Origin of the sequence: Paraburkholderia caffeinilytica (assembly GCF_046030355.1) — a bacterium.
In the GTDB taxonomy this organism is placed as follows: domain Bacteria; phylum Pseudomonadota; class Gammaproteobacteria; order Burkholderiales; family Burkholderiaceae; genus Paraburkholderia; species Paraburkholderia caffeinilytica_B.
Window position 1 is genome coordinate 114,543 of record NZ_JAQQCQ010000012.1, and the last position, 56,663, is coordinate 171,205.

A 56,663-nucleotide genomic window follows, 5' to 3' on the forward strand; every position below is an offset into this window, starting at 1 on the left:
TCGCCGAGCATCGCCGCGAAGTCACGGCTCTTCACCCCGGCGCACACCACGATCCGCTCGAAAGCAAACCGTTGCGACTCACCGTCCAGATTGACCATCAACGAGAATTGCCCCTCGGCCGGCTGCTCGATCGACGTAATCTCCGCGTCATAGTGAAACGCCACACCGTGTCGCTCGCAAGCCTGCGCCAACCCGCGGGTGAACTTGTGAATATCGCCGGTGGAATCGGACGGCGTAAAAAATCCACCGAAAAAATCGCCGTGCAGCGTGGGCTCGATCGCATGCAATTCGCTGGATGTCACCGGATTCCGTTCCAGTCCACCTTCGCGCAGCAATTCATTCACCTTGCTGGCCGCATCGAATTCCTTGCGCGTCTTGTAGATATGCAAAATGCCGCGCTGCTCCAGATCGAAGTCGATCCCTTCGCGCTCGGCGACCGCAAACAGATGCTCGCGCGCTGCAATCGCGAGCCGCACCGTTTCGACGGTGTTCGCGCGATAGTGCGGAATCTGCCGCAAAAATTCGCCCATCCACGAATACTTGTGCCACGTGGGCATGGGATTGAGCAGCAGCGGGGCGTCGCGCGTGAGCATCCAGCGCAGGCCCTTCAGCACGGTGGCCGCACTGTTCCAGACTTCGGCGTTGCTGGCGGACAACTGGCCGCCGTTAGCGAACGAGGTCTCCATCGCCGCATAGCGATGACGTTCGAACACGGTGACGTGGTGGCCGCATTGTGCGAGGGCGTGAGCAGTCGTAACGCCGGTAATGCCGGCGCCGATAATGGCGATTCGTGACATGACATGGTCCAGAGTAGTTGAGCATCACCGGTGTCGATTTCGTGTCGAAACCGGCGTCGATGCCCCATCTGTCCATGTACCTGAGAGTTTCTTCCCGTGAGCCTGCGCGCGGTGCAGGCGGCAGGCAGGGAATCCCCTTCGGTGGGCGCGCACGGCGCCGCTCTCCAGATGTTCCAGCTGCGCGGTCCTTTTGCCTGAGAGTTTCCGGGGCGGTTGCTCCGTCGGCGTCGTCACAATGCTTTTGACGATCTCTCCCGCGCTGCATTGCAGAACGGCATGACAATACCGGGCAAAAATCTTCGCCGCAAGTGTTTCCTGTTATGCAATGCGTCATCGGCACGCTACGGGGCCCTGTGCGGCGGCGCGTTCGACCCCTTGCGCGATCAAAGTGTTTCTAGCGCCTACCCGGGCTTTTTATGTGGGATTGAAGGGCTGAAGCGGCCACATCGGCTATATTTGGCGGCGCTGCCTGCCTTAAATTTCCCCACAGGAGAACGCCGTGCCCACCGCCACAACGCTGCTCGCTTTTGCCCTGGTTTCGCTCGGTATGGTGCTCACGCCCGGTCCGAACATGATCTATCTGATCTCGCGATCGCTCTGCCAGGGGCGGCGCGCAGGGCTGGTGTCGCTCGGCGGTGTCGCGCTCGGCTACGTGTTCTACATGTTTTGCGCGGCGTTCGGCATCACGGCGTTGCTGTTGACGGTGCCCTATGCGTACGACGCATTGCGTTTCGGCGGTGCGCTTTATCTGCTGTATCTGGCATGGCAAGCGATCAAGCCGGGTGGCCGCTCGCCGTTCCAGGTGCGTGACCTGCCGCACGACAGCCGCCGCAAACTGTTCACCATGGGCCTCGTCACGAACCTCGCCAATCCGAAGATCGCGGTGATGTATCTGTCGCTGCTGCCGCAATTCATTTCACCGGCGCACGGCAGCGTGCTCACGCAGTCGATCGCGCTGGGCTGCGTGCAGATCGTCATCGCCGTCACGATCAATGCGCTGATTGCGAGCATGGCGGGGTCGATCGCCACGTTTCTCGCCGGGCGGCCCGTGTGGCTGCTGCTGCAACGCTGGCTGATGGGCACCGTGCTCGCCGGTCTGGCCGTGCGCATTGCGCTCGATTCACGCCGTTAAATCGCGCATTACAGACTCGCCTGAGTCTGTGCCAAGTTTGCTCGCCGTTGTGTATCGGTGTCAGTATTGGCCGCCGTGCATGTGCATCACGGGTGGCCTGCTCGCGTCACGCCCGTAGCATCTTGTACATGATGGTGGTCGAATCAAGCCGCTCCTCCAGCGTGTCGCGACAAAACTGCGGGATCACCCCGGCCGTCTGGTAACCCAGCGCGGCGTAGAGCGGCTCGGCTTTGTCGCCGGTGCGCGTATCGAGCGTCAGCAGGCTGCGCTGCAACTGATGCGCACGATGTTCCAGTTCCGTCATCAGCGCTTTGGCGATACCCTGCCGGCGGAACGCGGGGTGGACCAGCAGCTTGCGCACCTCGGCACGATGGCGCTGATTCGGCATGGTGTCGTAGTCCAGTTGCACGGTGCCGGCGATCGACTCGCCATGGCGAGCGACCAACAGCACCAGCGCGCCCGCGTGCAATGACGGCAGCACTTTGCCGCTCCAGAACGCCTCACTCTCTTCGCCGCTATACGGCAGGACGAATCCGACGCTCGCGCCGTCATGGACGCAGGCCCGCAGCAGCGCGCCGAGTTCGGATAGATGGCGAACGAGATCGTCGGCGGAAAAGGGGGTGAGGGTGGTCGCGCTCATGGTGCCTCGGACTCAGACGATGAAGAGAAGGTAGCGCGCCGCGCTATGCGCGGGCGTGACGAAAGCACTGGGGCCGAATAGCTGGTAGCGCAGGCAGTCGCCGGGCTGCAGATCGTGGCTTCGGCCGTCGACGGTGATCTGCAGTTGTCCTTCGAGCAGAATCAGATGATGTTCGAGGCCGGCTCTCGGCGATGCGTCGTAGGTGATGCGTGCGCCGGCATCGAGTTCGCATTCCAGCGCCTCGCCGCTCAGCGCCTGGGCCGGTGGCGACACCGAGCGGCGCCGGAAGCCGACGCTCGCGTCGATCCAGACCGGCTGTGCCGCACGCGGCACCAGCGGCGCGAAATCTTCTTCGACCATATGCATGAGGCGCGACATCGGCAGGCCGTAGGCGACGCAGAGCTTGCCCAGCACGCTCGCCGTGGGGCTGACGGCCGCGTTCTCGAGGCGCGAGAGCGTAGCGCGGCTGACGTTGCTCAGCTTTGCAAGATCGTCCAGCGACCAGTTGCGCTCGGCGCGCAAACCTCGCAGGCGTTGCGCGATACGGCGGTCGATGGCGTTGTCGTCAGAGTGTGGTGTTTCCATATTCGGGAAATTATCTCGAATATGGGAATGCGTCAACGAAACAAAAATGCGTCGACGCGGAGGCGGACGCCTTCGACACGCGTTCCGCCGCGGCGGAGATTCATACACCGCGAGCGGCCGGGCCGTTTATCATAGTGGCCACAAACTAAAACCTGCCGCCCGGCTGTGCAACGGTAAGGCACACCATTCACGAGACCTGGCGGCGCATGCCGCGACATCTTCTATGAACTCCACTTCCGACGCTGTTTCCCGTCCTTCCATCCGCGCCTTGACCTTGCTTGAAGGGCGCGTGCTCGGCGTGCTCGTCGAAAAGCAGCACACCGTCCCGGACAGTTATCCGCTTTCGCTGAACGCACTGACCTTGGGTTGCAATCAGAAGACCGGCCGCGCCCCCGTGATGAATGCGACCGAAGCCGAAGTGCTGACCGCCGTCGACGGATTGAAGCGCTTGAGTCTGGTGATGGAAGGCAGCAGCAGCCGCGTGCCGCGCTTCGAGCACAACATGAATCGGGTGCTGGGGTTGCCGAGCCAGTCGACCGCGTTGTTGACCACGTTGTTGCTGCGCGGCCCGCAAACCGCAGCCGAGTTACGCCTGAACAGCGCGCGTCTGCATGGATTTGCCGACATCTCGTCGGTCGAGGCGTTTCTCGACGAACTGGCCGCCAACGATCCGCCGCGGGTGGCGAAGCTGGCCCGCACGCCGGGCGAGCGCGAAAATCGCTGGACGCATCTGCTATGCGGCGAAGTCAGCGCAAGCGATCTTGCGCAGCCAGGCGGAGACGACGAGGTCGTGCCTTTGTCGGCGTTCGAGGCAGTCAAAGCTGAACAGAAGCGGCTTGCCGACGAAGTGAGCCGGCTTCAGGCCGTGGTGCGGCGCATGGCTGCGGAGTTGGGAATCGACGTTGAAGAACTGGGTACGGGCGATTGAAACGTGAGTGGCTGGCGGTTTCTCGCACGCTGCGAGCGCGCGAGAAACCAGAAACTAGAACTTGTAGTTCACCGAAGCGAGCGTATTGAGCTCGAATCTTTTTTCGGTAATCGGGCTATTCGCCGCGTCGTGTTCCAGTCGCCCGAACGTCGCGGAAACCGACCCGTTCCAGTGCTTCGAAAAATCGTAAGTCACCATGGCGTTCATGTGGACATCCCGCACGCCTGCGCTGGTGCCATACGTGGGCAATCCTGACGCCGCACTCTGCTGTCCGGACACGCCGAAGAACGTCTGCGTATACGTCCCGTTCGCCCACGTGAAGCCCGGGCCTACCGAGAACAACCAGCCGCCCACCGGCGCGGACGCCACGAAATCCGTGCTGACCGTCGTTCCCTGATGATGCCCGGCGATATCCTGGTACAACGCCACCGACCCGGTAAACGCCCACCACGTGTAGTCAGCGAAGAGCTTCAGTTTCGGCCCGCCATTCACATTGCCAAGTCCATGCAGCCGTGGGTCGTCGGACTCCTTGCGCATCTGGAAATCGAAACTCAATGCAGCGCCTACGTGATACGCAGGACCGCGCAGCACGTTGACGCCGAGCACGTCTGGGCCTTGCGAGAAAATCCGGTCGTCGTATGAAATGTCCAGCGCAGGGAACGGGAATACGCTCAACTGGCGGGACCCCGGGTATTTGGGCGTAATTACGACGCCAGGGCCCACGCCGATTTTCCATTTGCTGTCGGCGGCCGCACCGGTGCTCGCGTCCGGCGTCGCGTTCGGACTGGCATCGTCCGCGTAGGCGACGTCCGTGAGGCAAAAACCGAGCGCGGCGGCGAGCAGCAGCGACATGCGGGCGGGTTTGCGGAACCTGAGCGTGGTAAGCTGCGAAGCCCGCGTGAGTGTGCCGAACCTCGGCGCGGTATCGCCCGTCATGCACGCTCCTTGCCGAGCGCCGCGAGTTGCCTGAGGCGCCGCGCCAGAGCCTTCGAGACAACCTGTTGTTTGCCGTCGTCGCCGCTATGGACGGCTTCGCTCTCGCGCAGGAATAGGGCGGTTTCGCGCGCGACGATTTCGCGCTCGTTGTCCGACGTAATCATGTGATACGAATCATCCAGCCAGATTGTGCGTAAGAAAGCCGCGCCGATATTCGCGGCCACAAAGCGGGCATTGCGGGGGCTCGACGTCTCATCGTCGATCGCATGGACGATCAGGCAATCGGTCTTGATGTCGCGTACCTGCGCGCGCACGCTCGCGGCAAGGCGGCTCGCCTGGTGCAAAGCAGGCAGCGAGATCGTCGACGGACCGACTTCACTGAAGTCGCTGCGTTGCATCGCGCGGGCGATCTTGGCTCGCAGCGCTTCGTTGCGCAGGCCGAACGGCGCTTCCTCGCGGTAGCGCCAGCGTTTGCGCATCGGCGTGAAGTACGCCCAGTTGAGCAGGAAGCGATACCAAGGGATCGCCCAGCCGTCGTAGGAGAGCGTTAGCGACAACAACACGAGCGACTGCGCCTGGGGCCGGCGATGCGCCAGCGCCAAGGCCAAGGCCGCGCCGATCGACAACCCGCAGATCGAGACACGGGCAAAGCGCGCGGCCAGCGCGTCGTACTCGCGCACGGCGGCCTCGAGCCACACTTCCATCGCCGCTTCTTGCGAGCCTGCGCTGTAGCCCGGCAGGACCGGCGCGCAGGTGGTGAAGCCTTCGGCATTCAGATAGCGGGCGAGAAACCGTAATTCGAGCGGCGAACTCGACAGGCCGTGCAACATCAGCACGGCATGATCGTCGCCGGCCAGGAAGAGACTGGTGGGTTGGCTCATGGCTCAGTCTCCGATCCGCAGCACGAGAAATTCGCCTGCATGGGTGGTGAACCGTTCGCAAACGCACTCGGTCAGCCTCGACGGGCCATCGCCGATTTTCAGGTGCACGCGATGATTGCCGGGCCACAGTGCCTTGCTGAGCCGCTGGATGTCGTCGGGATCGACATCGGCAAAGCGCGGACCCGGTGCAATTTCATTGGGCAGACGTGGCAGCACGCCGTGCGGCTTGACGTCGTCCGCCGGTTGCAGCGCGTTGCGCTCGAGCGCCTGAATGAAAATGAAGGTCTTGTGGTGATGCGACAGATGGCGCAACAGCCGGTGCGTTTCGTCGACGGCGCGGCGTGCCAGCATGCGTTCGTTGTCGTGACGCAGCAGCATTTCATAGCGCGACTGCGCGACCGAGGCGATCAGTTCCGCGCGAAACTGCGCGCGGCGCAGGCGTTCGATCAGAATGATGATGAGCAGCGTCACCAACGGATAGGAGACCAGCAGGACGATGTCGGCGCGATCGAATACGGCGATGTCGGCGTAGGGCGGGACGAACAGATAATCGGCAATACCCAGCCCGAGCACCATGACTGTAAGCGCCGGCGCCAGCCCGCAGAAATACTCGACCAGGGCCGCCGCGATACAGAACGCGGTGCCCGGCATGATCGGTCCCAGCAGCGGATGGAGCGACATGCGTACGCCGCTGGCGATTGCCAATGCGGCGGCCGCGGTGAGCCAGGCGCGTGTTCCCCGTGGTGCCCAACGACGGGCGTTTTGGACTTCCATGATATTTTTTTAGGGAGCGATTGCGCTTCCCGATTGAGTGTGGCATTGCGCCATAAAGCGCAGGCCGGACGATACCATAATCGGGCGCGCGCAAAGACGCGGAAAGACGTAAATGCCGGAAGGCCGGGCGGCCCCGCATGCTTTGATACCGATAGCCGACGGGGGCGCGTGAAACAGGGCCTGGCGTGCGGGCACGTCAGGCGAGTGGCGGCCGTTCAGGCGTCGCGACTTCGGCGTGGCTCGGCGGAGAGGGTCCGCTGGGTGCGATAGAAGATGCGCGGCGGCACATTCGGCGAATCCTCGGCGAGCCGGTCGAGTTCATCGCGGATCGCGGTGAGATAGTGGCCGTCGCGTGCATCGGCGTCACCGGCGAAGATCGCTTCCAGCCTGCGCCGCACCGCGCCATAGCGCGCCCCCGCCGCGCGATGCTTTTCGGCCCGCTCCGCGTATCTGAAGAAAGTTTGCAGCGCGGCGGAGACCGCGGCGGTAACGCTCACGAAGCCCACAAAGATTCTGAGCGCCGGCGAGACGGCAGTCGAACTCAATGACGCAAACACCGCCGTGCCCACAAAGGCCGTCAATGCGGTAACCAGCCAACCCACGCTGCGGTCCCGCGTCGACAGCAAATCGGCCATATCGTAATGGCTCATCTGGGATTCACGCGCGCGCCGGATCCACTTCAGCAGAAGCTGGTCTTCGTCGACCGGAGGCTCGTACGCGGTCAGGTTCTTCAGGTCGTTCATCTGGGCTGTCCCGTGTCGCAATCTCGTGCTGCAATCCCGTACCGCAAGCGTGGTGCATGCGCCTGGCGATACTGTGCCACATGACTGCAACGCGTTGAAAGCCGCGGACCGCGCCCGGATCAACCGGGCAGCCGACGTACCCGTGGAATCACGCCGTGGAGACTTCCGGATTCCGCGCCACGCCGAACCTTTCGTTATGCGCATTCCCGTTCAGATAGAAGTCGCCGATCGCGGCTTCGCGGATGATCGCCGGATTGTGCGATGCCAGCACGCGTGCATTGCGCCAGTAGCGATCGAAGCGGCGTGTCTCGCTGGTCGCCGATGCGCCGCCCACTTCGAACAGCAAGGTCGCTGCCTGCAGGGTGTGTTCGATGACGATTTGCTGCGCCTGGAAAGTCTGGATGTCGAGGCGCACGTAGGTCTGTTCGTCGGTACGGCCTGCCTGCCGCGCGACTGACACATCGTCGATCGCACTGGCCAGCGCGGCGCTGATGCTCTGCGCCGAGTAAGCAAGACTCGCGAGCCGGCCGACGACACGATGGACCAAGGGATTGTCGCGGGGGCTCGATTCACCCGGAATGCCGAAGGTTCTCGTTTTACCTTGCGTAAACGCCACCGCATCGCGCAGCGCCGCGCGGCTGATACCCGCCAGGTTGGCGACATGCAGGGCCTGATAGTACGCGGTGAGCAGGCTGTTACGGCGTGGTTCGGAGGCGTTGTAGCGGCGGTACAGATTATCGAGCGAAACCGGTACGTGCTCGAAGCGCGCCGTGCCGCTGCCGGTCAGACGCTGTCCGAAACCATCCCAATCGTCGATGCGGGCGAGGCCTGGCGTGTCGGTCTTGACCAGTACGCGGACGTCACTCTCGCCGTCGTGCGCTGTGACGTCGACCCAGTCGGCGTAGAGCGTGCCGGTAGTGTAGTACTTCTCGCCGTCGAGATGCCACGCGCCGTCGGTTTGTGTGAGACGGACGCTGTTATTGGTGACGCCAGTGCGTTCGGAAACCGCGCCGCCGATGATCTGACCTTGTGCAATACGCGTGAACCATCGGTCGCGCAGCGTTTCATCGCCGTTTTCCAGCAGCGATTCGATAAATCCGCCATGTACGCGCAGGATTTGCGGAAGGTTCGAATCGGCTTCGCCGAGACGCGTGACCAGGGCGAAGAACGCTTTCAGCGTGATGCCTTCGCCACCGTAGCGCTTTGGCACGCGCAGTCTGGTGTATCCGGCTTCGCGCAGCCACTCCACCGGCGCGTAGGCCAGTTCCCGATTCTGTTCGCGTTCCACGGCGCCTTCGGCGATGCGGGCAAATACTGGGGCGAAACGCTGGGTGAGTTCGTCTTCACCGAACGGTTCTGCTGCGTCTGCGGTGGTTTGGGTTGTTCGGTTAGGGATTGGATGCGATTCAGATGCTGGCATGAGTTCTCCGAAGCGGGGCGGGCGCCGGGCGCAATCTGAGAACGGTACGGGAGCGCCAGAGCGCTAGCAACCAAGTATTTGGTCGATTCTTAGCAGGCGTAGTGAAATGGCACAACCAGACCTTTACCTCATTCCACTACCGGCCCGCCGGCGCCCCAGTCCCCGCACTGCGAGCAAACACAAAATCATCACGGTAAGCGATAAAACCGTGGTCATCGTCCCAAGCGCGTAAATCACAGGCGTCGTCACCGACGTGGTAAGGCCCTGCAATTCGAGTGGCAAGGTATTCTGATCTCCAATTGCCTGCGAGGTGCGCGCGATCTCATCCCATGAAAGCGTGAATCCGAACATCGCGACGCCGACCACCGAAGGTCCGATGATCGGCAAAACAACATGCCGGAAGCTCTGCCACGGCGTGGCGCCCAGGTCCCGCGACGCCTCTTCATAAGCAGGATTGAAACGGTTGAAAACTGCGAACATGACAAGCAGACCGAACGGCAGCGTCCACGTCAGATGCGCGCCGAGCGCCGACGTGAACAAGCCCATCGACGTCGTATAGGTATCGGAAAAGGACGGATATCCCCACGCGGACGCGAGATACTTCACACCGTTGTCGAGCAACCGGAACGTCAGTCCGATGCCCAGCGAAACGATAATGGACGGCATGATCAGACTGGCAATCGATACATAAAAGACAGCCGTATCCCCGCGAAACCGCCGGCGAAAAGCCAATCCGGCCGCCACGGAGAACAGCACCGTCAACGCGGTCACCACCAGCGCGAGCCGCACCGATCGCCCAAAAGCGGCCCAGATATCGACGTCGCCGACGCCGTCGCGCAGCACGGCGAACCAATGCAACGACACGCCTCGCATCGGAAACGTCAGGCCGCCCTCGGGTCCCTGAAACGAAAGAATGAAAATCGTAATGACGGGCCCATACAGGAACAGCACGAACAAACCGAACAGCAGCGCGAGCCAGTAGAAGCTGGCCGGCCGACGCTCCCGGTGTTTGACACGAATACGCGGCATGTTCACAGCTCCTTGCGGATATCGACCACCCGCGTCAAACCCCACACGATCATCAACACCACGGCCAGCAGAATGATCGCGTTGGCTGCCGCCGCGGGAAATTGCAGGTAGCCGGTCTGCACCTGAATGATCTTGCCGACCGACGCGATCTGCTGGCCGCCCATCACGCCGACGGTCAGGAAATCGCCCATGACGATCGTGATCACGAAGATCGAGCCGATCACGATGCCGGTCTTCGACAGCGGCAGCACCACGTCGCGAATCACTTGCCAGCCGCTCGCGCCGGCATCGCGCGCCGCTTCGAGCAATGAGCGGTCGATACGCATCATTGCGTTGAAAATCGGCACGATCATGAAGAAGGTATAGAGATGCACGAACGCCAGCACGACCGAGAAGTTCGAATACAGCAGCCATTCGAGCGGTTGATCGATCAGATGCGCGCCCAGCAGCGCCTGATTGACGAGTCCGTTACGGCCGAGCAACGGCATCCACGAGATCATGCGGATCACGTTCGAGGTCCAGAACGGAATCGTGCAGACGAGGAACAGGATCGTCTGCATGCTCGTCGTGCGCACGTGGAACGCGAGGAAGTAGGCGATCGAAAAACCCAGCAGCAAGGTGACGGCCCATACGATCGCGCAGAACTTGAGCGTCGACCCGTACGTCTTGAAGGTCACGCAGACGTCCGTCATCGACGAACAGCCATTGAAAATCGCCACGTAGTTTTTCAGCGTGAAAGCCGGGATGATCTGGTATTCGTTGAAGTCCCAGAAACTGACGATCAACGTGATGAGCAGCGGCACGATGAAAAAAAGCAGGAACGTGAGCGAAAGCGGTGTCGCCTGCAACCAGGCCGGCGCGCGCCGGTGCTTGACGGGTTCATCCTGCGCGTGAGAGGGAAGGTCGATCGTTGCCATGGTTGGATATCGGTGGAAGCAACTGCGCGACGCCGCGAACGGCCGCGTCATCGGAGAACGGCCGGCCTGTTATGCACCGGCAGCCAGGCATGCGATTTATCCGCTCAAGCCGCGATGAACTCGTTCCATTTCTGAACCATGTAGATGTTTTCATCCATCACCGCGTTCCAGCAGGCAATCGCGCCCATGCGCTGGTTGTACGAACCGCCGTCGCGCACGGTGCCGGCTTTTTCGAGCAACTGGTCATCGGGTGCCTTGATGTCCTGCGCCGCAGCTTTACCTTCGATCCAGTAGTCCCATTCATAAGGCTGCATGTGCGTCTTCGCTGTTTCGAGCACGCCGGAGTAGTAGCCTTGACGCATCAGGTAGGCGCCGGCCCAGCCGTCCTGGAACCAGTTGACGAACTCGTATGCGGCGTCGAGTTTCTTGCCCTGCAGCGAGCGCGGAAAGCCGAAGCCCGACGCCCACGAGCGATAGCCTTCCTTGAGCGGCTGGAACTTGCAGGCGATACCCATGGTGCGCACTTTGGTCACGGCCGGCGACCACATCGACTGGATCACCACCTCGCCCGACGCCATCAGGTTGACGCTTTCGTTGAAGTCCTTCCAGAACGCACGGAACTGGCCAGCGTGCTTGGCTTCGATCAGGATCTTGATGGTCTGGTCGATCTCGGCCTTGGTCATGTTGCCTTTGTCGCCGTATTTCATGTGACCCATCGCCTCGATTGCCATCGCCGAATCCATGATGCCGATCGCGGGAATGTTCACCAACGCCGCCTTGCCTTTGAATTGCGGATTGAGCAGTTCGGCCCAGCTGTCGATTGGCCGCTTGATGAGATCGGGACGGATGCCGAGCGTATCGGCGTTGTACGTGGTGGGGATCAGCGTCATCCATTCGGTCGGCGTTGCGGAGAATTCCGTGGAGCGCGGGCCGGTCAGAAACATCACCTTCTTCGGCGCGGTGCCCTGATCGCCGATCTTTTTGCCGTTCACTTCACCGCGCGTCAGCACCGGCGTGATCTTGTCGGCGAGCTTGATGCGCTTCGCGTCCATGCCTGCGAGCGTCCCGGCTGGGATCAGCTTTTTGAGCGCGAAATATTCGGTGTCGACAATGTCGAACGAGTTGGGCTGCGTAATGATGCGCTTGGCCACATCGTCGGTCGTCACCGGCACGTATTGAATGTCGATGCCCGTGTCTTCCTTGAATTTCTTCGCGATGTCGGCGCTCTGATTCACCGCTGTGCCAAGGTAGCGCAACGTGATCTTCTCCTGCGCATGCACGTACGGAAAACCGGCAATGCCGGCCGCCGCCACGGCGCCCTTGATGAACGTGCGGCGCGACAGGCCTTTTTCCTTCAGATCGGATGCGGCGGCTGCCGGGCTCTCGTTCGCTTCACTCATTGCTTTCTCCTCAGTTGATGTTCGTTTTCGTGTCCCGCTACGCACACGCTCAGGCCGCCAGCGGATGCGCGTCCCGCTCGTTCCACCAGACCACCACGCGTGCGTCGGGGCCAAGCTGCGCCGGGTCGTAATCGCTGTCGCTCACGAGCGAAATCAGTTCAGGCGAGCCGTCGAGCGGATCGAGTGTCATGCGTAAATGAGTGCCCTGGTATTCCGCTTCGCGTACCTTGCAGGGCACGCCGCCGATCCGGGTCAGACCGTGCTCGCCGTTTGCCGTCTGGACGGGCGTGACGCCGTGCGGCACCACCCGCAGATGATCGGCGCGCACGGTAAACGCGCGGCCATTCGTGTTGAATACGTTGTGACCGCCAAGAAAACGCGCGACGAATTCAGTACGCGGGCGGTTGAAGACTTCGTGCGGCGTGCCGCTTTGTTCGATCCGCCCGTGGCTCATCACGACCACCAGATCGGCAAGCGCCATTGCCTCTTCCTGCGAATGCGTGACATGCACGAACGTGATGCCGAGTTCTTTCTGCCAGCGCTTGAGTTCCGCACGCATCTGCACACGCAGGAAGGGATCGAGCGCGGACAGCGGTTCATCGAGCAATAGACAGCCGGGTTGATTCAGCAACGCCCGCGCGAGCGCCACACGCTGCTGTTGACCGCCAGACAGTTGCGCCGGCTTGCGTTCGGCATACGCGGACATCGCGACCAGTTCCAGCAGTTCACCGGCACGTTTGCGGCGCACCTCCTTCGCGATGCCGCGCATCTTCAGACTGAACGCGACGTTATCGAGCGCGCTCAGATGGGGGAATAGCGCATAGTTCTGAAACACCATCGCCGTGCCGCGGGCAGCCGGTTCCTCGCGCGTGACATTGCGGCCCGCGATCAGAATGTCACCCTCGGTGACCGATTCATGCCCGGCGATCATGCGCAAGGTCGAGGTCTTGCCGCATCCCGACGGCCCGAGCAGGCAGCAGTATTGACCGCCGGCAATGCGCAGATCGATGGCGTCGACGGCAAGCGAATCGCCGTATTGCTTCGACACGTGTACCAGTTCGATGTCGGCAGCTTGGGTTTCGAGCACCGTTGAAGCAGGCTGGATCATGAAGTGAATGTCCTCGTGAACGGCGAAGAGCGGGCACACGCAAAACCACACGCCACGCTTGGGCGAGACCATCCAAATGCAAGACATGTGCCATCCGTCGCATCGTGATGCCCGCCGATTGCAAACGTGCCGGTGTGCTTAACGTCGACGAGTTGGCTCATATATTGCAAACGATCCGCAGCGTCGATCGTCTGCGATCAAGCAGAATCTTTTGCGCAATCGCGGTGCGTCTTCGGTCCGTCCCGGGGCATGATCCGGCCAACTCGGTTCATCCGGGGCGCCACGCGCCGCTTTTCGTTACTCACCGCTTCCTTATATGAACGACACACGAAACAGGCCCGCAGCAGAGAATCGCGCCCGTCAATCGATCGCCACGCATGGCCGCTTCGCGTATCGCCCGATCACGGACAGCGACGCATTCCGCTGGCCCGGCGATAGCGGGCTTGCGGTCTACCTCGGCTTCAACATCGAACACTTTGCGTTCGGCGAGGGACTCGGCGCCGCGCTCGGCCCGATCTCGCCGCAACCGGACGTGCTGAACCATAGCTGGCGCGAGTACGGCAATCGCGTGGGCGCGTGGCGCTGCATCGAACTGTTCGACCAACTGGACCTGCCGGCGGGCACGCTGATCAATACCGCGCTCTACGATCATTGCCCCGAGCTGGTCGCGGCTTGCGTGGCGCGCGGCGACGAACTGATCGGCCATGGACACACCAATGCGCATCGGCAAAGCGATCTCGACGAAACCGGCGAACGCGAGTTGCTTCTGCATTGCCGCGAACGTATCGCCGAAGCCTCCGGCACGCCGCCACAGGGCTGGCTCTCGCCATGGATCTCCGAATCGCACCTGACGCCCGATCTGCTGGCTGAGACCGGTTATCGCTACACGCTGAACTGGTGTCACGACGATCGTCCGGTGCGCATGGCCACACGTGGCGGCCCGCTGTGGTCGATTCCGTATCCGCAGGAACTCAACGATCTGCCGATGATGGTAGGCCGCCATATGGATGGCCGCGCGTTTGCCGATATGATCGTCGACCAGTTCGACGAGATGCTCGGACAGGCCAATCGCGGTGCCCAGCCGCAGGCACTCGTAATGGGCATTGCGCTGCATCCTTATCTGGTGGGCCAACCCTACCGGCTGCGGCATCTGCGCCGCGCGCTCGCGCATATCGCCGCGGCGCGGGCAAAGGGCGACGTATGGATAACGACGCCAGGCGCGATCGCACGTCATATGGACGAACTGGAGCGGGACGGCATGCTGCGCCCGGCGCTCGCATGAGCCTGAATCCGAAAGCCCGCGCGGCCACCGCAAAGAAAGCGCCGAAGGACGAAGCGGACGTCGACGCGCGCATCTATCAATCGATCTTCGACGGCGTGCTGAATCATCGTTTGACGCCCGGCACGAAACTGCCCGAGCCGGAGTTGTGCCAGCTGTTCGGCGTGGGCCGCGCAGTCGTGCGACGGGTGCTGGAAAAGCTCGCCTACGACGGCATTGTCGTGCTGCGGCCCAACAAGGGCGCGGTGATCGCCGAGCCGACGCCGGAGGAGACGCGCGAGATTTTCGAGGCGCGGCGCTCCATCGAACGCATGCTGGTCGAGTTGGCTGTGCAGCGCGCGAGTGCGAAGGACATCAAGGCCCTGCGCCAGCAACTGGCGAGCGAGCACGAGGCGATGCATCGCTTCGATCAGCCTTCGTGGGCCACGCTCGCCAGTGGTTTTCATATGCGCATCGCCGCGCTCGCCGGCAACTCGATTCTGCAAAACTATCTGAAGGAGCTGGTGTCGCGCTGCTCGCTGATTGTCGGCGTGTATGAACCGCCGGGGCACGCGCCGTGCGAGCACGCGGAGCATGCGACCATTGTCGATTGCATCGAGGCGCGCGATGCCGCGGGCGCAATGGCCCATATGGAAGCGCATCTCCGCGATATCGAGGAGCGCATCGAAACATCGCGGATGCGCGGCGAGAAAAGCCTCGGCCAGTTGCTCGGTATCACCGGCTACGCCAACGCTTCGGCGCGGGCGGCTACGTGACGGCGCGCGGCCGCCGTATGCCCGGCTGACTCAAACGCCAAGCGCGCGGCCGTCGCTGCGCGGATCGTGAGCGCCCGAAGCCGCGCCATCCGGCTCGATACGGATCACGCCTGGGTGCCCCGCCAAGGGACTCTGCGCCGGAATAACACTCACCTCATGTCCGCGTGCAGCGAGTCCGGCGAATACGCCGGCGCCGGCGTCTTCTTCGAGCTTCAACGCATCACGCGTATCGGAGAAAGTCTTGCCCAGCAGAAAGCGCGGACGGGCGAGGGCGGTGAGCGGGTCCATCCCATAGTCGATCAGGCGCGTGAGAATCGCGGCTAGCGTTTGTGGCTGACCGTCGGCGCCTTGCGTGCCGAACAGCAGGTGCGGCCGGCCATCCTTCAGATACATGCCGGGGTTGAGCGTATGGAACGGCCGCTTGCCCGGTTGCACGACGTTGTGATGCATGGGATTCGTGCTGAACGACGCGCCGCGGTTGTGCCAGAGAATCCCTGTATCGCCCGCCACCACGCCGCTCCCCCAGTCGAAGTAAACCGTTTGCAGAACGCTGACGCTGCGGCCTTCGCTATCCGTCGCGCCGATAAACACCGTGTCGCCCGGGCGAAACACATGCGGCCATGCGCGTGCGGCATGTAGATTGATCGAGCGTGCATGCGTATCGAGCGCAGCAGGCGACAGCATGCCGTCGACCGGCACGGCGTTGAACTCAGGATCAGACACGAAACGGTCGCGGTCCATGAACGCGCATTTCACTGCTTCCACCAGCAGGTGGTAGTAATCGGCGCTGCCCTCGGCAATCCGCGCCACATCGAAACGATCGAGGATGCCCATGATCTGCAGTGTCGTCACACCTTGCGTCGGCGGCCGCATGCTGACCAGTTCGCCGCCACGATAAGCAACACGCAACGGCGCTTCATCGCGCGCGCGTGTTCGCGCCAGATCGCTCAACGTCAGCGGTGAGCCGGCCTCGCGCAATCCGCTTGCGATCCGCTCGGCCAGTTCGCCCTCGTAGAATTCGCGCGCGCCGAAGCGTGCAATTCGCTCAAGGCTCCTTGCCAACGCAGGCTGCACGAAGCGTTCGGCGATGGCGGGAATGCGGCCATGTGGCGCGAAAGTCGTCGAAAAGCCGGGCAGGGCGCGCAATTCGTCCGCCCGCATGCTTTGCCAGAAATGTTGCGAAGGCGTGACGGGAAAGCCATCGGTTGCATATTCCAGCGCGCGGTCGAACAGCGACGACCACGATTGCGTGCCGCCCCATGCGTCCTTGCTGATCTCATATGCCTGATGCCAGCTGTCGACGGTCGCGGCCGTGGTGAGTGCGGAGACCGCACCGCGCGTCGGAATCGCGCCTGTGAACGCAGGCAGGTGCTGTGCAGCCTGGCCGATGCCCGATACGGTGCGCAACATTCCATGCCGGTCGCCGATCACCCAGAAAGCGTCGCCGCCGAGTCCGGTGAAATGCGGATACGTGACGCACAGCGCCGCACCGATTGCGATCGCGGCTTCGATCGCGTTGCCGCCCGCGCGCAGAATGTCGAGGCCCGCGGCGCTGGCAACGGCGTGCGGGCTGGTGACCATGCCGCGCGCGCTGCTGGCGAGTTTCAGATTGTGCATCAATGCTCCGCTACTGAAGGTTCGCCAAGGTGTGCTGCGAATAGAGCGCTCTCGCGAGGGCAAGCAACGCGCGATCGCTGCCGCGCGCGCCGATGATCGACAGCGCAAGCGGACGGTCGATTGCATCCGTGAACGGCAGCGTGATTTGCGGCAGGCCGCCAATCGCGGCGATCGAGTTCATCGTAAGCGCATCTTCATAGAAGCGGCCGATTGCGGCGCCCGGCGCGTCTTTCGGTAGCAGCGCATTGGGCGTGGTCGGCATGACCAGCACGGTATCAGGCTCGAACATCGCATCGAGCCTGCTGCGTAATTCGCGCTGAGTGGCGCGCCATTGCGTGGCCTGCCCACGATCGAGCCGCTCCAGCTGCGCAAAGCGGGCCGCAATGGATGGGCCGAAACGCGGCCGCGTCGAACGGATCCAGTCGCCGAGCGAGATGTCGATTTCAAGGTCCTGCACGGCCTGATAACACGCAAGCCAGCGTGCCGCGTCCGTGGCGAATAGATCGACCGCGGTGTCCGCGCCTAACGATTCAGCGAGCGTATCGAGACGTAAGGCATCGTCGGGCTCGTTGCGTGCACGCGCAGCGAACGCCTCGGCGACGCGAACCAGGCGAAACGGCTGCCCGGACGAGGAAGCTGCAGAGGCCGCTTCCGGCAACAAGACGTCGCCCACCGCGGCAAGCACATCGATCGACCGCGCGAACCAGCCGACCGTGTCGAAGCACGGCGCGAAGGGCAACACACCCTCAAGCGAAATCGCATCGTGACTCGGCCGCATCCCCCATAGTCCGCAGAACGCCGCGGGAACGCGCACCGAGCCACCGGTATCGGTGCCTAATGCAAAGTCCACCTCACCGCCGGCCACCGCTGATGCAGAGCCGCTCGACGATCCGCCCGGCAACGCATGCGGCCAACGGGGATTGAGCGGTGTGCCGTCGTGATGGTTCGCGCCTTCGAGGCTATAGGCGAGTTCGTCGGTGATCGTCTTGCCGTCGAGCGTCGCGCCGGCAGCCAGCAGCGCGTCGACACAGGGCGCATGACAACGCGCTGCCACATGGCTCGCCCGCCAGTCAGGATTACCGCCGCCGGTGGTCACGCCCGCGACGTCGATCAGATCCTTCACCGCAAATCGCAGGCCGTCGAGCGGCCCGCTCGCCGTCGCCGGCACCCGTACGCGTGGGCCAGAGATAAACGCACTCATGCGGCATCCACCAAAGCATCGACGATGCGCGTCGAATCGGTGACGAAGCCAAAGCACTTCTTCACGTTCCAGACGGCCGCATCCGTGCAGAACGCAGGCGACGACGTCGCGCAGCAGTCTTCCACCAGCACGCAGCCATAGCCGAGAAAGTTGGCGTCGGTCAGCGAATGCAGCACGCACTGATCGGTGTTCACGCCCGCGAACATCACCGTGCGAATGCCGAGATTGCGCAGGATGCTGTCGAGCGGCGTGTCCCAGAAGCCGCTGATGCGGTACTTGTCCACGCAGATGTCCTCGGGCAAGGGTTTGAGTTCGTCGACCACGGCGGCCGCCCACGAATCCTTCTCAAGCACGTGCGAGCCGTTGCTCGCGAGCGGCTCGCCAAGGCCTGTGCCAGTGCCGGTCGGCTTATATAGATGCAACTGGTTCGGCGGCATGTTGGCGAGGTCGGGCCGGTTGCCCCAATTGACCCAGATAACCGGCACGCCGCGGTGACGCAGAACCGGCAGCAGGCGCTGCAATGGTGCAATCGGCGCACGGTCGGCCTCGAAATTTCCCCCAATCTGGGCAACCCATCCTCCGTTGGTGCAGAAATCATTCTGCATGTCGATGACGACGATTGCCGTGCTGCGCAGGTCGATGCGCACGTTTTGCGGTTCGCACGGCAGCGTCGCGACGACCGGTTCGGGCAGCGGCAACGACATGTCGACCAGTTTCTCGCTGGCGCTCCAGCGATAGCGTCCGTCGCGGCCCAACTGGCCGGAAACGCTTGTGCCATATGCGTCGTGTTGTTTCATCGGAGGTTCTCCAAGGTGTCTGAATCGCCATAAAAAAGGTGTTGCCCGGACCTTCCCGCACGGCGCGTTTGCGGCGCGCAGTCCGCTGTTTCGAGCAGATCGGAACGAAGTCCGGCGCCTGTCAAAAGCACGACATGGCATCGAAGTTGCATCAGTTTCGTTCATGAATAACCTACTTACCCAAACTCAACGCAAGAGGAATGCCAGAATGTCGATCGCCAAGTTCAAAACCCTCGCCACCTGTGCCGTCGCGCTCGCCGTATCCGCCAGCGCGACGCATGCCCTCGCTGCCGATCCGTTGCGGGTCGGCGTGCTGATTCCCGGTTCGAAATCGGACAAGGGCTGGATGGAATCCGGCTACGACGGACTCGTTGCCGCGCAGAAGGAACTCGGTCCGAAGCTCAAGACGCAGATGATCGAAAACATCAATTACGCCGACATGGAACAGGCGCTGACCAACCTCGCGTCGAAGAACCAGTTGGTGATCGGTGTAGGCGGACAGACCCAGGCGTCGGTGCTGAAGATCGCGAAGCGCTTTCCCAATGTGAAGTTCGCGGTCGTCGGCGGCAACAAGGGGCAGGACATGCCGCCGAACGTGGCGGGCTATGACGTCAAGCAGGCGGAGATCGCTTACGTCGCCGGCGCGGCCGCGGCGATGCTGTCGAAGAATGGTGCGGTCAGCTACGTGGGTGGCATGGAGATTCCGTCTATCGTCAACGCCGGCAAGGAGTTCGGCAACGGCGCGCGCTCGATCAATCCGAAGATCAAGTACTTCGAGAGCTATACGGGCGACTTCGACAACGTGTCGAAAGCGAAAGAGGCCACGCTGGCGGCCATCTCTCAGGGCGCGGACGTTCACTATCACATTCTCAATCTCGGCTTGCGCGGCATGGAGCAGGCGGCCAACGAAAAGCACACGCATGTGATCGGCAGCTATACCGACCGTTGCGGCACGGACCCGCTGTATATCGCGTATTCGATTACCGGTGTCGGCTATCAGGTGCAGTATGCAATCGACCAGATGGCGGCCGGCACGTGGCAGCCGGGCTATAAGGCGTTCGGCCTGGCAATGGGGCCGAAGGCGTCGGGCATGGTTGTCTGCAAGCCGACGCCGGAGATGTCGACGAAAATCAGGCAGATCGAAGAGGACATCGAGAGCGGCAAGATCAAGGTCTCGGAAGGCTGATATGGATGCCACTCCCGCTTCTGTCGCTTCTACCACTTTTGCCGCTCGCGCAACGGCGCTGGCCGGTGTGGGTACCGGCACCCACGCCAGTCACGATGCGCCGCGCACCGCGGTACTGCGCATGCATGGCATCGGCAAGCGCTTCGGCCCATTCCAGGCGTTGAGCGACGTGTCGCTCGAACTGTTTGCGGGCGAAGTGCATTGCCTTCTGGGCGAGAACGGCGCCGGCAAATCGACACTGTGCAACGTGATGTTCGGCGTGCATCAGCCCGATGCGGGTTCAATGTGGCTGGACGGCGAGCCGTATCAGCCGCACAGTCCGCGCGACGCGCTCGCGCACGGCATCGCGATGGTGCATCAGCATTTCAGTCTCGTCGAAGACGTGAGCGTGCTCGACAACCTGCTGCTCGGCCAGGTGCGCGGCTGGCTCGATCGCAGGCGCGAGGCTCAACGGGTGCGCGCGCTGGTGGCGGATCTCGGTCTGGCGCTTGAGCCGGAGGCGCGGGTCGCGGATCTGTCGGTCGGCGAAAAACAGCGCGTCGAGATCGTCAAATGTCTGATCCGTGAGCCTCGGCTGCTGGTGCTGGACGAGCCGACCGCCGTGCTGCTGCCGGCTGAAATCGATGCGTTGCTCGACACCTGTGCGCGGGTTGTCGCGCGTGGTTGCGCAGTTGTTCTGGTGACGCACAAGCTGGCGGAGATCCGCCGGATCGCCAGCCGCGCGACCGTGCTGCAAAGCGGCTGCGTGGTGGCCCGTTCGAGCACACCGTTAGCCGATGTCGATACGCTCGTGCGGGCCATGATTCAACGGCCGGGCCAGGAGGACCACGCAGCGGACCATGAATCGGACAGTGAAGCGGGCAGAGAAGCGGACCACGCCGCGGATCGCAACCCGAAGCCCGCGCCGGCGTCGCTGAAACCCCGCAGCGCGTCACCTTACGGCAGGCCGCTCGCCGACGAAGCCTTGCAGATCGACGGCCTGACGGTGCGTGATGCCGACGGTGTCACGCGTCTCGAAGACTGCACGCTGGTGGTCAACCGCAGCGAGATTGTCGGCATCGCAGGCGTGGAGGGCAACGGTCAGAGCGAACTCGGCGCGGTGCTGGCCGGTTTGCAGCGAGCGAGCGCCGGGCGCTTTTTCGTGCAGGGCAAGGACTGCACGCAGGCCGCGCCGCAGATGTTGACGAAGGCGGGTGTCGGCGTGGTGCCGGAAGACCGGCACGCGGTCGGCTGTGTGCCCGACATGAGCCTGACCGAAAACCTCTTTCTCAACCGCCTCGACGACTATGCGCGGCACGGCTTCATGCGCCGCCGCGCGATGCGGCGCGACGCCCGCGCGCTGATGCAGCGTTTCGATGTGCGCGCCGCGAGTCCCGACGTTGCGTTTCGCGGCCTGTCTGGCGGCAATCAGCAAAAAGCGGTGCTGGCGCGCGAGCTCACGCTCCAGGGCCTCGCCGTGCTGGTCGCGGCACAGCCTACGCGGGGTCTCGACGTCGGCGCGGTCGCCGCGGTATATGACCACATCCGCGCCGCGCGCGACCAGGGTGTCGGCGTATTGCTGATCTCGTCCGAACTCGACGAACTGATGGCGGTGGCCGACCGCGTCCTCGTCATGTATCGCGGCCGCATCATGGGCACCTGTGTGCCGGATGCGTCGCAACTCAATCTTCAACGCGAGCGCATTGGCGCATGGATGGCAGGCCAGACAGCATGATTCCCACGACTTCATCGACTTCATTGCCCGTCGCCTCATGGCGCGGTTCCCGGCGCGTGCGAACCGCTGTCGTGCTGGGGGGCGCTGCGCTTTTCGCGGTTGCGGCGGCGCTGGCGCTGATTGCAATCGTTCACGTGCCGCTCGGCGATGCGCTCGCCGCCTTCGCCGACGGCGCGTGGGGCTCGCCTTACGCGATCGGTGCATCGATCAACCGCAGCCTCGTGTTCGCGCTGGTGGGCAGCGGTTTCGTGCTGGCGAACCGCGCGCAGCTGACTAACGTCGGCGGTGAAGGGCAGATCGCGATGGGTGGTATCGCCGCCACCGCCGTCAGCCTCTATGGCCACGTCGCGCACTTGCCGTTCGGTCTTTCGTTCGTCGTGCCGATGCTGGCGGCCACGCTGGCCGGCGCGGCCTGGGGCGCGATTCCCGGTTGGCTGAAAGCGCGCGCCGGCACCAACGAGGTGATCAGCACCTTGCTGCTGACGTTCATCGCAGTGTGGTTTCTCTACTGGTGCGTGCAATCCGAAACGCTGCTGCGCCAACCGATGACCAACGCTGCCACGCTGCCCGAATCGCTGGACATTCCCGACTCGACCAAACTTCCGCTGCTTTGGAGTGCTAGCTCCGCGGGCTTGCATATCGGTTTGCCGATCACACTCGTACTGTGCATCGTGACGGCGCTGGTGCTGGTGTATAGCCGCTTCGGCATGCATCTGCGCGCGGTCGGCCTGAACGCGCTGGCGGCGCGGCGGGCCGGCATGCCGATCAAGTCCACGATCGTCGGCGCGCTGGCGCTGGCGGGTGCGCTCGGCGGTCTCGCGGGGGCGTTGATGCTGCAAGGCGATCAGTATTCGCTGAAAGCCGGCTTCTCGTCGGGTTATGGCTTTGACGGTCTCGTGGTCGGCTTGCTTGCGCGCGGCTCGATAACCGGTGTGTGCGCGGCGGCGTTGCTGTTCGGCTTTCTGCGTTCGGGGGGCATCAATATGGAAATGGTCGCATCCGTGCCGTCGGCGTTGGTACTGGTGGTGCAAGGCGTGGTGATCGTCGCGCTGGCCGGCGGGTCGCTGTGGCTCGAGCCGAAAGGAGCACGTTGATGAACGCGGAATTCGTAGCGGTTTTTGTCGGCTCCTCGATCCGGTTTGCCGCTCCGCTGATGCTGGCTTCGACCGGCGAACTGATCAGCGAGCGAGCCGGCGTGCTCAACATGAGCGTAGAGGGCATGATGCTGTCGGGCGCATTTCTCGGCGCGGCGGGCGCATGGGCCACCGGCAATGCGGCGCTCGGTCTGGCGATCGGCATGCTCGGCGTGCTGCCGATCGCGTTGCTGCAAGCGTTCCTGAGCGTGACGTTGCGCGCCAATCAGATCGTGACGGGCATCGGCATCAACATCCTGGCGCTCGGTGCGACGACGCTCGCGTATCGCGAACTGTTCGGCGAACGTTCGAGCGCGGTGATTCCCGGCCTCGCGCGCTGGTCGCCACCGGGTCTCGGTGCGATTCCGGTCATCGGCGAGCCCGTGTTTCATCAGGTGTGGCTCGTTTATCTCGGCCTCGCGATTCTGCTGGCAACCTCGCTCGTGATGCGGCGCACCGCGCTTGGTGTGGCACTGCACGCGGTGGGCGCCGCGCCGAGGTCGGTCGATCAATCGGGGCTGTCGGTGACGCGGCTGCGTTATGGCGCGGTGCTATTTTCAGGCGTCATGTCGGGCGCGGCCGGTTGCTTCATTTCGATCGGCGACATCCACACCTTCACCGAAGGGATGACCGGCGGCGCCGGCTATCTGGCGATTGCGGCGATCATCTTCGGCAACTGGAAGATCGGCCGCACAGCCGGCGCGTGTTTGCTGTTCGGCGCCGCGAGCGCGTTGCAGTTTCAGTTGCCGTTGATCGGCGTGCATGTGCCGACCGCGCTGCTGGTGATGCTGCCTTATCTGCTTGCGCTGATCGCAGTGGCAGGGCTGATCGGCCGGCAAACCGCGCCGCTCGCGCTGACCCAGCCGTTCCGGCGCTGAGGCCGCGTTTACAATCCTGTGAAGTCACGCAGCCCCTGACGCCTCCTTTTGACGCAACCCTGCCACCGCCAGGCTTTCCATCGATATGAAACGTGCTTCAGCCCGCTCGACCCCCGCTGTACCGGCCGTGCCTACGACCCAGCGTCAGAAGCTCGCTGCGGCGACCCGCCAGCGCATCTTCAGGATTGCGATCGCCGAGTTTTCCGACAAGGGGCTGAGCGGCGCGCGAGTGGAGACGATTGCGAGCCGCTCGAAGGTCAACATCCGGATGATCTACCACTACTTCGGCGGCAAGGAGGCGCTTTATCTGGAGGTGCTCGAGTTCGTGCTGGGGCGTCTGCGGGAAGCCGAACTCAAACTCAAACTCGATGTCGACCAGATCGAGCCGGTTACGGCCATCGTGCAACTCTACGATTTTATCGAGGGGCATTTCGCGGCCCATCCTGAACTGTCGAAGCTCCTGTCGTTCGAGAATCTGAACCGCGCGCGGGTGATGAAGCGGTCGACCGCGATTCCGGAAATGTCATCGCCGGTGTTGAGCCTGCTGCGCACGGTGATCGCGCGTGGCGAGAACGACGGCTCGTTGCGTAAGGATATGGACCCGCTTCACCTGTATGTCGCGCTTGTGAGTCTGTGTTCGTTTCACAAGTCGAACGCTTTTACCCTGTCGCGGATTTTCAACACCGACATGCTCGCCACGCAATGGCAGGAAGATCACAAGGCGCAAGCCCATGAGATGGTGCGCGCGTTCGTCTGCGCCGGCGCGCCGTAACGTCTGCAGCCCGCGCGCTGCGCGCCAGGTGCGAATGCAGGGCGCAGGAGCCCCGAGTTGGGGAGCGCTGCACCATGACGCACTGATCGAAGGGCGGCAGCGCGGTCCGGCCTCGCTGCCGGAAAATCGTCGAAAAACCATACCAGATAAGGCTGACAGCGTGTTTTAAGACGTTCGCAACGCACTTGGCATAGCTCCTGCTAATTTGAGTCCAAACTTGTATTCAAGATTGAACTCAAGGAAAAGCCAGTGCCTATTTCTTCGCCTCTGAAGGTTCGCAGTCTCCTCGCGGCGTATGCCGCCAAACGTCTTACGCCGACCGAAGTCGTGGCGTCGGCGCTTGCTCGCATCGTCGAAATCGACCGGCCGGAAGTCTGGATCCTGCGTGTTCCCGCAGCCGACGTGCAGGCCCGCGCCAACGCGCTCGAAGCGCTTTATAGAGAGCAGGGCAGCGCCGTGTTCGAACGGATGCCGCTGTTCGGCGTGCCGTTTGCCGTCAAGGACAATATCGACGTCGCCGGCTTGCCGACCACGGCCGCATGCGAGCCTTTCAGCTATACGCCGGACACCTCGGCGTTCGCCGTGCAACGGCTCATCGACGCGGGCGCAATCCTGATCGGCAAGACCAATCTCGACCAGTTCGCAACCGGCCTCGTCGGCACGCGTTCGCCGTATGGCGCGGTACGGCACACCGAGTTTCCACAGCGCGTGTCGGGCGGTTCTAGTTCCGGGTCGGCGGTTGCCGTCGCGGCGGGCTGCGTGGCCTTTTCGCTCGGCACCGATACGGCCGGATCAGGGCGCGTGCCGGCTGGCTTCAACGGGCTTGTCGGCCTGAAGCCGTCGCTCGGACTCGTCAGCAAGCGCGGTGTCGTGCCGGCGTGCCGCAGTCTCGACACAATCTCCGTGTTCGCGCACGACGTGGACGATGCGTGGCGCGTGTTCAGTGAAATCGCGTGCTTCGATCCGCTCGACGGTTATTCACGCAAGGTGCCGGCGCTCGGTCTCCTGCGTGGCGCACCGCGAATCGGTGTGCCGGATCATCTCGAGTTCTATGGCGACGCGGCGGCAAACCAGGCGTTCGCCGCCGCGCTCGATACGCTCTCGACCCGTCTGCATCTCGATCCCACGCCGATCGACTTCAAGCCGCTCAGGCAGGTCTCCGCGCTGCTCTATGACGGCCCCTGGGTGGCGGAAAGGCGCGCTGCGCTCGGTGCGTTTTTCGACACGCACCACGAAGCGATCAATTCCGTCGTCGCAACGGTGATCGGCAAAGCGGACCGCTACAGCGCTGCCGACGCGTTCAACGGCCAGTACGCACTCGCCGACCTGAAGCGCCACGCCGAACAGCTCTTCGAGACGATCGACATCCTGATCGTCCCGACCACGCCGACGCATCCGTTGATCGCGGACGTAGAGGCCAATCCCGTCGAGTTGAACAGCCAGCTCGGCTGCTACACGAACTTCGTCAATCTGCTCGATCTATGCGCGTTGGCCGTGCCGTGCCAGCGCCGTCACGATGGTTTGCCAGCCGGCGTCACCTTGATCGCGCCGAGCGGTGCGGACCGGCGTCTCGCTGAGTTGGGCGCGCGTATCCAGGCGTTGTTCGGGAGCGCTACCGAAGCCCACGACGAGAGTGAGACGGCGGCTTCACTCGCAGCCGGGGCCGTGACCGTGGCCGAAAAGAAAACCAGGACCACCGCAAACTCGATCGAACCGCTGCCGTTTCAGGAGCCGACTGTCACGCTCGCGGTAGTCGGCGCGCATCTGCGTGGCCAGCCGCTGAACTGGCAACTGCAGGCAGCCGGCGCGCGTTTTGTCGACGCGACCCAGACCGACGCCGCTTACTCGCTTTACGCACTTGCCAACACGCAGCCGCCGAAACCTGGGCTTGTGCGCGTCGCCAGCCAGCATGGCGCACCCATCGCCGTGGAAGTCTGGGAAATGCCGCTGCGCAGCTTCGGTCAATTCGTTGCCGACGTGCCCGCACCGCTCGGCATCGGCACCGTGCAACTCGCCAACGGCCTCACGGTGAAGGGCTTCATCTGCGAACCGTCGGCGGTAAGCGACGGCAGCGGCGCGCTGGACATTACCTCGTTTGGCGGCTGGCTCGCGTATCTCGACAGCCTGAATGTGAGCTGAACGTCAACGGAAGGCCGACTGAAGGCCAACGCTCTTCAACCCTCAACCAGGAATTGGACACCATGACCAGCCGCCGCAATTTCATCAAGAGCGCCAGTCTGTTGACGCTCGGCAACATCCTGCCGATCCAGTCGGTGTTTGCCGCGCCGAAGACGACGGTCGGCGTGATCTACGTCGGCGCGCGCAGCGACTACGGTTACAACCAGGCGCAGGCGAGCGCGGCCGCTGTCATCAAGAAGATGCCTGACGTGAAGGTGGTGGAAGAGGAGAACGTGCCCGAAACCATCGCCGTGCAGAAAACCATGGAAGCGATGATCGAACAGGACGGCGCCACGCTGATTTTCGCGACCTCGTTCGGTTACTTCGATCCGCATGTGCTGAAGATGGCGGCCAAATATCCGAAGGTGCGTTTCGCGCATTGCGGCGGTTTGTGGAAGCAGGGCAACCCGGCGAACATCACCAGCTACTTCGGCTATATCGACGAATGCCAGTACCTGAACGGCGTAGTGGCGGGCCATATGACGAAGAGCAAGAAACTCGGCTTCGTCGCTGCCAAACCGATTCCGCAGGTGCTGCGCAACATCAATTCGTTCACGCTCGGCGCGCAGTCCGTCGATCCGTCGATCACCACGCAGGTGATTTTCACGGGTGACTGGTCGATGCCCGTCAAGGAAGCGGAAGCCACCAACAGTCTGATCGATCAGGGTTGCGATGTGCTGACCTGTCACGTCGACGGTCCGAAGGTCGTCGTCGAAACGGCGGAAAAACGCGGGGCAATGAGTTGCGGTTACCACGCGAGCCAGGCGGCGCTCGCACCGAAAGGCTATCTGACCGGTGCGGAATGGGACTGGGCGACGCCGTACAAACAGCTTGTCGCGAGCGCGCAAGCCGGCACGCCGCAACCGAATGTGTTGCGCGGCGGCCTGAAAGAAGGCTTCGTGAAGATGTCGCCGTACGGCGCGAAAGTCACCGCGCAGGCGAAGCAGAATGCCGACTCGATCAAAAGCAGCATGGTGGCCGGCAATTTCGTGATCTTCAAAGGACCGATGAAGGACAACAAGGGCGGCACGGCGATCGCCTCCGGCGCGAGCCATATCCAGACCGACTACACGCTCGAAAGCATGAATTATCTGGTGGCAGGTGTCGTCGGCCAGATTTGATGGGGGCCTGCGTGGCTGGATGAGTGTGCGTGAGTTTGCCTGAGCGAAGGAGCCGTGATGCGTCCCAATGCCCCTACCGCGAGAGTGATGCTGTCGCTCTTGCCCGCGCTGCCGACCGCGTTGGCGGTGCTCGGCACGTTGCTGCTGTTCGCCTTGTTTCTGCTGGTGCAGGGGCAGCCGGCGCTCGATGCGATCGGGCTGATCTTTGAAGGCGCATTCGGTTCGTCATTTGCATGGCAGAGCACCTTGCTGCGGGCGTCACCGCTGATGTTGACCGCGCTGTGCGTCGCGCTGCCCGCCCAGGTCGGACTGATCGTGATTGGCGGCGAGGGCGCGCTCGCGCTCGGTGGCATGTGCGCGGCGATCGTCCCGCAGATGCTGCCGCATGGCGCGCCCTGGCTGATCGCCACGCCGTTGATGGCGATGGCCGGCATGCTGGCCGGCGGCATCTGGATCGGCGCGGTCGGCGCGTTGCGGCAGTGGCGCGGCGTCAACGAGACGATCAGCAGCCTGTTGATGTCGTATATCGCGATCGCACTCTTCAAGCATCTGGTGGAAGGGCCGCTGCGCGACCCGGCAAGCCTGAACAAACCGTCTACCTATCCGGTGCCCGACGCGATGATGATCGGCTCGATCCCCGGACTCGACACGCACTGGGGACTCTTCTGGGGCGTCGTCGCGTGCATCGCGGCGTGGGTGTTCGTGAAGTTCAGCACCAAGGGCTTCGCGATGCGCGTGGTGGGCGGCAGTCATCGCGCGGCGCGTCTGGTCGGCTTGCCGGTCAATCTGCTGGCCCTTGCCGCGTGCATATTGGGCGGTGCGGCGGCGGGACTCGGCGGCATGTTCGAAGTGGCGGCGGTGCAGGGCAGCGCGAATGCATCCTTGCTCGCGGGTTATGGCTATGCGGGCATCCTCGTCGCGTTTGCCGCCCGCCAGAATCCGCTCGCGATCATCGCGTGTGCGCTGATGATCGGCGGCATCGAGGCAAGCGGTTCCCTGCTGCAACGGCGGCTCGATCTTCCCGACGCCACCACGCTCGTCCTGCAAGGCCTGCTGTTCGCGAACCTGCTCGCGTGGGAAGCGCTCGGCGGGCGCATCGCCGCCTGGCGCGTGAAGCTGCAGGCCGCCGCGCAGGCCGACCTTCCCGTGCAACTGGAGCAGACCCATGCCTGATATGCACTCGCCTATCGCGATCCTGTTGCTGTCGTTGTTCGCCGGGGCGATCCGCGTCAGCACACCGTATCTGTTCGTCAGTCTCGGCGAGTGTCTGACCGAGAAGGGCGGCCGCGTGAATCTCGGCCTCGAAGGCATCCTCGTATCGGGTGCGATGAGCGGCTATGCCGGCGCTTTTTTGAGCGGCTCGCCGTGGGCCGGCGTGCTTGCTGCCGGTTTCGTCGGCTTGCTGCTCGGCTGTCTGCATGGCCTCGTGTGTTCGTTGCCGCGCGTGTCGGACATTGCGTTCGGTATCGCATTGATGCTGCTCGGCACCGGTCTCGCGTTCTATCTCGGCAAGCCCTTCATCGAACCGCAAGCGCCGATGCTGCCGTTCATCGATCTCGGCGCGTGGACCTCGTCGCCGCAGTTGCATAACGCGCTGCATATCAATCTGCTGTTCGTGATCGGCGTGGTGCTGGCCGTCGTTCTGCAATGGGGCTTGCGCAATACCCGGTGGGGCATGGTGCTGCGGCTCGTCGGCGATCACGCCGAGACGGCGCGCGCCATGGGCTATCCGCTCACGCGCGTGCGCATCGCCGCGACAGCCGTGGGCGGCGTGTTTGCGGGGATCGGCGGTGCGTATCTGTCGCTGGTCTATCCCGGCAGCTGGAATGAAGGGCTCTCCAGCGGACAAGGGCTGATGGCCGTCGCGCTGGTAATCTTCGCGCGTTGGCAGCCGTTGCGATGTCTGTGGGCCGCGTTGCTGTTCGGGGCGGCCGGTGCGCTCGGACCCGCGTTGCAGGCAATCGGCGTGACGAGCGGCTACTACCTCTATAACGCCGCGCCCTATGTGCTGACGCTCGCGATCATGATCGTCAATTGCCGTCCGGATCGCACGCTGGCTGGTGCGCCGGGGGAACTTAGCTTGACTCGCTGAAACCAGCAAGGACCCAACCAGGATCTCATCACCATGAACCGATTCATCGAAGCGAAACCCTATCCCTGGCCCTACGATGGCGACCTGCGCCCGGACAACACAGCGCTCGTGATCATCGACATGCAGACGGATTTCTGCGGCCATGGCGGCTATGTCGACAAGATGGGCTACGACCTCTCGCTGACGCGCGCGCCGATCGAGCCGATCAAAAGCGTGCTGAAGCCAATGCGCGAGCAGGGCTTCACGATCATTCACACACGCGAGGGGCATCGGCCGGACCTCTCCGATCTGCCCGCGAACAAGCGCTGGCGCAGCCGCCGCGCGGGCACCGACGGCGTAGGCATCGGCGACGACGGCCCGTGCGGCCGGATTCTCGTGCGCGGCGAACCGGGTTGGGAAATCATCGACGAGCTGAAGCCGCTGCCCGGCGAGATCATCATCGACAAGCCCGGCAAGGGCTCCTTCTGCGCGACGGATCTCGAACTGATCCTGCGCACGCGCGGCATCGTCAATCTGGTGCTGACCGGCATCACCACCGACGTCTGCGTTCACACGACGATGCGCGAAGCCAACGATCGCGGCTTCGAATGCACGGTGCTGGCCGATTGCTGCGGCGCGACCGACAAGGGCAACCACGACGCCGCGCTGCACATGATCACCATGCAAGGCGGCGTGTTCGGCACGGTGTCGGATTCGCACGCGCTGCTGGCTGCGCTACTGACCACAACATCGGCGCCGGCCGCGGCGCTGGCCACCGCACTGGCCACATCAGGCAGATAAACCATGACCACGGCGCCGAAGGCATTGGGTGTGGAAGTGCTGAATGCGAGCAAATCGTTCGGCGCATTTCGCGCATTGGATAACGTCTCGATCAAGGTCAAAGCCGGCACCATTCACGCGCTGCTCGGTGAGAACGGCGCGGGCAAGAGCACGCTCGTGAAGGGCCTGGTGGGCTACGGCGTACTCGACGACGGACAGATCGCCGCCGACGGCCGCGAGGTCCGCATCGCGTCGCCGCGCGATGCACAGGCACTCGGCATCGGCATGGTGTACCAGCATTTCACGCTGGCGTCCGGCCTTTCCGTCGAAGAAAACCTGTTGCTCGCGCGCGGGCAGATGCCGTGGAAAATCGATTGGAAGGGCGAGCGCGCCGCGCTTGCTGCGTTCATGCAGCGCATGCCGTTCCGCTTGCCGCTCGACGTGCCGGTGGCCATGCTCGCCGCCGGTGAAAAGCAGAAACTCGAAATCCTGAAGCAGCTTTATTTACAGCAGCGCTTCCTGATTCTCGACGAGCCCACCTCGGTACTGACACCGCAGGAAGCGGACGAAGTGCTCGGTCTGATGCGCGATCTGAGCTCACGCGGCGAGCTGACGGTGCTGATGATCACGCACAAGTTCCGCGAAGTGATGGCCTATGCCGACGACGTCACCGTGTTGCGCAAGGGTAGGCAAGTCGGCACGAGCGCTGTTGTCAACACCAGCCGCGACGAACTCGCTGCGTGGATGATGGGCACAGCCGCTACATACGTTCCGAAAGAAACCCCCTTCGGAAACGCCTCGAAGGATATCCCTTCGGTGAACGATTCGCCGGTGACGGCGACGGTAACAGTGACGGCCGCGGTGACGCTGGAACGCGCGCCGCGCAAACCCGTCGACGACACGGCGCAAGTACGTCTCGCCCTGCGCGACGTTGCGGTCGAAGACGATCGCGGCCACCTCGCGGTCAAGCACGCGACGCTGTCCGTGCGTGCCGGCGAAATTCTCGGACTGGCGGGCGTTTCCGGCAATGGGCAGAAGGAACTGGTGGAAGCGCTGGTCGGGCAGCGTCGCGTGAAAGCCGGTGACATGGAGGTAGCGGGCAAGCCCTATCATGCAACGCGCGAAGAAATGACCCAACGGCGCGTGTTCGCGATTCCCGAAGAGCCGCTGAAGAATGCCTGCGTCGCGGCGATGAGCGTGGCGCAGAATCTCGCGCTACGCGACTTCGATCGCGAGCCGTTGCGGCGCGGCGGCTGGTGGCTCGACCGGCGTGCGGTGCGTGAGCGCGCCCTGCAGCTGATCGGCGAGTTCAATGTGCGTCCACCGCTGCCCGAACGGGCCATCGGCACGCTGTCGGGCGGCAATGTGCAGCGCGCGGTGCTGGCGCGCGAACTCGGACAGCCGGTGGATGTGCTGATCGTCGCGAATCCGGTGTTCGGTCTGGATTTCGCGTCGGTCGCCGATATCCATGCCCGCCTGATGGCCGCACGCGATAGAGGCGCGGCGGTGCTGCTGGTCAGCGAAGACCTCGACGAACTGCTCGAACTGGCGGACCGCATCGTGGTGATCGCCGAGGGCAAACTGGTATTCGAAACGCCCGCGGCGCGCGCGGATCGGACCGTGCTGGGTCAGCATATGGCAGGGCACGGCGATATCCCGGCGCATCACGCCGTACCCGCGGAAAGAATGAAGGAAGCCATTGGATGACACAGCAAACGCACTTGACGATCGACGCCCAACCGGGCTCATTCACATTCGAGCCCACGAAAACCGCGCTGATCGTGATCGACATGCAACGCGATTTCATTGAGCCGGGCGGCTTCGGCGAATCGCTTGGCAACGACGTCTCGCTGCTGGCTGAGATCGTGCCGACCGTCGCGGCCTTGCTGGCCTTCGCGCGCAGGCATCACTGGCTCGTCGTGCATACGCGTGAATCGCACGCGGCCGATCTGTCCGATTGCCCCGCGGCGAAACGGCTCAGGGGGGCGCCCAATGCCCGCATCGGCGATGCGGGACCGATGGGGCGCATCCTGATTCGCGGCGAGCCCGGCAATGCGATCATCGAGCCGCTCGCGCCGCTTGCCGGTGAACTCGTGATCGACAAACCCGGCAAGGGCGCGTTCTACGCCACCCGGCTCGGCGAAGAGCTTGCGATGCGCGGCATCACGCACCTGGTATTCGCGGGCGTGACCACCGAAGTGTGCGTGCAGACCTCGATGCGCGAAGCCAACGACCGCGGTTACGACAGTCTGCTGATCGAAGACGCAACCGCCAGCTATTTCCCCGCGTTCAGGCAGGCGACGCTCGACATGGTGCGCTCGCAAGGCGGCATTGTCGGCTGGACCGCGCCGCTTTCTTCATTGACGAAACTCGACGAGACGATCCCGGCATGGAAGTGAATCAGCCCGACGTGGTAGCCCAGGTGCAGGCGGCATTTGTCGAATACGAACGGGCGCTGGTCGACAACGACGTCGCGGCGATGAACGCGTTGTTCTGGCACACGCCGGAGACGGTCCGCTACGGCATCGCCGAAATCCAGCATGGCGGCGACGCGATCCGCGCATGGCGCGAGACCTGCGCGCCCGTGCCGAAGTCGCGCAAACTGCATCGCACCGTGGTGACGACTTTCGGCACCGATTTCGCCACCGTCAGCACCGAATTCACCAGCGACGCGACGCCTTTGATCGGCCGTCAGATGCAGACGTGGGCGAGGCTCGATCCCGCCGGCGGCTGGAAAATCGTCGCGGCGCACGTCAGCCTTATCGCCATGCCATGAAACGCCGATAATAAGAAAAAAGGGAATGTGGCATCAATGAACGACGATACGACGAATCTGCTCGAGACGCCCGCAGCGCCTGACGCGCCAGGCGCTGCGGGAATGCAGGGCATGCCCGCCGTGCCGGCCGCCGCGAATCCGCTCGCCGAGCAGGTGTACCAGCAACTGAAGAACGACATCTTCAGCTTCCGTCTGTTTCCCGGCGATCGTTTTTCGGAGAACGGCATCGCGCAACACTACGGCGTGTCGCGCACGCCGATGCGCGACGGCCTGTTCCGGTTGCAACGCGAAGGCTATCTGGAAGTGGGTTTCCGGCGCGGCTGGAAAGTCTCGCCGATCAATTTCGACCAGCTCGATCAGCTCTACGATTTACGCATCGTGCTGGAAGTGGCCGCCGTCGAGCGCGTGGGGGCGGGCGGCGACGTCGCGCATGCGGCCGTCGAAGCGCTGAAGGCGATATGGTGCGTCGAGCCCGCATTGCGCGAGAGCGATCCGGTGAAGATGTTCGGCATGGACGAGAACTTCCACCGTCAACTGGTCGCCGCGACCGGCAACGCGGAGATGCTGCGCGTGCATAACGAGGTCACCGAGCGCATCCGCATCGTGCGTCGACTGGATTTTCTGAAGCCGCACCGCACGAGCGCCACCTACGACGAACATTCGACCATGCTGAACCTGATCGAACGCAACCGGGTGACGGAAGCGATCATTCTGCTGCGCGCGCATATCACGCAGAGCAAGCTGGAAGTGCGCAAGATCACGCTGTCCATGCTGGCTGCGGCGCGCGATAGCAAGTTGCCGTTCGTGTCATGAGTGACCGCAGCCAGTCGTGATCATCGCGGTGATCCCCGCGATGATCAGGCGGAGTCCACCTCATGCAGTCGTGACCGCACCATTTTGCACGCGAACCAGGTGCTTGCCGATGCAGGCTGTCAGGATCAGCGCCGCGACTTCGCAGAGCGCGGCGGTCCAACCCAGATTGTTCACCGAAGTGAAACTCAAGGTCAAAGAACCGAGTGCGGCACCGAGCGAAAAACCGAGATACATGAACGACGCGTTCAGTGACAGCGCAATCGGCGTACCGCGCAAGCCGGCGAGATTGATCAGTCCTGCCTGCTGGGCGGGGTAAAAAGACCAGTGGGCAACGCCCCAGGCCACGACACCGATCAGAACGGGGACCAGCGCCAACGTTACCGGCAGCCAGTGCGCGCTCGCCGACATGAGAGAGAACGCGAGGATCGACACGCTCAGGCAGGGGATGATCACGCGGCTGGGACCGAGGCGATCCACAGCCTTGCCGCCGGTGAACACACCGATGCCTGCCGCGACGCCCCAGGTGAACAGCACGTAGCCGATTTGCGCGCCGTGCAAGGGCGTGGTCTTCGCAATGAACAGCGCCAGGTACGTATAGATCGTGTAGGCGCCCATCGCCCAAAGCGTGGTGACGAGCAAGGTCATCAGGATAACCGGCTGACGCGCGACATGGATGCGCTCACGCAGCGTGGCAACCGGCAATCCCGCGCCGATGCTGCGCGGCAGGCCGAGCAGCAAACCGGCAGTCGCCGCAGCGGACAGGGCGGCGACGCCCGCAAAGGTCATACGCCAGCCGAGCCGGTCACCGACGAATGCGCCTAGCGGCACACCAAAAGCCACCGCGATCGTGATACCGCCGTTGACGATGGCGAGCGCCGTGCCGCGTCGCTCAGGGCCGGCGATGGCGCCGGCCAGCGCGTTGGCGCCGGGCACATACAGCCCGGCGGCCGCAGCGAGCAGGATGCGGGCCGCCATCAATTCCCAATAGTTCTGGGCAGCCCAGGCGATGAGGTTCGCCACCGTAAAGGCCGAGAGCGACAGGATCATCAGCGTGCGCCGATGGAATGCGCCGGTCAGCGCCGTCAGCACCGGCGAGCTGAGCGCGTAGGCTAAGGCGAACACCGTGACGAGCTGGCCCGTGGCGACAATGCTGGTATGCAGATCCATGGCAATGTCGGGCAACAGGCCGGCAATCATGAAGCTCTCGGTGCCGACTGCGAATGTCCCTAGCGCCAGCCAGTAAAGCGGCGCAAGGGAAATCGGCTGGGTGGTGCGGTTCATCGTGTGCTCCGCTTACGCTGCCACGGCGTCCGAGGTTGCGGCGCTGTAGAACGGGTAGTCGGTATAGCCGACGTCGGTGCCGCCGAAGAAGGTGGGGCGGTCATACGGGTTCAGCGGCAACTGAAGACGCAGGCGTTCCGGCAGATCCGGGTTGGCGATGAAGTCGCGGCCAAATGCGACCAGGTCGGCGTCGCCTGCCTGCAGGATGGCTTCGGCGCTAGCGGCCTTGAAGCCGCCGGCGGCGATGATCACGCCCTTGTAGTGCTTGCGGATCAGTTGCGCGGCGACCGGGCTCTGATCCTTGCTGTCGTCGTCGACGTTGCCCAGCACGCGCGGCTCGATCAGGTGCAGATAAGCCAGCTTCAGTTTCGCCAGTTCCTGCGCGACGTAGCTGAAGAGACCTTCCGGATCGCTGTCCGACATATCGCCCCAGGTGCCGCTCGGGCCAAGGCGCACGGCCACGCGGTCGCTGCCCCACACCGAGATGACGGCCCGGGTGGCTTCAATCAGGAAGCGCGCGCGGTTTTCGAACGAGCCGCCGTAGATGTCGGTGCGCTTGTTGCTGCCGTCCTGCAGGAACTGATCGAACAGGTAGCCATTGGCGGCGTGCAGTTCGACGCCGTCGAAACCGGCCTCCTTGCCGCGAATCGCCGCGGTGCGGAAACGCTCCACCAGCCCGGCAATCTCGGGAATGGTCAGCGCGCGGCTCGGCGTATTCGGGACCCAGCCTGCTTCGGTGTAGGCAACGCCGCCATGCGGCACGGCAGAAGGCGCCACCGGTTCCACGCCGTCTGGCTGCAACTGGCTGTTGGACTGGCGTCCGGCGTGATAAAGCTGCAGGAAGATGCGGCCGCCTTTGGCGTGCACGGCATCCGTCACCTGCTTCCAGCCGGCGATCTGGCTGTCGTCGTAAAGACCGGGCGCGCCGAGGTAGCCGTTGCCATTGGGTGCGGCGATGGTGGCTTCACCGATCAGAAAACCGCCTTCCGACGTGCGCTGCGCGTAGTACTCGGCCATCAACGGGCCGGGCCGGGCGCCTGCTTCGGCACGCATGCGGGTGAGCGGCGCCAGCACGACGCGATGGGAGAACTGATAAGGACCGACTTTGACTGCGGAATGGAGCTTGGACATGATTTCCTCGAGATTGAGTGACTGTGACGTTCAATCAACAGCGGGCTTTCGACCTTGAGGAGCAGTGTATGGACAGACGGGAATAAGAAAAATAGGCTAAGGTTCCGAATATATCGGACACTAAAGTCCGCAATCGAGTCGTAGCCGGAGTTCGCAGGCTCGCCTGCGTCGCGCGGCTGGCGCAAATCGGCCTCGGGCCCCGGGACGCGGCAATGGACAGCCTCAGCGGTATTTCGGTGTTTGTGCAGGTGGCGGAAACGCGCAGTTTTACCGAGGCGGGGCGGCTGCTTGGCGTATCGTCTTCGGCGGTCGGCAAGAGTGTTGCGCGTACCGAACAGCGCCTCGGCGTGCGGCTGTTTCATCGCAGCACGCGCAGCATCACGCTGACGGCCGAAGGCGCGTTGTTCCTGGAGCGATGCCGGCGCATTCTCGGTGAGCTCGAAGCGGCGGAGGTCGAACTGTCCGATGCCGCCGGCAGTCCGCGCGGCAGACTGCGGATCAGTACGCCGCAACTGTCCGAGTTGATCATGCCGGCGCTGGACGGCTTCATGCTGCAATACCCGGAGATCGAACTTGAAGTCGATCTCTCCGATCGCATGGTGGACATCATCGAAGAAGGCTTCGATGCGGTGATCCGCACGGGGGAACAGCACGATTCGAGGCTGGTGTCACGGCGCCTCGATTCCTGCGGGCAGGTGCTGGTTGCTTCACCCGGCTATCTGGAGAAGCACGGCGTACCCGGGCATCCGTCCGAACTCGTGCAGCATGCCTGTCTGCTGCATAGATTTCCCGCTAGCGGCAAACTGGAGCGCTGGCCGTTTCGGCTCGCTGCGTCGGAGGCGGAGCCGGAGTTGCCGCAAACTTTTGTCGCCAACACCATTGAAGTGCTGGGTTTTCTGGCGCTTCGGAATAAAGGCCTGGCCTTTCTGCCGACCTTCCTCGTGCGCGATGCGCTGGCGAGCGGCGCGTTACAGATCGTGCTCGATGATTTTCTGGACCAGACCGTCACCTTCTGGATCTTGTGGCCGGCAAGCCGATACGCATCGCCGAAGCTGCGCGTCTTTATCGACTATGTCAGCCAGAACCTGCAGATCTGATGGCGATCTGAACTCACTCGTACGAGAACGCCCCGCCGAACTTGTCCATCCGCTCCAGCGCCATCCCCGAACCGCGCACCACACAGGTTAGCGGCGCTTCGGCAACGAACACCGGCAGGCCGGTTTCTTCCGCGAGCAGGCGGTCCAGATCCCGCAACAGCGCGCCGCCTCCGGCGAGCATGATGCCGCGCTCGGCAATGTCGGCGCCCAGTTCCGGCGGCGTCTGTTCCAAGGCGATCTTTACCGCCGAGACGATCTGATTCAGCGGATCGGTGAGCGCTTCGAGAATCTCGTTGCTGGACACCGTGAAGCTGCGCGGAATGCCTTCCGACATATTGCGGCCCTTGACCTCCATCTCCTTGACTTCGGAGCCCGGAAACGCGGAGCCGATTTCCTTCTTGATCGCCTCAGCGGTCTGTTCGCCGATCAGCATGCCGTAGTTGCGGCGAATGTAGTTGACGATCGCATCGTCGAACTTGTCGCCGCCCACGCGCACCGAGCCTTTATAGACGACGCCGCCGAGCGAGATCACGCCCACTTCGGTCGTGCCGCCGCCGATATCGACCACCATCGAGCCGGTTGCTTCCGACACCGGTAAGCCGGCGCCGGTGGCCGCGGCCATCGGCTCTTCGATCAGATAAACCTGCGAGGCGCCCGCGCTATGCGCGGCTTCCTTGATCGCGCGCCGCTCGACCTGGGTCGAGCCGCACGGCACGCAGATGATGATGCGCGGCGACGGCGCGAACATGCGCGACTCATGCGCCATCTGAATGAAGCGCTTGATCATCTGCTGGGTGATGTTGAAGTCGGCGATCACGCCATCCTTCATCGGGCGGATCGCCTCGATATTGCCCGGAACTTTACCGAGCATCTGTTTCGCTTCCTTGCCGACGGCCAGAATGATCTTCTTGCCATTCGGACCGCCTTCCTGACGAATCGAGACCACCGAGGGTTCGTCCAGCACAATGCCCTTGCCACGCATGTAGATGAGGGTATTCGACGTGCCGAGGTCGATTGCCAGGTCGTTGGAAAAATAGCCGCGCAGAAAACCAAACATGCAAATTCCTGTCTCGCTGATGCCGGGGCGCGTGAGCGCGCCGCATGGGAATGCCGCCCGGGGGCGGCAGGCGACCAGGTGGCGGTCGGGAGAGAGGGAAGAATAACAGCTTCGGGCGGGGAGGCTACTTTGGCTGGCGTGCGCGCAGTGAGTTCTCGGCCTGCCATCTGATGCGGTCGCAATTGCTTTTGATCCGCGCCGCGAATTCGGACGGGGAGCTGAGTTGCAGCGAGCGCATCTGGATCGCATCGCTATCCCCGCGACGCCAGCCTGCCTGCCAGCGGGTATCGAACTGGTCGGCTTCGGTGAGAACCTTGCGGAGTTTCTCCTTGTACTCCGCCTCATCGTGCGCGGATTTTCCGCAAAACTCCCTGGCAAAGTGGGCACGCTGGCCCGCGGCTTCCGCGTTGGCGTTGGCGCTGTCTTCGCTGGCTGACGCGGGCCGGGGCTGTGCCAGCAGCAGAAGCGCTAAAAGCAGCATCGCCATGGGCGCCGGCGAGAACAGGACGTGATAGCAAGACCGGTTTTTATACACGATTGCCTCCTTGTGGCCGTCATCCGGCGCAGCAACGAATCGCGTGAGTGCAACTGCAGCACGGCTGCAGTGCACATCTTACCGTGTCTGACCGGAGCGCCCCGGCACCCGCGCCTTACGGCGTATTGGTCAACGCCGGGTCGAGATAGGCGCTCACGTTCTGCGATTGCTTGTAGACCGCGTTGCGCACGTTGAACTTGTCCGCGTTCACGCTCGAACCGTACACCGAGTCCAGCCCGTCACCCTTGATGAAGGCCTTCCTCGCCGCCGCCGCGTCGAGCAGGTGCGTGCCTTTCAGCAACGGCAGATACTGGGCCGGCGTCAGGCCGACGCGCGCGGACATGATCTTGACGGCATCCGGTTGCGTCTTCGGATCGTTGATGTAGGCCACGCAGCGATACCAAACCTTGATCACCTTGGCCCAGTCGGCTTTGCGCGATTGCAGACTGACCGGATTGACCGTGATCGCGTCGTAGATCAGGCCCGGCGCATCGGCCGAGGTGAAGATCGGCCGTGAGCCCGGCACGCGCTTGAGTGCCTCGCCCGCATTCGGTTGCCATGCGCCGACCGCGGCGACGTCGCCGGACGACGCCAGCACTTGCGGCAACTCATTTGTTTTCGCGTTGACGAGCGTGATGTCCGATTCCTTGAGCGCATGCTTTTCGAGCGCCGTGTCCAGCAGCAGGTGATCGACCAGACCCATTTCGACGCCGACCTTTTTGCCCTTGAGTCCGTCCACCGTGCGAATGGGCGGCTTGGCCACGATCATGTCGTTGCCGCTCGAGTAGTCGGTCAGCAGGATCATCACGTTTTTAGCGCCGCTTGCGCCGGTGACCAGCGCATCGCCATTGGTTGCGCCGACCGCGTCGAGCTTGCCGGCGGAGAACGCATCGAGCGACGCCGAGTAGTCGAACCACTGGAAATTGACATCCACGCCGGCTTCCTTGAACCAGCCTTTGTCGATGGCAATCTGGAACGCGACGAAACCCGGCCAGTCGCTATAGCCGATGGCGAGCGGCGTGGACGCTTGCGCGGGTGCGGCGGCGAGGCCCGCGAAACCAATGGCAAGCGCGGCGGCAGCGCCGGCGATCGCGCTATGCACGCGGAGGGACGCGGGAACACGGCGAAGTGAGGTGAGGGACGTACGGACGGATTCGAAGCGTTTCATCGTTTTCTCCAGGAGACCGGTCAATTGCGATTGTTGAGTTGGATCGCGCGGCGACTGCGCGATGAAACAACATGACCGGTTCCCGCGAGAATCCGAACGGTGCGGATACTGCGCGAAAACTGCGGGAGACAAACGCCGGCCACGGAGAGGCACGATAGGCATCGCTATCGCCAATCTCCCGGGCTTTTGTCCCGCCGTGTAGTGCGACCGCCGCTCGATTTCGAGCGGAACCCGAATCGAACGAACCGGTGCACCGGGCTGCTCTCGGACCAGACATTCTTACGAACCGGAACCCTAGCATCCCTAAGATGCGACGCTGCCGCACCTCTCGGCAATCAATCTAGCGAGAAATATGCCAACCGGACGGCGCGATACCTCGATACGTTTGTTATGCGAAGGCTTCAACGCAAACGGGGCGCTCAAAGGTTCAATCCAGCGCCGCAAAACGCTGATGCACGTAAGCAAGAAACTGCTCGAGCCGCTCCTCGATCGAAGCCGCGAGACTGATCCGTTTGATGCGGCGATCCGCTTCGGAACTCGTCTCCAGCAGCCAGCCGGCGTCGATCAACGCCTGCACGTAGCGAACCGCGGTGCGGCGGCTCACGCCCGGCATGAAATCGTAGAGCGCGGTCTTGGCGAAGTCGTCTTCCGGCTCCACCCACATCCGGCAAAACAGATCGCTGTAGTTGAGGTCGTTCAGCCCCAGGTCGCCGAAATGCGAGGACCACTGCCAGTCCATGTCGAGAATAGCGCGCGCGACGGCTTGCCCCTTGTGACGCGCAAGTTTCTTCTTCATCGATTCACCACGAGGAGGAGGGATGCACAGTTTAAGTGCTAATCGCGCCGGAAATCGGGCGCGCCAGAATTATGCACGGCGAGGCCAGGCTATTTTATTGGCGAAGGAATTTCATGTGTACTATTGCATGCAATTTTGCATGTAACAGGAGAGGCGATGAAATTCGAACTGTTCAAGACGTTCTGGGGATTCGACGGCGGTCCGCATGATGCGGCACCACTGGTGCGCGCAGCCGGCTTCGACGGCATCGAAGCGCCGGTGCCGGCGGACGGGCGTGAGCGCGAAGCTTTTGCGCAGGCCATCGCGGACGAAGGTCTGGCGTTCATCGCGGAAATTACGACGGCGGGCAGTTATGTGCCGGAACGGTCCGCCACACCGGCGGACCACCTGCGCGACTTCGAGGAAAAGATCGTGTGGGGCAAGCCGCTCAAGCCACGCTTTTTCAACGTGATGGCGGGCTGCGACGCATGGCCGGCCGCCACCCAGGTGGATTTTTTCGCGCGTGCGGTGGAGATAGCCGCGAAGCACGAGGTGACCTGCAGCTTCGAGACGCATCGCGGCCGCTCGTTCTATAACCCATGGATTACCCGCGACGTTGCGCGTGCTGTGCCGGACCTCAAGCTGACTTGCGACTTCAGCCATTGGGTGGCGGTATGCGAGCGTCTGCTCGACGGCGAATGGGACACGATCCTCGAGCTTGCGCCGCACGCGCATCATCTGCACGGGCGTGTCGGTTATCCGCAAGGTCCACAGGTTCCGCATCCGGCTGCGCCCGAGTACGCAGATTGCCTGGTCTCCCACCAGCGGATCTGGGAGGCGCTGTGGAGCGCACAGATCGACAGGGGCTATACAAATACAACGATGACGCCCGAGTTCGGCCCCGACGGCTACTTGCACACGCTGCCGTTCACGAATGCGCCGGTGGCCGATCTGTGGGAGATCAACACGTGGATGGGGCGCGAAGAACGGCGTCACATCGCGGCGTTTCTTGCCGGACGTGAGGCGCGTGAAGGCGTGTCAAGCGGAGCACGAACGCAAACACATTCGCAGACTCAATCGTCCATCGAACCGCAGCAAGCCTAGGCAACCGTCATGAGCCAAACCCACACCCGTTTCGACCGCCTGCCCATCGTCGACGTCAGCGGCCTTTTCAGCGACGACCCGGACCAGCGTCTTGCGACCGCACGCGAGCTTGACCGCGCGGCGCGTGACGCGGGCTTTTTCTACGTCACCGGCCATCAGGTCTCGCGCGCGCAGCAAGCTGCGCTAATAGAACAGGCCAGGCAGTTCTTCGCCGCCCCCGACGACTGGAAGATGCGTTACTACATCGGCGATTCGACCGCACATCGAGGCTACGTGCCTGAAGGCGAAGAGATTTTCGCGGGCGGCAAGCGCGACAGGAAAGAGGGCTTCGACACCGGCCGGGAATTGCCGCCCGACGACCCCGACGTCAAAGCCGGCACGCCGATGCTCGGGCCGAACAGATGGCCTGAGCAGCCGGGTTTTCGTGAGGCGATCGGCGGCTATTACGATGCGGCGTTCGCGCTCGGCCGCACGCTGTTCCGTGGGTTCTCGCTCGCGCTGGGCTTACCGGAAACGCATTTCGACAGGTATTTGCAGAAGCCTCCGAGTCAACTGCGCCTGCTTCACTATCCATTCGACCCTTCAGCGGAAGACCGGCCGGGCATCGGTGCGCATACCGACTATGAATGCTTCACGATCCTGCTGCCGACGGCCCCCGGCCTTGAGGTCATGAACGGCGAAGGTGAATGGATCGACGCACCGCCGGTCGACAATGCGTTCGTCGTGAACATCGGCGACATGCTGGAGGTGTGGACCGGCGGCACGTATGTGGCGACTTCGCATCGCGTGCGCAAGGTGAGGGAAGAGCGCTACTCGTTTCCGCTCTTCTTCGCCTGCGACTACCACACCGTGGTTGCGCCGCTGCCGCAATTCGCGACCGCCGAGGCGGTAGCGAAATACCCGCCGGTATCGGCAGGCGACCATCTGTTCGCCCAGACGGCGCAGAGCTTCAGCTATCTGAAGCGGCGTCTCGAACGCGGCGAGTTGACGCTGCCGGACGGGGCGAAGGGTTTGGCGAGCTTCGGGCAACAGGCTCGTTATGCGGGCGCGGAGCAGGACGTTGCCTGACTGATTGCGCTCATTGAGGCCCAGCGTGTCGCCGCCCCGTGAGCGCGTTTAGTGCCGGTTATCTGACTGGAACGCGCTTGCACGTCACAGCTTCTCGCCCTTGGCGCAGCTTCGTCTACGAGCGGCGCCGTGGCTTTTGCAGTTCGATGAAACGTGCCGACATCAGCGTGTAGAGCGTGCGGCGAAGCGTGGCAAGCGTGAGCATGGTCGGATCAGGGCAATGAAGAGTGTGACGCCTTATCACGCACACACCGTGCCATCGGTCAACGCCCCTACCGCGCGTGATAAACGTGTTCGCACTGCCCAATCATGGTGCTTCACGCATTCAACCGGTGCCGGCTCACCCACGACCGTGGTGCGTGCGCCATCAATCGGACTTGCCCTCCGACCGTTGCCTTGCGCCGTCGACAACATTCAATCCCTTGCCACGATGCACTTCCGGCATCGGCAACATCACGCTGGCACGCAACTCGCTTAGCTCTGCAGCGAGAGGTGCGAAGTAATTTGCATCATCTTCAGGATCGCTAGGGTTCCGGTCGTAGCGCTTTAAAGGCTTCCAGAAAGCTTCAAAGTGTGCACACGATGTCTGGTCCGAGAGCAATCCGGTCTTGCCGTCCACCTTCTTTCAAGGCGCCGGCGAGGCTCCACGGAGGGATAAAAGCCCGGGAGGTCGCGATGTCGGTCAATCGCCCTCTCATGCTTTTTCCCAACCGATACCTGGAGCCTCCATGTCGACGCAAACCTCAGTCGATCTCGCACCGATCCCGCATGTGCTGTGGGAAACCGTGATTCCCGCCGGCACGCATTGGTCCGGTGTGCTGCGCCGTGGCATGGCGCTGCGCATCGTCGATCCCGAGGGCGGCGCGAATCTGGCCGCCGTGTTCTACCGGCACGACGCACCGCTCGAACGCTACAACATGGCCGATACGCTGAAGGCGCAGCACACCGCGCATCTGACGCGCGGCCACGTGCTCTATTCGGACATGGGCCGCGTGATGGCGTCGATCACCGCCGACACGCTCGGCTGGCACGATCCGCTGGGCGGCGTAGGCGATGCCGAACTGTTCGCCGACAAGTACGGTGTGGCCCGCTATCAGCAGCATCGCAATGCGATGGTCCGCAACGGCCGCGACAGCTTGCTGCTCGAATTGGCCAGGCACGGTCTGGGCACGCGCGATCTCGTCGCCAATATCAACTTTTTCAGCAAGCTCGCGATCGGTGAGGACGGCTCGCTCGACTTCGTCGCGGGACATTCCGCTGCCGGCGCGGCCTTCGATCTGCGCTTCGAAATGGACACGCTCGCCGCGTTTTCCAGCGCACCGCATCCGTTGAATCCTTCCTCCGAATACCAACCGAGGCCCGTCACGCTGATCGCGTACCGCGCGTATGCCGCCGACGCCGCCGTACCGGCCGACGATCCCTGCCGCTCTGCATGTCCCGAGAATGAGCGCGGTTTCATCAACACCGATCGTCTGTTCGTTTAAGGAGACCCGCGATGCCTATCATCGAAAGCAAGCTCGACATTCGTCACGCGGTCTACGATCTCACGCTGCCCGCCGGCGAACCGTGGCTGCATGAGGTCAAACGCGGCCAGCTGTTCCGCATTCTCGACCTGGAAGGCAATCAGGCCGTCGACACGCTGTTCTACAACAGCGCCGATCCGCTCGAACGCTACAGCGCGCAAGACACGATCCGCACGCAACGCAATCTCTATCTGTCCGCAGGCAGCGTGCTGATGTCGAACCTCGGCAAGCCGATGCTGACCATCGTCGCGGACACCTGCGGGCGCCACGATACGCTCGGCGGCGCCTGCGCGGCCGAGAGCAATACGGTGCGCTATGCGCTCGACAAACGCCATATGCACAGCTGCCGCGACAGCTTCCTGCACGCCATCACGCATTGCACGTGCGGCGTGGGCACGCGGCTGACCAAGCGCGACATTGTCAGCAATATCAACTTCTTCATGAATGTGCCGGTGACACCGCTCGGCAAGCTGACTTTCGAAGACGGCATTTCCGCACCGGGTAAATACGTCGAGATGCACGCCGAGATGGACGTCACGGTGCTGATTTCGAACTGTCCGCAACTGAACAATCCGTGCAACGGCTACAACCCGACACCGGTACGGCTGACCATTTGGGACGCGCAATGACATTCGATAAAGTCCTGATTGCCAATCGCGGCGAAATCGCATGCCGCGTAATCCGCACACTCAAGCGCCTCGGCATTGCATCGGTTGCGGTTTATTCGGAAGCCGATCGCCATGCCATGCATGTGATGCTCGCCGACGAAGCGGTCTGCATCGGCCCGGCGGTAGCTGCCGGCAGCTATCTGAATAGCGCGGCGATTCTCGACGCGACGCGCGCAACCGGCGCAAACGCCGTGCATCCCGGCTACGGTTTTCTCTCCGAGAACGCGGCTTTCGCACAGGCATGCGAAGACGCAGGCATCCGCTTCATCGGGCCGCGCCCCGCGCAGATGCGTGAATTTTCCCTGAAGCACACCGCGCGCGAGCTGGCGCGCGCCAACGACGTGACGTTACTGCCGGGCACCGGCTTGCTGCCTGACGTGAGCACGGCGTTGAGCGAGGCCGACGCGATCGGCTATCCCGTGATGCTGAAAAGCACCGCGGGCGGTGGCGGCATTGGCATGTCGCTGTGCCGCGACGCGGCGCAACTGGAGAGCGTGTTCGCAACGGTGGCGCGGCTCGGCGAGGCCAACTTCGCGAACGCAGGGGTCTACATCGAGAAGTTCGTCGAGAACGCGCGTCATATCGAAGTACAGATTTTCGGCGACGGCCGTGGCGGCGTGATCGCGCTCGGCGAACGCGACTGCTCGGTGCAGCGGCGCAATCAGAAGGTGATCGAGGAAACCCCCGCGCCGGGGCTGACGCAAGCGGAACGTACGGCATTGCACGCAAACGCGGTGCGCCTCGCGCAGGCCGTGAAGTATGAATCCGCCGGTACAGTCGAGTTCGTTTTCGACGCCGACACGCGGCGCTTCTATTTCCTCGAAGTAAACACGCGGCTGCAAGTCGAGCATTGCGTGACAGAGGAGGTGACGGGCGTCGACCTGGTCGAGTGGATGATCCGTCAGGCAGAGGGCGAGCTTGCGCCGCTCGATACACTCGTTCCGACGCCGGGCGGAGCGAGCATTCAGGTCCGCTTGTACGCCGAAGATCCGCACAAGCAGTTTCAGCCGAGCGCGGGCGTGCTGACGCATGTCGCTTTCGCCGCCAACGCGCGGGTCGATACCTGGATCGACGCAGGCACGGAAGTCAGCGCGTTCTACGATCCGCTGCTCGCGAAGATCATCGTCAAAGGCGCAACCCGCGATGCCGCGCTCGCTGCCATGCGCACCGCGCTGGACCAAACGCAGATCTACGGCATCGAGACCAACCTCGACTATCTGCGCGCCATCGCCGGTTCGGCGACCTTCGCGCGCGGCGAGCAAACCACGGGCTTCCTCACGCGCTTCATGTTCGCGCCGCACACCATCGACGTACTCGACGGCGGTGTGCAGACCACCGTGCAGCAAACGCCGGGACGGACCGGCTATTGGGACATCGGCGTGCCGCCGTCCGGTCCCATGGACGATCTGTCGTTCCGGCTTGCCAACGAACTGCTCGGCAATCCCGCCGACGCGGCGGGACTCGAATGCGCGATGGTCGGCGCGACACTGCGCTTCAACACCGCGACGCTGTTCGTGCTGGGCGGCGCGCCGCTCGCCGCCACACTCGATAGCCGGCCGGTCACGCCGTGGCAGGTCACGCGCGCAGCGGCGGGGTCGGTGCTCAAGCTCGGCGGGGTGACCGGCGCGGGTATGCGTGCGTGTCTCGCGCTCAAAGGCGGCTTGCAGGTGCCGGACTATCTCGGCAGCAAGGCCACCTTCACGCTGGGCCAGTTCGGCGGCCACGCGGGGCGCGCCTTGCGCAAGGGCGACGTGCTGCATCTCGCCGCCGACGCAGGCCGGGGCGAAGCCGGCGCGCAACTCGATCCCGCGCGTGTGCCGGCGCTGACGCACGACTGGCCCCTCGGCGTGCTCGATGGTCCGCACGGTGCGCCGGACTTCTTCACGCCCGACGACATCGCGATGCTGTACGGCACGCGCTGGACGGTTCACTACAACTCCAGCCGCACAGGTGTCCGGCTGATCGGCCCGAAGCCGCAATGGGCGCGTACGGACGGTGGCGAGGCCGGGCTGCATCCGTCGAATATTCACGACAACGCGTATGCGGTCGGCGCGGTTGATTTCACCGGCGACATGCCGGTGATTCTCGGCCCGGACGGCCCGAGCCTTGGTGGTTTCGTGTGTCCGGTGACCGTGGTGGGCGAGGAGTTGTGGAAGCTTGGGCAATTGCGGCCGGGGGATACGGTGCGGTTCGAACCGGTGCGCATGCAAGCGTCGCTGACGGGTGCTGCGGCAACTGCGGCAACTGCCGCGATGGCCGTAACCGCAGCTACCGAAGCAGCAACCTCAGCACCGGTCAACCTCAACCCTCACGATTGCATTCTCTACAGCGATCCAGCGGCCGGCGAGGGCACAGGTGTGGTCTACCGCCGCTCCGGCGATCAGAACGTGCTGATCGAATACGGCCCGCTCATGCTGGACCTGAACCTGCGCTTTCGCGTGCATGCGCTGATGAATTGGCTCGATGCGCACCGGCTGCCGGGTATCGTCGATCTCACGCCGGGCATCCGCTCGCTGCAGGTGCATTTCGACCCGCGTAGGGTGTCGCACGACACCTTGCTCGCGCATCTTCAGCAGGCCGAACGCGAATTGCCCGCCGTCGATGCGATGCGCGTGCCCAACCGCATCGTGCATCTGCCGCTGTCATGGGACGACCCGTCGACGCGGATCGCGATCGAACGCTACATGCAATCGGTGCGGCCCGATGCGCCGTGGTGTCCGAGCAATATCGAGTTCATTCGCCGCATCAACGGTCTGGATAGCATCGACGACGTGAAGCGCATCGTATTCGACGCGCGTTACCTCGTGATGGGTCTCGGCGACGTCTATCTCGGCGCGCCGGTGGCGACGCCGCTCGATCCGCGGCACCGGCTCGTCACGACCAAGTACAACCCGGCGCGCACCTGGACACCGGAGAACGCAGTGGGAATCGGCGGCGCTTATCTGTGCGTGTACGGCATGGAAGGGCCTGGCGGCTATCAGTTCGTCGGTCGCACCGTGCAGATGTGGAACCGCTACCGCACCACGCGCGAATTCGAAGCCGGCAAGCCGTGGCTGCTGCGGTTCTTCGACGAGATTCGTTTCTACGAAGTCAGCGAGGCCGAGCTCACAGCGCTGCGCGCCGATTTCATCGCGGGCCGCGCGAGTCTGAAGATCGAGGAATCGGTCTTCGACCTCGGTGCGTACAACCGTTTTCTGAAGGACGAAGCCGAATCGATCTCCGCCTTCAAGCGCCTGCAACAAGCTGCGTTCGACGAAGAGCGTGAGCGCTGGAACGCTGCGGGCCACGCCGAATATGTCGGTGAGCCCGGCAACGACGCAGGTTCGGCGACCGGCAGCGGAGCGGATGATGCGCTCGCGGCGGATCAGCAAAGCATCGTCGCCGACGTGTCGGGCAGCGTCTGGAAACTGCTCGTCAGCGAAGGGGATCGTGTGAGCGAAGGACAGGTGGTGGCGATCGTCGAATCGATGAAGATGGAGGTGTCCGTTGCCGTCACCGAAGACGGCGTGATCGAAACGATCGATTGTGCGGCCGGCGCGGCGGTTATCGCGGGTCAACGCTTGATGGTGTTGCGGCTGCCAGGTGCAGGCGTTGCCCCCGGCGCCACAGAGGAGGCGGCGTGCAAATGAAACAACCCGACGAACTGTGGCAGTCGATGTCGATTGCCGCATTGCAAGCTCGCTGTGCGCGAGGCGGACCGAGTTCCGGCATCCAATGCTGCCCCGGAGAATCCCATGACTGTCATTAACAGAAGCGACTGGTTCGCGGTGCGCCGCGAACTCTCCGCACGCGGCAAGTGGCTATTGGGCTTCGGCTCGTTCCTGTTGCCGCTGTTCGTGTGGTGCATTGTCAGCTACGTGCCGTTCGTCTGGCATCCGCAGGTGCTGATCGAGAGCCCGGGCAGCATCGACTATTTCCAGCCTGGCATGCGGGTCGACAAGGACGTGTTCGCCGACGAACTCAGCCATGCGCGCGCCGGCCACACCGCCTTGCCGACGGGCGAGCCGGTTAATCCGGTGTACCTGCCCGCGCCCCACGAAGTGCTGCGCGCGTTCTACACCGCGTTCACGACGCCCCCCGCGTCGCGCGACGGCGTGTGGTTGCATCAAAGCCTGTGGCACAGCATCCAGGTGATCTTCTGGGGCTTTTGGCTGTCGTCGCTGATCGGCGTGCCGATCGGCATTGTCTGCGGCACGTACAGTGCGATTGCGCGGCTGCAGGAGCCCTTTTTCGAGTTCTTCCGCTACTTGCCGGCGCCCGCGTTCGGCGCGCTGATGGTGGCGATCCTCGGTATCTATGACGGTCCGAAGATCGCGATCATCGTGATCGGCACGCTGTTCCAGCAGGTGCTGATCGTGGCGAACACCACGCGCAAGCTGGAGTACGGTCTGTTCGAAGCGGCCATGACGCTCGGCACGAAGAAACTCAAGCTGCTCACGCATGTGGTGATTCCCGGCATCCTGCCGGACCTGTATCGCGACCAGCGCATCCTGCTCGGCTGGGCGTGGACGTATCTGATCGTGGCGGAACTGGTCGGCACCAGTTCCGGCATCACGTGGTACATCACGCAGCAGGCACGCTACGAGCATTTCGACAACGTCTATGCGGCGATCATGATGATCGGGATCATTGGACTTGGCACCGACCTCGTGCTTGCCTATGTCGGCCGCAAGCTGTTTCCGTGGGACCGCACGCTCAAAGCGTAGCGGGGCCGTTCATGTCACGGCCCGATGCCAACCGTCGCACAGTACAGCACCACACTGCACCGCATTCAAGGGATTCAATCATGTTAAATCCGCAGCCGATTCCGTCGTACCTCATCCAGTCCGAAGCGGTGCGTGAACGTTTCGACCGCCTGAAATCGCGCGAGGTGATTCTCGAAGTTCGCGATCTCGACAAGCGCTTCGAGAGCCGGCAAGGGGCGTGCACCGCGTTGAACGGCATCAACTTCAAAACGCACCGGCGCGAGTTTGTCTGCGTGATCGGACCGTCAGGCTGCGGCAAGTCGACCTTGATCCGCATTCTCGCGGGCCTCGAGCGCCAGACGAGCGGCAGCGTGCTGCTCGACGGCAAGCCGGTGGAAGGGCCGGGCGCCGATCGCGGCATGGTATTCCAGGGCTACACGCTGTTTCCGTGGCTGACGGTCAAGAAAAACGTCATGTTCGGCTTGAAGATGAACGGCCACAGCCGCATGCATGCCGAGCGCGAAGCGCTGCAATGGCTCGATCTGGTCGGTCTGACAAAGTTCGCCAATGCCTATCCGCATCAATTGTCCGGCGGCATGAAGCAGCGCGTGGCGATTGCTCGCGCGCTCGCGAACCGGCCGCGGATTCTGCTGATGGACGAGCCGTTCGGTGCGCTCGATGCGCAGACCCGCGCGAAGATGCAAACGCATTTGCTCGATATCTGGCGCAACATCGACGTGACCGTGCTGTTCATCACGCACGACCTGGACGAGGCGATTTTTCTCGCCGATCGCATCCTGGTGCTGAAGGCCAATCCGGGCGAGGTGCAGGAATTGATCGAGGTGCCGGTGCCCCGTCCACGCGATTATTCGCAGGCCACGTCGCCGGAATTTCTTGCCACCAAGGCGCGGCTCGAAGCGCTGATTCATCCGCCCACGGCCGCCGCCGACGCGGACGACGATGTCGTTAAACCGCATATGGTCCGGATGACGGACGTGACGGACAACGTCGAGTAGGAGCGGGCATAGTTAACCCGGCGGCAAGCGCGAGCCGTTGCCGCCGGATGGCAGGTGCGATGCGCGCCTAAGAGCCGGGATGGCGCCCGTGATTCAACGCAGCGCCCGCGCCCACCCACGCATTGCTCGACACCGGCTTACAGCAAGGATTTCCCCTGCGCGAGAATCTTGTCGCAGACCTGTTTCGTGACCTGTTCCTTCAGGCCGCCGCCGCTCAGGTCCAGTTGCTTGCCGTCGCCGCTGCTCAGGATGCCCTTGGCGCCGTTGGTATAGCCGCTGTCGGACGAGGCTGAACTGGAGCCGCCCGGGAGCTTGCTCATCAGCGAGTCTTTGACCGAAGAGGCGCTACTGCTGCTGAGGTAGTTGTTCTTCATGCAGAACTCCAGCACGCCCGCGACGTTGCCGGTGCTGCCGGAAGTGATTGACTGCCCTGACAAGGCGCTGCCCAGGCTCCCGAGGCCGCCGGACGATCCGCCGCCCGAGCCCTGGTTGAGCAGGTTGCCCAGTTGTGCGTGGGCGGCCGTGACAGGTAGCAGGACAGCGATCAGAAGCCCTGTAGCCGTGGTGCGATATAGACGTGATTTCATACTCGAACCCCTTCTGCTGGCTGAAAGTCCCCTCTACTATAGTGCCTTTCAGACAGAGAACAGATGGAGTCGTCACGTTAAATGTTGTCATGCGCGATGGCGAATCTGCCGCAGGCCCCTCGCTGGCAACGCTGAGCGCGGTCTTCAGGTGTCATGCCCGGCCGGGCGCCGCGTCCGCTCTGAATTGACAGATCACGTCCGAGCTATCGGCGAGGATTTCGATTTCGGCCGCGCTCAATGAACAGATCCGCGTCGCCATTGAATCGGATAGTCCGAGCGCGCGTTTTGCCTGCTCCCGGTCTTCGCCAAGCATCCGCTGCGCGAGCAGGAGATACGACTGGTTGAATGCGGCGATTGCTCGCAGGCTATCTGATTTCTTGGTCAAGGGTCTATCTTGCATGCGAAGGTTGATGTCTCATCGCCGATCATATACCGGCGATATGCTCTGTTCCGGAGTTTACCCGCGTGGGCATTCCCATTTGTGACAAAACCTTGACCCCTTCCGCCAATGTCCCATATCAACGGGAATCAATGGCGTTTATTTCACCGGTCGCTTGATAGGCGAAATGCTTTTTAAACGTAATTATCGCTGCTGGTAAATGACATTACTGTAACGTTCCGTCAATTGATCAGCGTGATCCGACAATGCCCCTCCCGAACCGGGTAATGGCAGACGATACTTATCCGGGGTTCGCCACGCCCGGCGAACCCTGAATGCCTCGGTTAAACCTGCCCGGATTCCGGTTTGATGCGGGCAGGTTCTTTTTATGGTCCGGGCACCCACATTTCCGGATTAATGCCTGATCATTCCACACGCGAGATTCAAGTCCCATGCTTAAAGTAACGAAAGCCGTTTTTCCCGTGGCGGGACTCGGCACCCGCTTTCTTCCGGCAACTAAAGCAAGCCCGAAAGAGATGTTGCCCATTGTCGATAAACCGCTGATTCAATATGCCGTTGAAGAAGCCATCGCGGCAGGGATCACTGAAATGATCTTTGTGACGGGGCGCAGCAAACGCGCCATTGAGGACCATTTCGACAAATCGTACGAGATCGAAGCGGAACTCGAGGCACGCGGCAAGGAGAAACTGCTGTCGCTGGTACGGAGCATCAAGCCCAGCCATGTGGACTGTTTCTATGTTCGCCAGGCCGAAGCGCTGGGTCTGGGGCATGCCGTGCTGTGTGCCGAAAAGCTGGTCGGCGACAGCCCGTTTGCCGTGGTGCTGGCCGACGATCTGCTGGACGGCAAGCCACCGGTGCTGCGGCAGATGATCGACGTATTCGATCATTACCATACGTCGGTGCTGGGTGTCGAAGAGATTGCGCCGGACGAGTCGAAGTCTTATGGCGTGATCGACGGCAAGCAATGGGAGCAGAACATCTTCAAGCTGTCCGGCATCGTCGAGAAGCCCGCACCCGCGGACGCGCCTTCCCGTTACGGCGTAGTGGGGCGCTATGTACTCAAGCCACGGATTTTCGAGCATCTGCGTGCGTTGCGGCCGGGCAGCGGAGGCGAGTTGCAACTCACGGATGCGATCCAGTCGTTACTGCACGATGAGCAGGTTTTAGCCTATCGGTATGAAGGCACGCGTTTCGATTGCGGCAGCAAGCTGGGCTATCTGAAGGCGACGGTGGAGTTCGCGCTGCGCCATCCCGAGGTCTCGGCCGACTTCGGCGACTATCTCGCTACCCGCATGGCCGAATTGCAGATATAAACGGCGCCGCCGTGATGATGCAGGGTAGGGCTTTCTGCTCCCCTGCATCATCACGTTCCACCCATCGTCAAGCAGCGTCCGTGCATGTCCGGGCGTTGCCGATAGCGGCGATGAACTGCGTGAACTGGTCGAGATGCCAGCCCGCGCCCGCATATCGTTTCTCGCGGCTGCCCTGTGAGAGAAGCGCTGTGACGTGCCTCACACACAGGTCATCCGGCGGTTGGGGCTCGCGGGGGCCCGGCAATGCATTGTCCAGCAGGAATTCCGCACACTTGCGCTGATAGCAGAACAGCATGACGGGGACGTCATATACGAAACTGACGATCGCGCCGTGCAGCTTCGAGGTGACCACACACGTGGCGGCCGCCAGCAGATCGACAACCTCGGTAATCGAATCGCCGTATTGAAAGCGGCTCACGGAGACGTTCGACGGCGAGAACAGACGGGCGATGTCTCCGGTTACCGCGACGCTTTCGTCGTCCAGCGAAACGAACAGCACCTCATCGACGAGGCGTTGGCTGTCGACTCTCGCGAGTATCGCCAGCACCGCGTCCATGTACTGCCGCAGATGAATGGACACGATCAGGGTGCGTCGATCATCCGGTTTGCGCTTTGGCGCATAGAGCGCCGGCAACGCGAAAGCGAGGTCCTTGAGATTGGCTGGCGCCGATCCGGTCGCGTCGGCAACCGCGCGGACCGACGCTTCGTCGCGGACCGCAATGCACGGCATGTCTCTAAGCACACGCGCAAACGCGTGGTGCCGCTCCATCGAGTCGAATGGTCCGACCGACACGCCGAGCGCGGCGACGGGCCGGTTGAACCGTCGTCCCGTGTTGACGATCAGCCTCGCGAAGGGCAGCGAAGCGTTGGCGCCGAAGAGCGAGCCGCCGCCGAAGATTGCGGCCTGAGCACGCAGGACGGCAGCCACATAGGTCACCGACCGCGCCGCGACGCCGATTAGCCCAGGACGTGCCCACAATGCTCTTGCAACCGGCAGGTGAAACAGATGCGTCAATTCTTGCGCGGGCGATGCGCCGACTATCAGCGGACGAATCCCCGGCGTTCTGATCGATATGGATTGCAGCAGGTAGCCGAACAGATCGTCGCCGAAGTTGTGGCGTCCATAGAATCCGAAGAACGCGATGCGTGTCTCGCGGCGGATAGTCGCCGGCTGGACGTTGCCGGCGGGGGACGATCGAGTGGCAGGATGGCTCGATGCAACGCTGGGCGCGACATCGACTTCAGGTGCGTTCATTTCGGAACCTCATGGGAAAGTGCGTGCGTCGCGACCGGTAAGCGGTGGCGTTGTACCGGCGTCAGCAGTCGCCGGTAGACCCCCACATAAGAACGGAAGAGCTGCGTGTCGCCGAACCGGGCGCGGGCGTGCGCGCTCGCGGCGGCCCCCATCCGTTGACGCAGCGCCGCATCGTCGATCAATCGCTGGGTGTAGTGCGCCAGCTCTTCATCGTCGTTCGCAAGAAAGCCTGTCACGCCGTGAACAATGACATCGCGGTTGCCGACGATGCGGCTGGCGACCGCGGGGAGTCCGGCCGCCTGCGCTTCGATCAGTGCGATCGGCATGCCTTCCCATAGCGAAGGCAGCACGAAGATGTCGCATTGCAGAAGCCGCCGTCGAAGCTCCGCTGCGGGAATCCAGCCGCTCAACTGAACGGCGTCGCGATCGATCCAACGGTCAATCGCATCGGCTTCACCGTCACCGAACCATACGAAGCGGGCCTTCGATGTATCCGGGAAGCGCTGCGCAAGCTGCGTGAATCGCCACGGCGCCTTCTGATACGTGACGCGCGCCGACGTGCATACGACTACCGCTTCGCCGGCCCGTCTGCTACCGCCCGGATGAAATTCATCGAGTTTCACCGCGTTTTCGACAAGGCTCGTGCGTTCCGCACGCAAAAGCAGCATTCGCGCGTAACGCAATTCGCTTTTCGAACAGGCGACGATATGCCCACCCGTTGCGTGCAGCATTCGCTCGATCAGCAAAAACAGCTTGATCTTGCGCGGTGAGATATCTTCTTTGAGAAAGGCGAACCCGTGTGGCGAATAGATCGTGCGCGCAGTGATGCCGAGAAAGCGCGCCGCGATCCGGCCCAACGCAGCGGCTTTCGACGAGTGAAGATGAACAATGTCCGGGCGCTCCCGGAACAGGACGATGAGAAGCCGGAACATGCTCACGATATCGTGCGCGCCGATGGAGGTACGCATGTCCACGATATGGCGACGCACCTTTGGATCGAATAATTCGTTCAGCTTCGCCGCCGGCGGCGTGTCTTGCCGCATGGAATGCAGCACGACGACGTCGTCGCCCGCGGCGGCCTGACGATTGGCCAGCAGCGCAACGCAATGCAGCACGCCACCGCCCAATGCTTCCGTTACGTGTACGATTTTTTGTCGCATGATCGCTCACCCTAGTTGCTGGATTGCTGGAGCCGTCTGATAAGGCAGAAACGGGGACTCGCCGTGTCCTTCTTCGTCGGTCATGTTGTGGATGCGCCCCGCGAGCGCGATCAGTCCGATCACGAACAGCCAGGTCGCGAGATGGGTCCGCATGCGTCCGGTCGGCGGAGAGAACTGACGCCAGAGCATGACCAGCATCAGATACACGAGGATCAGCTGGAAGCGGATGCCCGCATAGGTCACCTGGGTCATGCCGTAAAGCGCTGCCGCCAATACCGCGCAGATCAGCCAGCCGACAGGTGGAATGGCAAACTGCCGCCGGTACACGATCATCACGCCCAGCATCAACATCTGAATCATCAGGAAGAGCAATCCGGACGATGCATTCGGCGCCGATATTCCGGTGTACAGACTGGTTTTGTCGGCGAAGTAGTCAGGCATCAGCAGTGAGCCGAGAATGACGGCGACCGCCACGCCGA

53 protein-coding genes and 3 riboswitches (2 of these 56 cut by a window edge) are annotated in these 56,663 nt (G+C 63.0%); of the genes, 27 read left to right on the forward strand and 26 right to left on the reverse strand.

Going from position 1 to position 56,663, the window contains the following annotated elements:
* Window positions 1-797 carry the 5' portion of a D-amino acid dehydrogenase gene (locus PQQ95_RS19405; protein ID WP_408439367.1) on the reverse strand. It extends 415 nt beyond the left edge of the window, so only the first 797 of its 1,212 coding nucleotides appear in the window; the start codon lies at window positions 795-797; its stop codon lies beyond the left edge, outside the window.
* 172 nt (window positions 798-969) lie between these two features.
* Window positions 970-1,064, reverse strand: a riboswitch (glycine riboswitch).
* Window positions 1,065-1,296: 232 nt separating this feature from the next.
* Here PQQ95_RS19405 and PQQ95_RS19410 point away from each other — a divergent pair.
* A complete protein-coding gene (locus PQQ95_RS19410; protein ID WP_408439370.1) occupies window positions 1,297-1,929 on the forward strand; it encodes a LysE family translocator in 633 nt (210 codons plus the stop codon).
* A 106-nt stretch (window positions 1,930-2,035) separates the two neighbouring features.
* Here the strand turns inward: PQQ95_RS19410 and PQQ95_RS19415 are convergent, their stop codons facing one another.
* Together PQQ95_RS19415 and PQQ95_RS19420 are read right to left on the reverse strand one after the other, a co-directional pair.
* On the reverse strand, window positions 2,036-2,569 hold the full coding sequence (locus tag PQQ95_RS19415; RefSeq protein WP_408439373.1) for a GNAT family N-acetyltransferase: 534 nt from the start codon (window positions 2,567-2,569) through the stop codon (window positions 2,036-2,038).
* Window positions 2,570-2,581: 12 nt separating this feature from the next.
* The gene (locus PQQ95_RS19420) at window positions 2,582-3,154 is read right to left on the reverse strand and encodes a helix-turn-helix domain-containing protein (RefSeq protein ID WP_408439375.1); all 573 of its coding nucleotides are present in this window, start codon (window positions 3,152-3,154) and stop codon (window positions 2,582-2,584) included.
* Between the two features lie 223 nt (window positions 3,155-3,377).
* Between PQQ95_RS19420 and PQQ95_RS19425 the strand changes: the two genes are divergently transcribed.
* The gene (locus PQQ95_RS19425; protein ID WP_408439376.1) at window positions 3,378-4,082 is read left to right on the forward strand and encodes a YceH family protein; all 705 of its coding nucleotides are present in this window, start codon (window positions 3,378-3,380) and stop codon (window positions 4,080-4,082) included.
* Between the two features lie 54 nt (window positions 4,083-4,136).
* On the opposite strand, the gene PQQ95_RS19430 is transcribed toward PQQ95_RS19425, so the two are convergent.
* The 9 genes from PQQ95_RS19430 to PQQ95_RS19470 form a co-directional block, all read right to left on the reverse strand.
* Window positions 4,137-4,934, reverse strand: a complete 798-nt coding sequence (locus PQQ95_RS19430) for a MipA/OmpV family protein (protein ID WP_408439572.1) — start codon at window positions 4,932-4,934, stop codon at window positions 4,137-4,139.
* Window positions 4,935-5,014: 80 nt separating this feature from the next.
* Window positions 5,015-5,899, reverse strand: a complete 885-nt coding sequence (locus tag PQQ95_RS19435) for an alpha/beta hydrolase (RefSeq protein WP_408439378.1) — start codon at window positions 5,897-5,899, stop codon at window positions 5,015-5,017.
* 3 nt (window positions 5,900-5,902) lie between these two features.
* Window positions 5,903-6,673, reverse strand: a complete 771-nt coding sequence (locus PQQ95_RS19440; protein WP_408439381.1) for a DUF4118 domain-containing protein — start codon at window positions 6,671-6,673, stop codon at window positions 5,903-5,905.
* Between the two features lie 215 nt (window positions 6,674-6,888).
* Window positions 6,889-7,407: an SLATT domain-containing protein gene (locus PQQ95_RS19445; protein ID WP_408439575.1), complete on the reverse strand. Its 519-nt coding sequence runs from the start codon at window positions 7,405-7,407 to the stop codon at window positions 6,889-6,891.
* Window positions 7,408-7,564: 157 nt separating this feature from the next.
* Window positions 7,565-8,836 carry an acyl-CoA dehydrogenase family protein gene (locus PQQ95_RS19450; RefSeq protein WP_408439383.1) on the reverse strand — a complete coding sequence of 424 codons (1,272 nt, stop codon included), beginning with the start codon at window positions 8,834-8,836 and terminating at the stop codon, window positions 7,565-7,567.
* Between the two features lie 123 nt (window positions 8,837-8,959).
* The gene (locus tag PQQ95_RS19455) at window positions 8,960-9,865 is read right to left on the reverse strand and encodes an ABC transporter permease (RefSeq protein ID WP_408439386.1); all 906 of its coding nucleotides are present in this window, start codon (window positions 9,863-9,865) and stop codon (window positions 8,960-8,962) included.
* Window positions 9,866-9,867: 2 nt separating this feature from the next.
* Window positions 9,868-10,782 carry an ABC transporter permease gene (locus PQQ95_RS19460; RefSeq protein WP_408439389.1) on the reverse strand — a complete coding sequence of 305 codons (915 nt, stop codon included), beginning with the start codon at window positions 10,780-10,782 and terminating at the stop codon, window positions 9,868-9,870.
* A 104-nt stretch (window positions 10,783-10,886) separates the two neighbouring features.
* Window positions 10,887-12,182, reverse strand: coding sequence for an ABC transporter substrate-binding protein (locus tag PQQ95_RS19465; RefSeq protein ID WP_408439391.1), 1,296 nt, complete (start codon window positions 12,180-12,182; stop codon window positions 10,887-10,889).
* A gap of 49 nt (window positions 12,183-12,231) precedes the next feature.
* Window positions 12,232-13,290 (reverse strand): ABC transporter ATP-binding protein, encoded by a 1,059-nt coding sequence (locus tag PQQ95_RS19470; protein ID WP_408439577.1) that lies wholly within the window; start codon window positions 13,288-13,290, stop codon window positions 12,232-12,234.
* Window positions 13,291-13,606: 316 nt separating this feature from the next.
* On the opposite strand from PQQ95_RS19470, the gene PQQ95_RS19475 reads away from it, so the two are divergent.
* Together PQQ95_RS19475 and PQQ95_RS19480 are read left to right on the forward strand one after the other, a co-directional pair.
* Window positions 13,607-14,572, forward strand: coding sequence for a polysaccharide deacetylase family protein (locus tag PQQ95_RS19475; protein WP_408439393.1), 966 nt, complete (start codon window positions 13,607-13,609; stop codon window positions 14,570-14,572).
* A gap of 2 nt (window positions 14,573-14,574) precedes the next feature.
* The gene (locus PQQ95_RS19480; RefSeq protein WP_408439580.1) at window positions 14,575-15,324 is read left to right on the forward strand and encodes a GntR family transcriptional regulator; all 750 of its coding nucleotides are present in this window, start codon (window positions 14,575-14,577) and stop codon (window positions 15,322-15,324) included.
* Window positions 15,325-15,354: 30 nt separating this feature from the next.
* Here PQQ95_RS19480 and PQQ95_RS19485 read toward each other — a convergent pair whose 3' ends face one another.
* Genes PQQ95_RS19485 through PQQ95_RS19495 form a run of 3 tightly spaced genes read right to left on the reverse strand, consistent with a single transcriptional unit; the run spans window position 15,355 to window position 18,939 of the window.
* Window positions 15,355-16,941 (reverse strand): gamma-glutamyltransferase family protein, encoded by a 1,587-nt coding sequence (locus tag PQQ95_RS19485; protein ID WP_408439394.1) that lies wholly within the window; start codon window positions 16,939-16,941, stop codon window positions 15,355-15,357.
* 10 nt (window positions 16,942-16,951) lie between these two features.
* A complete protein-coding gene (locus PQQ95_RS19490) occupies window positions 16,952-18,142 on the reverse strand; it encodes an amidase (protein ID WP_408439396.1) in 1,191 nt (396 codons plus the stop codon).
* The gene (locus PQQ95_RS19495) at window positions 18,139-18,939 is read right to left on the reverse strand and encodes a cysteine hydrolase family protein (RefSeq protein ID WP_408439399.1); all 801 of its coding nucleotides are present in this window, start codon (window positions 18,937-18,939) and stop codon (window positions 18,139-18,141) included. The genes PQQ95_RS19490 and PQQ95_RS19495 overlap by 4 nt, the downstream gene beginning before the upstream one ends.
* 208 nt (window positions 18,940-19,147) lie before the next feature.
* Between PQQ95_RS19495 and PQQ95_RS19500 the strand changes: the two genes are divergently transcribed.
* The 14 genes from PQQ95_RS19500 to PQQ95_RS19565 all read left to right on the forward strand — a co-directional run bounded on the left by PQQ95_RS19500 (window position 19,148) and on the right by PQQ95_RS19565 (window position 34,361).
* Window positions 19,148-20,125 carry a BMP family protein gene (locus PQQ95_RS19500; RefSeq protein ID WP_408439402.1) on the forward strand — a complete coding sequence of 326 codons (978 nt, stop codon included), beginning with the start codon at window positions 19,148-19,150 and terminating at the stop codon, window positions 20,123-20,125.
* Window positions 20,126-20,246: 121 nt separating this feature from the next.
* Window positions 20,247-21,839, forward strand: a complete 1,593-nt coding sequence (locus PQQ95_RS19505) for an ABC transporter ATP-binding protein (RefSeq protein ID WP_408439583.1) — start codon at window positions 20,247-20,249, stop codon at window positions 21,837-21,839.
* Window positions 21,836-22,933 carry an ABC transporter permease gene (locus tag PQQ95_RS19510; RefSeq protein WP_408439405.1) on the forward strand — a complete coding sequence of 366 codons (1,098 nt, stop codon included), beginning with the start codon at window positions 21,836-21,838 and terminating at the stop codon, window positions 22,931-22,933. Before PQQ95_RS19505 ends, PQQ95_RS19510 begins: the two co-directional genes overlap by 4 nt.
* The gene (locus tag PQQ95_RS19515; protein WP_408439407.1) at window positions 22,933-23,850 is read left to right on the forward strand and encodes an ABC transporter permease; all 918 of its coding nucleotides are present in this window, start codon (window positions 22,933-22,935) and stop codon (window positions 23,848-23,850) included. The genes PQQ95_RS19510 and PQQ95_RS19515 overlap by 1 nt, the downstream gene beginning before the upstream one ends.
* 85 nt (window positions 23,851-23,935) lie before the next feature.
* Window positions 23,936-24,622, forward strand: coding sequence for a TetR/AcrR family transcriptional regulator (locus PQQ95_RS19520; RefSeq protein WP_408439410.1), 687 nt, complete (start codon window positions 23,936-23,938; stop codon window positions 24,620-24,622).
* Window positions 24,623-24,871: 249 nt separating this feature from the next.
* Window positions 24,872-26,761, forward strand: coding sequence for an allophanate hydrolase (atzF, locus tag PQQ95_RS19525; RefSeq protein ID WP_408439413.1), 1,890 nt, complete (start codon window positions 24,872-24,874; stop codon window positions 26,759-26,761).
* Between the two features lie 62 nt (window positions 26,762-26,823).
* Window positions 26,824-27,921 (forward strand): BMP family ABC transporter substrate-binding protein, encoded by a 1,098-nt coding sequence (locus PQQ95_RS19530; RefSeq protein ID WP_408439416.1) that lies wholly within the window; start codon window positions 26,824-26,826, stop codon window positions 27,919-27,921.
* A 57-nt stretch (window positions 27,922-27,978) separates the two neighbouring features.
* Entirely contained in the window at window positions 27,979-29,094 is a 1,116-nt protein-coding gene (locus PQQ95_RS19535) for an ABC transporter permease (protein WP_408439419.1), read from the forward strand.
* Entirely contained in the window at window positions 29,087-30,013 is a 927-nt protein-coding gene (locus PQQ95_RS19540) for an ABC transporter permease (RefSeq protein ID WP_408439422.1), read from the forward strand. The genes PQQ95_RS19535 and PQQ95_RS19540 overlap by 8 nt, the downstream gene beginning before the upstream one ends.
* A 33-nt stretch (window positions 30,014-30,046) precedes the next feature.
* Window positions 30,047-30,793 carry a biuret amidohydrolase gene (biuH, locus tag PQQ95_RS19545; RefSeq protein WP_408439425.1) on the forward strand — a complete coding sequence of 249 codons (747 nt, stop codon included), beginning with the start codon at window positions 30,047-30,049 and terminating at the stop codon, window positions 30,791-30,793.
* A 3-nt stretch (window positions 30,794-30,796) separates the two neighbouring features.
* The gene (locus tag PQQ95_RS19550) at window positions 30,797-32,479 is read left to right on the forward strand and encodes an ABC transporter ATP-binding protein (protein WP_408439427.1); all 1,683 of its coding nucleotides are present in this window, start codon (window positions 30,797-30,799) and stop codon (window positions 32,477-32,479) included.
* Window positions 32,476-33,171 carry a cysteine hydrolase family protein gene (locus PQQ95_RS19555; protein WP_408439430.1) on the forward strand — a complete coding sequence of 232 codons (696 nt, stop codon included), beginning with the start codon at window positions 32,476-32,478 and terminating at the stop codon, window positions 33,169-33,171. Before PQQ95_RS19550 ends, PQQ95_RS19555 begins: the two co-directional genes overlap by 4 nt.
* On the forward strand, window positions 33,162-33,548 hold the full coding sequence (gene hpxZ / locus PQQ95_RS19560) for an oxalurate catabolism protein HpxZ (protein ID WP_408439432.1): 387 nt from the start codon (window positions 33,162-33,164) through the stop codon (window positions 33,546-33,548). The genes PQQ95_RS19555 and hpxZ overlap by 10 nt, the downstream gene beginning before the upstream one ends.
* Window positions 33,549-33,584: 36 nt before the next feature.
* Window positions 33,585-34,361, forward strand: a complete 777-nt coding sequence (locus tag PQQ95_RS19565; protein ID WP_408439433.1) for a GntR family transcriptional regulator — start codon at window positions 33,585-33,587, stop codon at window positions 34,359-34,361.
* A gap of 60 nt (window positions 34,362-34,421) precedes the next feature.
* Here the strand turns inward: PQQ95_RS19565 and PQQ95_RS19570 are convergent, their stop codons facing one another.
* A complete protein-coding gene (locus PQQ95_RS19570) occupies window positions 34,422-35,642 on the reverse strand; it encodes an MFS transporter (RefSeq protein ID WP_408439436.1) in 1,221 nt (406 codons plus the stop codon).
* A gap of 12 nt (window positions 35,643-35,654) precedes the next feature.
* Window positions 35,655-36,773, reverse strand: a complete 1,119-nt coding sequence (locus PQQ95_RS19575; RefSeq protein WP_408439438.1) for an alkene reductase — start codon at window positions 36,771-36,773, stop codon at window positions 35,655-35,657.
* A gap of 212 nt (window positions 36,774-36,985) precedes the next feature.
* On the opposite strand from PQQ95_RS19575, the gene PQQ95_RS19580 reads away from it, so the two are divergent.
* Entirely contained in the window at window positions 36,986-37,870 is an 885-nt protein-coding gene (locus PQQ95_RS19580) for a LysR family transcriptional regulator (protein ID WP_408439441.1), read from the forward strand.
* Between the two features lie 13 nt (window positions 37,871-37,883).
* Here PQQ95_RS19580 and PQQ95_RS19585 read toward each other — a convergent pair whose 3' ends face one another.
* The 4 genes from PQQ95_RS19585 to PQQ95_RS19600 form a co-directional block, all read right to left on the reverse strand.
* Window positions 37,884-38,927, reverse strand: coding sequence for a rod shape-determining protein (locus tag PQQ95_RS19585; RefSeq protein ID WP_028194510.1), 1,044 nt, complete (start codon window positions 38,925-38,927; stop codon window positions 37,884-37,886).
* 124 nt (window positions 38,928-39,051) lie between these two features.
* A complete protein-coding gene (locus PQQ95_RS19590) occupies window positions 39,052-39,462 on the reverse strand; it encodes a hypothetical protein (RefSeq protein ID WP_408439444.1) in 411 nt (136 codons plus the stop codon).
* 115 nt (window positions 39,463-39,577) lie between these two features.
* Entirely contained in the window at window positions 39,578-40,630 is a 1,053-nt protein-coding gene (locus PQQ95_RS19595; RefSeq protein ID WP_408439446.1) for an ABC transporter substrate-binding protein, read from the reverse strand.
* A gap of 173 nt (window positions 40,631-40,803) precedes the next feature.
* A riboswitch (guanidine-I (ykkC/yxkD leader) is annotated at window positions 40,804-40,939 on the reverse strand.
* Between the two features lie 118 nt (window positions 40,940-41,057).
* The gene (locus PQQ95_RS19600) at window positions 41,058-41,426 is read right to left on the reverse strand and encodes a MarR family transcriptional regulator (protein WP_408439449.1); all 369 of its coding nucleotides are present in this window, start codon (window positions 41,424-41,426) and stop codon (window positions 41,058-41,060) included.
* 156 nt (window positions 41,427-41,582) lie between these two features.
* On the opposite strand from PQQ95_RS19600, the gene PQQ95_RS19605 reads away from it, so the two are divergent.
* The 7 genes from PQQ95_RS19605 to PQQ95_RS19635 all read left to right on the forward strand — a co-directional run bounded on the left by PQQ95_RS19605 (window position 41,583) and on the right by PQQ95_RS19635 (window position 51,469).
* Window positions 41,583-42,509: a sugar phosphate isomerase/epimerase family protein gene (locus tag PQQ95_RS19605; protein WP_408439451.1), complete on the forward strand. Its 927-nt coding sequence runs from the start codon at window positions 41,583-41,585 to the stop codon at window positions 42,507-42,509.
* Between the two features lie 9 nt (window positions 42,510-42,518).
* Window positions 42,519-43,577 carry an isopenicillin N synthase family dioxygenase gene (locus PQQ95_RS19610; protein ID WP_408439453.1) on the forward strand — a complete coding sequence of 353 codons (1,059 nt, stop codon included), beginning with the start codon at window positions 42,519-42,521 and terminating at the stop codon, window positions 43,575-43,577.
* Between the two features lie 513 nt (window positions 43,578-44,090).
* Window positions 44,091-44,248, forward strand: a riboswitch (guanidine-I (ykkC/yxkD leader).
* 57 nt (window positions 44,249-44,305) lie between these two features.
* Complete coding sequence (locus tag PQQ95_RS19615; protein WP_408439455.1) at window positions 44,306-45,061, forward strand: urea amidolyase associated protein UAAP1; 756 nt, start codon at window positions 44,306-44,308, stop codon at window positions 45,059-45,061.
* 11 nt (window positions 45,062-45,072) lie between these two features.
* The gene (locus tag PQQ95_RS19620; protein WP_408439458.1) at window positions 45,073-45,729 is read left to right on the forward strand and encodes an urea amidolyase associated protein UAAP2; all 657 of its coding nucleotides are present in this window, start codon (window positions 45,073-45,075) and stop codon (window positions 45,727-45,729) included.
* Window positions 45,726-49,397 (forward strand): urea carboxylase, encoded by a 3,672-nt coding sequence (gene uca / locus PQQ95_RS19625; protein WP_408439461.1) that lies wholly within the window; start codon window positions 45,726-45,728, stop codon window positions 49,395-49,397. The genes PQQ95_RS19620 and uca overlap by 4 nt, the downstream gene beginning before the upstream one ends.
* 105 nt (window positions 49,398-49,502) lie before the next feature.
* Window positions 49,503-50,474: an ABC transporter permease gene (locus PQQ95_RS19630; RefSeq protein ID WP_408439463.1), complete on the forward strand. Its 972-nt coding sequence runs from the start codon at window positions 49,503-49,505 to the stop codon at window positions 50,472-50,474.
* Between the two features lie 80 nt (window positions 50,475-50,554).
* Window positions 50,555-51,469 (forward strand): ABC transporter ATP-binding protein, encoded by a 915-nt coding sequence (locus PQQ95_RS19635; protein ID WP_408439465.1) that lies wholly within the window; start codon window positions 50,555-50,557, stop codon window positions 51,467-51,469.
* Between the two features lie 137 nt (window positions 51,470-51,606).
* Here PQQ95_RS19635 and PQQ95_RS19640 read toward each other — a convergent pair whose 3' ends face one another.
* Together PQQ95_RS19640 and PQQ95_RS19645 are read right to left on the reverse strand one after the other, a co-directional pair.
* The gene (locus PQQ95_RS19640; RefSeq protein WP_408439468.1) at window positions 51,607-52,056 is read right to left on the reverse strand and encodes a YjjA family protein; all 450 of its coding nucleotides are present in this window, start codon (window positions 52,054-52,056) and stop codon (window positions 51,607-51,609) included.
* A 151-nt stretch (window positions 52,057-52,207) separates the two neighbouring features.
* Window positions 52,208-52,441 carry a flagellar transcriptional regulator FlhD gene (locus PQQ95_RS19645; protein ID WP_408439470.1) on the reverse strand — a complete coding sequence of 78 codons (234 nt, stop codon included), beginning with the start codon at window positions 52,439-52,441 and terminating at the stop codon, window positions 52,208-52,210.
* 446 nt (window positions 52,442-52,887) lie between these two features.
* Here PQQ95_RS19645 and galU point away from each other — a divergent pair, with 446 nt between their 5' ends.
* A complete protein-coding gene (gene galU / locus PQQ95_RS19650; protein WP_408439473.1) occupies window positions 52,888-53,769 on the forward strand; it encodes a UTP--glucose-1-phosphate uridylyltransferase GalU in 882 nt (293 codons plus the stop codon).
* 67 nt (window positions 53,770-53,836) lie between these two features.
* Here the strand turns inward: galU and PQQ95_RS19655 are convergent, their stop codons facing one another.
* The 3 genes in view from PQQ95_RS19655 to PQQ95_RS19665 are tightly spaced (at most 6 nt apart) and all read right to left on the reverse strand, a layout consistent with a single transcriptional unit that may run on beyond the window.
* Window positions 53,837-55,024 carry a polysaccharide pyruvyl transferase family protein gene (locus PQQ95_RS19655; protein ID WP_408439476.1) on the reverse strand — a complete coding sequence of 396 codons (1,188 nt, stop codon included), beginning with the start codon at window positions 55,022-55,024 and terminating at the stop codon, window positions 53,837-53,839.
* Window positions 55,021-56,184, reverse strand: coding sequence for a glycosyltransferase (locus PQQ95_RS19660; protein ID WP_408439479.1), 1,164 nt, complete (start codon window positions 56,182-56,184; stop codon window positions 55,021-55,023). The genes PQQ95_RS19655 and PQQ95_RS19660 overlap by 4 nt, the downstream gene beginning before the upstream one ends.
* Before the next feature lie 6 nt (window positions 56,185-56,190).
* Window positions 56,191-56,663, reverse strand: the final stretch of a protein-coding gene (locus tag PQQ95_RS19665) for an EpsG family protein (RefSeq protein WP_408439481.1). It continues 568 nt past the right edge of the window; the window shows 473 of its 1,041 coding nt (coding positions 569-1,041); the start codon falls outside the window, past its right edge — the gene reads right to left on this strand; it ends in the stop codon at window positions 56,191-56,193.

Coding starts and splice junctions, on each gene's coding strand:
- PQQ95_RS19415 (WP_408439373.1), bottom strand. CDS start 2,569: ATGAGCGCGACCACCCTCACCCCCTTTTCCGCCGACGATCTCGTTCGC.
- PQQ95_RS19420 (WP_408439375.1), bottom strand. CDS start 3,154: ATGGAAACACCACACTCTGACGACAACGCCATCGACCGCCGTATCGCG.
- PQQ95_RS19425 (WP_408439376.1), top strand. CDS start 3,378: ATGAACTCCACTTCCGACGCTGTTTCCCGTCCTTCCATCCGCGCCTTG.
- PQQ95_RS19430 (WP_408439572.1), bottom strand. CDS start 4,934: ATGTCGCTGCTGCTCGCCGCCGCGCTCGGTTTTTGCCTCACGGACGTC.
- PQQ95_RS19435 (WP_408439378.1), bottom strand. CDS start 5,899: ATGAGCCAACCCACCAGTCTCTTCCTGGCCGGCGACGATCATGCCGTG.
- PQQ95_RS19440 (WP_408439381.1), bottom strand. CDS start 6,673: ATGGAAGTCCAAAACGCCCGTCGTTGGGCACCACGGGGAACACGCGCC.
- PQQ95_RS19450 (WP_408439383.1), bottom strand. CDS start 8,836: ATGCCAGCATCTGAATCGCATCCAATCCCTAACCGAACAACCCAAACC.
- PQQ95_RS19455 (WP_408439386.1), bottom strand. CDS start 9,865: ATGCCGCGTATTCGTGTCAAACACCGGGAGCGTCGGCCGGCCAGCTTC.
- PQQ95_RS19460 (WP_408439389.1), bottom strand. CDS start 10,782: ATGGCAACGATCGACCTTCCCTCTCACGCGCAGGATGAACCCGTCAAG.
- PQQ95_RS19465 (WP_408439391.1), bottom strand. CDS start 12,182: ATGAGTGAAGCGAACGAGAGCCCGGCAGCCGCCGCATCCGATCTGAAG.
- PQQ95_RS19470 (WP_408439577.1), bottom strand. CDS start 13,290: ATGATCCAGCCTGCTTCAACGGTGCTCGAAACCCAAGCTGCCGACATC.
- PQQ95_RS19475 (WP_408439393.1), top strand. CDS start 13,607: ATGAACGACACACGAAACAGGCCCGCAGCAGAGAATCGCGCCCGTCAA.
- PQQ95_RS19485 (WP_408439394.1), bottom strand. CDS start 16,941: ATGCACAATCTGAAACTCGCCAGCAGCGCGCGCGGCATGGTCACCAGC.
- PQQ95_RS19490 (WP_408439396.1), bottom strand. CDS start 18,142: ATGAGTGCGTTTATCTCTGGCCCACGCGTACGGGTGCCGGCGACGGCG.
- PQQ95_RS19495 (WP_408439399.1), bottom strand. CDS start 18,939: ATGAAACAACACGACGCATATGGCACAAGCGTTTCCGGCCAGTTGGGC.
- PQQ95_RS19500 (WP_408439402.1), top strand. CDS start 19,148: ATGTCGATCGCCAAGTTCAAAACCCTCGCCACCTGTGCCGTCGCGCTC.
- PQQ95_RS19505 (WP_408439583.1), top strand. CDS start 20,247: ATGCATGGCATCGGCAAGCGCTTCGGCCCATTCCAGGCGTTGAGCGAC.
- PQQ95_RS19510 (WP_408439405.1), top strand. CDS start 21,836: ATGATTCCCACGACTTCATCGACTTCATTGCCCGTCGCCTCATGGCGC.
- PQQ95_RS19515 (WP_408439407.1), top strand. CDS start 22,933: ATGAACGCGGAATTCGTAGCGGTTTTTGTCGGCTCCTCGATCCGGTTT.
- PQQ95_RS19520 (WP_408439410.1), top strand. CDS start 23,936: ATGAAACGTGCTTCAGCCCGCTCGACCCCCGCTGTACCGGCCGTGCCT.
- PQQ95_RS19530 (WP_408439416.1), top strand. CDS start 26,824: ATGACCAGCCGCCGCAATTTCATCAAGAGCGCCAGTCTGTTGACGCTC.
- PQQ95_RS19535 (WP_408439419.1), top strand. CDS start 27,979: ATGCGTCCCAATGCCCCTACCGCGAGAGTGATGCTGTCGCTCTTGCCC.
- PQQ95_RS19540 (WP_408439422.1), top strand. CDS start 29,087: ATGCCTGATATGCACTCGCCTATCGCGATCCTGTTGCTGTCGTTGTTC.
- biuH (WP_408439425.1), top strand. CDS start 30,047: ATGAACCGATTCATCGAAGCGAAACCCTATCCCTGGCCCTACGATGGC.
- PQQ95_RS19550 (WP_408439427.1), top strand. CDS start 30,797: ATGACCACGGCGCCGAAGGCATTGGGTGTGGAAGTGCTGAATGCGAGC.
- PQQ95_RS19555 (WP_408439430.1), top strand. CDS start 32,476: ATGACACAGCAAACGCACTTGACGATCGACGCCCAACCGGGCTCATTC.
- hpxZ (WP_408439432.1), top strand. CDS start 33,162: ATGGAAGTGAATCAGCCCGACGTGGTAGCCCAGGTGCAGGCGGCATTT.
- PQQ95_RS19565 (WP_408439433.1), top strand. CDS start 33,585: ATGAACGACGATACGACGAATCTGCTCGAGACGCCCGCAGCGCCTGAC.
- PQQ95_RS19570 (WP_408439436.1), bottom strand. CDS start 35,642: ATGAACCGCACCACCCAGCCGATTTCCCTTGCGCCGCTTTACTGGCTG.
- PQQ95_RS19575 (WP_408439438.1), bottom strand. CDS start 36,773: ATGTCCAAGCTCCATTCCGCAGTCAAAGTCGGTCCTTATCAGTTCTCC.
- PQQ95_RS19580 (WP_408439441.1), top strand. CDS start 36,986: ATGGACAGCCTCAGCGGTATTTCGGTGTTTGTGCAGGTGGCGGAAACG.
- PQQ95_RS19585 (WP_028194510.1), bottom strand. CDS start 38,927: ATGTTTGGTTTTCTGCGCGGCTATTTTTCCAACGACCTGGCAATCGAC.
- PQQ95_RS19595 (WP_408439446.1), bottom strand. CDS start 40,630: ATGAAACGCTTCGAATCCGTCCGTACGTCCCTCACCTCACTTCGCCGT.
- PQQ95_RS19600 (WP_408439449.1), bottom strand. CDS start 41,426: ATGAAGAAGAAACTTGCGCGTCACAAGGGGCAAGCCGTCGCGCGCGCT.
- PQQ95_RS19605 (WP_408439451.1), top strand. CDS start 41,583: ATGAAATTCGAACTGTTCAAGACGTTCTGGGGATTCGACGGCGGTCCG.
- PQQ95_RS19610 (WP_408439453.1), top strand. CDS start 42,519: ATGAGCCAAACCCACACCCGTTTCGACCGCCTGCCCATCGTCGACGTC.
- PQQ95_RS19615 (WP_408439455.1), top strand. CDS start 44,306: ATGTCGACGCAAACCTCAGTCGATCTCGCACCGATCCCGCATGTGCTG.
- PQQ95_RS19620 (WP_408439458.1), top strand. CDS start 45,073: ATGCCTATCATCGAAAGCAAGCTCGACATTCGTCACGCGGTCTACGAT.
- uca (WP_408439461.1), top strand. CDS start 45,726: ATGACATTCGATAAAGTCCTGATTGCCAATCGCGGCGAAATCGCATGC.
- PQQ95_RS19630 (WP_408439463.1), top strand. CDS start 49,503: ATGACTGTCATTAACAGAAGCGACTGGTTCGCGGTGCGCCGCGAACTC.
- PQQ95_RS19635 (WP_408439465.1), top strand. CDS start 50,555: ATGTTAAATCCGCAGCCGATTCCGTCGTACCTCATCCAGTCCGAAGCG.
- PQQ95_RS19640 (WP_408439468.1), bottom strand. CDS start 52,056: ATGAAATCACGTCTATATCGCACCACGGCTACAGGGCTTCTGATCGCT.
- galU (WP_408439473.1), top strand. CDS start 52,888: ATGCTTAAAGTAACGAAAGCCGTTTTTCCCGTGGCGGGACTCGGCACC.
- PQQ95_RS19655 (WP_408439476.1), bottom strand. CDS start 55,024: ATGAACGCACCTGAAGTCGATGTCGCGCCCAGCGTTGCATCGAGCCAT.
- PQQ95_RS19660 (WP_408439479.1), bottom strand. CDS start 56,184: ATGCGACAAAAAATCGTACACGTAACGGAAGCATTGGGCGGTGGCGTG.